This window comes from Duganella rhizosphaerae (assembly GCF_040364205.1).
Taxonomy (GTDB): domain Bacteria; phylum Pseudomonadota; class Gammaproteobacteria; order Burkholderiales; family Burkholderiaceae_D; genus Rugamonas; species Rugamonas rhizosphaerae.
Genome location: NZ_BPWK01000001.1, coordinates 57672 through 115342 on the forward strand (window position 1 = coordinate 57672; position 57671 = coordinate 115342).

Consider the following 57671-nt stretch of genomic DNA (forward strand, 5'->3'; position numbering starts at 1 on the left):
CCGACCGCAGCACCTTTGGCAAGGACGAGATCGATACGATGCCGTCGCCGGCCGTGATCGACAAGGCGTTCTACGTGGTGGCCGACGGCTTCTGGCCGGACAAGCTGGGCCTCACGCCTGGCACGCTGGGCAATTCGCCGACGGTGAAGCCAAGCATCACGTTCAGTCCGGCGGTGCCGGGCATGTCCGTCACGGTGACCTCGCTGGAGGCCGAGGACAGCAGCCTGCCGATCGCGCCGCAGCGCTTCACCTGGGTGTGCCGGATCAGCTTTGCCGACAGCAGCGGCTTCCCCGCCAACGCCGGCCAGACGTTGGCGGTCGACATGACGGCGACCCTGGGCGGCCTGAGCGCCAACGCCCAAATCCTGCTGATACGCGACCCCAATCCGTGGGAGGTGGACGGCCCGACGTCCTGGCTCAGCACCGACTTGCGCGTGTTCAAGATACGCGATGGCGACGCCCGCTTCGGCGCCACGGTCAGCGGCGACGCCAATGCCTACATCAAGCAGGTGCTGGCCAACCTGAACGCCGGCACGGCCGGCGAGAGCTTCGACAACCTGGCCACCGACGCCACGCTGGAGCTGTCGCAAAAGGTCAACGGCACGGCCATGTTCAACTTCGCCATCGCCCGCGTGCACTATCGTGGTTCGACCAACATCAGCAATGTGCGCAGCTTCTTCCGGCTGTTCCCGGCCAGCACCACCTCGACCGAGTTCGACGCCGGCACCACGTACCGCCGGGCCACCAGCGGCAGCGAAGCGATCCCCTTGCTGGGGCTGAGCGGCGGCGGCGATCTGCTGACGATACCGTGCTTCGCCGAGGGGCGCGTCGACTCGTCCGTCAGCGCGTTGACGGCGCAGCACGATCCCGCCAATGTGCGCAGCATGGACGGCACCGGCGGCGAGGTGTTCGCCTACTTCGGCTGCTGGCTCGACATCAACCAGACCCAGGCGCAGTTCCCGACCCATCCGTCGCCCGCCAACGGCCCGTGGGGTTCGGGGCGCAAGAGTATCCAGCAGCTGGTGCGCAACGCCCACCAGTGCCTGGTGGCGGAAATCGCCTTCGATCCCGATCCGGTGCCGGCCGGCATATCGCCGGCGGCGTCGGACAAGCTGGCGCAGCGCAATCTGTCGATCATCGAATCGCCCAATCCGGGCTATGCGGCGTCGCGGCGGATACTGGGCACGTTCGAGCTGCGCCCGGCCAAGGGCGCCGAGCAGTTGCCGGACCGCCAGCCCGACGAGCTGCTGATCGAATGGGGCAACCTGCCACGGGACAGCATCGCCAGCATCTACATACCGGAGGTGGCGGCCAGCCAGATCGTCGCGCTGGCCGGCGCGCGCTACGTCAACCACGGCATCACCTTGCTGGACGATCAGACGATACAGTTGAGGATAGGCGGTATTTCCTATGTGCCGTTGCCGCCGGGCGCCGCCTTCGGCCTGACCGGCTTGCTGTCGGTGCAGTTGCCGGACACCATACACAAGGGCGAGCTCTACACGGTGATCGTGCGCCAGGTCAGCGACACCTTTGCCTTGCCGCCGGTGGTGATCGGCATCCGCGGGGAAGGGCGCGCTGCGGCGACGCGGGAGCAGGCGGTGGACGTGATCCGCTGGCGCCGTGTGGTCGGCAGCTACCAGCTGACGATACCGGTGCGCACCAAGGAAGTGATCGTGGGCGCCGAATCGCGGCTGCTGTCGGTGCTGCGCTGGATACTTGAGGCGGTGCCGGCCGGCGACCGCTGGCAGCCGGTGTTCAGCCGCTACGTCGCGCTGATCGGCGAGCGCGTCGGCGGACTGGGCGGCGATCCGGACCACGTCAAGCCGTCGCCGGACGGCTCCGGCGGCGAGGCGGGCGGCCACCACCACGGGCATCCGCCCGGACACGGCCACGAGCACACGCACCGTTACCAGGGCAAGGTCAGTGGCCTGATCTACGACTGCTTCGGCGACTTCGCCGGCTTCCTGCTGGACACCTGCGGCAAGGAACGGGAATTCTGCAGCCACGAGCAGCAGATCGAGGCGTTGGCGCGCACCGCCTGGCGCGAGCGGATGGCGATCACGGTGGTGGCGCGCTCATCCCATCCGCAGCGCCCGGTGACCATCATCCTGCAGCGGGCGCCGCATTTGCGGACGGAGGCATAATCAATGCGGCGCCACTTGTAAAATAGTCATGTCTTCCGTGCTATATTTTGTGCCTTACCAATTTGATGGAATGGCGCAGATGATGAAGAGATTGCTTGCCGGGGTGGCGCTGGCATTGCCGATGACGGCCGGATGGTGTGCGAAGCCCTTGCCGGTGCAGGTACGCCTGACACACGTGGCGCCCGACACCTGGCGCGCCGACTACCGGTTTTCGCAGCCGGTGACGTCGATGCAGTTCGAGCCGGTGGCCGACTTCCGCAAAGCCGCCTGGAAGGTGTTGACGCCCGGCGTGACGCTGAGCACCGGCGGTGAGCATGACACGCTGGCCGCCGCCGACGGCAAGCCGCTGCGGCAGCTCAGCGTGGAAATCTCGACCTTCGATCAAATGATGGAGAAGCAATACCTCGCCATGGACCGCTTCTCCGACGGCGGTCGGCTCATCTACCTGGGCTTCCTGCAAGGCGAGGCCCGGCAGGGCAAGGTAGTGCGCGAGATCGCGGCCAATTTCACGCTGGAAGGCCTCGGCAAGGAAACCGTGCTGGTGCCGGCCACCCCGGCCGCGCCTTCCAACAGCGCCACGCCCTATGCCTACTTCGGCCCGCAGTCGCCGGTCACCGCCGGCGAGGCGCAGGTGCTGCTCGACCCCGGCCTGTCCGCGTGGGCCAGGGAAACCTTGCTCGACACCACGGCCAAGATGTCCACTTACTACCGCGCGGCGTATCGGCAAAAGCTGCGGCAACCCTTGCTGCTGCTGGTGGCCGTCAGCGACACCGCCTCGCCGGGCCTGTCGATCAAGGGCGGCGTGGTCGGTGCGCAGATCGTCTACCGCCTCGGCGGCACGGCCCTGATGACCGCCGAGTCTCCGAAGAAACGGGAGATGGTCGCCAAGGTCGTGGCGCATGAAATGGCGCATCTGTGGCAGAACAATGTACGCCGCGGCGGCATCAGCGCGCAGTCGCCGCCGTGGGTGCACGAGGGCGGCGCCGAAGCCATGGCGCTGGACGGCCTGCTGCGCAGCGGCATCTGGAGCGCCGAGCAGGGCCAGGAGTTCAGCGCCGCCACGCTGGACGAGTGCGCGAAGCTGGAACACAGCTTCGACAGCTATCGCGGCATCTACGCCTGCGGCTTCGAACGCTACAGCCAACTGAAGGTCGACATCGTGCCGCTGTGGCGCGACATGATCAGCGCCGCCGACAGCAAGGGCGAATTCTACAGCGAGGCGATGATCAACTCGCTGGTCGCGCGCGCGGGCAAAGCCGCGCCTTGATGTGCGTCAAACGAGGAATAGGGGCGCTTCGTATCATGGTAGTCCAGACATTTGAAGGAGGCTGCCATGGCTAACAGTTTGATGCGTCTTGATCCTTTCCGCGACCTTGCCCGTTTCGATCCCTTCCGCGACATGGATGACATGTTCCGCGACTTTGCGCCGGCGGCATGGCGCGGCGCCGACCTGGCGCCGCGCATGCGCATGGATGTGAGCGAGACCGACAAGGAGTACCTGGTCAAAGCCGAAATCCCGGGCGTGCAGAAGGAGGACATCAAGGTGGCCGTCAACGGCAACCAGGTGTCGCTGAGCGCCGAGGTCAAGGACGAACAGCAGGCCGGCGCCAACAAGGCCGGCGCGCTGCGCAGCGAGCGCTACTACGGACAAATTCAGCGCAGCTTCACGCTGCCGCAGGACGTGGACGACAATCAGGCGGAGGCCCGCTACGAAAACGGCGTGCTGCACCTGACCCTGCCGAAAAAAGTCGGCACCGGCGGCAAGCAGCTGTCCATCCAGTAATCAGTGCGAGGGGGCGTTGCACGCCGGGTCGGCATCCCAGCGGCCGGAGCAGATGCGTGAGCGGCACAGCATGCCCTCTATCAGTCCCAGCTGCTTGCAGCGCGCCAGCAGCTGCGCCGTGCTGTCGCCTTCCTGGCGTTCGACCACGTCGCGATTGCGCTCCGGCAGCACGGCCGTCGGCTTGTTCGAGTGCGCGACCAAAGCAGTGAGCAGGGCGACATCGGTATCGCCGGCAGCCGCTGCCGATGCGGTGACGGCGGGACGCGTCATCGGCAAGCGTGCAGCGGCGGTGCTTGCCGCGCCTGCCGGTCTGTGTGCTGTGCCGACCGCGCGTGGCGCTTCGGACCTTGCCAGCGTGCGCGTGACCGGCGCTGCTGCGGCGGATTGCGGGTGAGACGCCGGCGACGGTGACGGCCGGGCTATCGACTCATTCACGATTGCCGCCGCCTGGCCGGCCGGCGGGCTTGCCGCGGCTTGCGGCGCCTCTGCTTCCACTGGTCGCCGCTCGAAATGCGTGCGTACGCTGCTGCGGCTGCGCGAATATGAGCCTGGGGTGAGCGTGTCATCGTGCACCAGCCAGGCGACCGTGCCCATGGTCACCACCAGCAGGCCCAGGCCGATGGTCCAGCCGTCGACGGTCCAGCCGCCGGTGCGCGGCGGCTTGGCCGCCGTCTTCGGGCCGTGTTCCAGATGCGCCAGGATGCGCTTGCCGCCATCCGCCGCCGCGCGGTTGGAACTCATCAGGTCGGGTTTTTGTTTCGACGTATCCACGGTATTTCCTCCGAATTTGATCTGGTCTTTCACGCCGCTTGCTGGAGCGCCTACGATGAAGCGTTCTCGCACCTCAGTGTCCAATCTGCGGCGCGATCTTGCTTTGACGGAGCGCACCATGTTTCTCTTTTCAGTCTTGCTGTTTTTCATCTTCGCTTGCGTGGGCGCATGGCTGGCGCTATTTCCTGCGGGGCGAGACGTGGTGGCGCAGTCGATGTCGGCGATCGGCCGGAGCATTGAACAGGGACTGCGCGGCGGCTACCGGCAGGGCACGCGGCAGGCGGCGCAGGCGGGACGCAGCGCCGGTGGTGGTGTGCTGCGCGCGCTGAAGTTCTTGCAGCGCCGCTATCTATTAGTGCTGTCGGCCGCGGTGCTGCTGACCGTGCCGCCGATGCTGGCGCTGGTGCTCAGCGGCCGCAGCATGCTGGGCGGCTACGACAGCGACAGCCACGCCGTCAACGACCAGGTCGCGGATCTGCTGAAGGGCGAGCAGCTGGCGGCGCCGGCGCAGTTGCCGCCGCTGGTCTTCACGACGGCGGAGGTGACGCTGGTGCGGCCGCTGCTCGACGGCGCCAACCGCAACTGGCGGCAGCTCGATCCCGACTTCGCCCAGCGCCTGCTGCTGGTGTTCCGGATCATGAAAGAGAACCACGGCTACGACATGGCGATCCTGGAGGGATACCGCAGCCCGGAGCGGCAGAACGCGCTGGCCGCCGCCGGTCCCAGCGTGACCAACGCCAAAGCCTTCCAGAGCTATCACCAGTTCGGCCTGGCGGCGGACTGCGCCTTCCTGCGCGATGGCAAATTGCTGATCTCCGAAAAAGATCCGTGGGCGATGCGCGGCTACCGCCTGTACGGCGAGGCGGCCGAGGCGGTCGGCCTGCGCTGGGGCGGGCGCTGGACCATGATGGACTTCGGCCACACCGAGTTGCGGGTGGCCGGCACCGTGCGGAAATAGCGCGGCGCGGGGCAATAGTTGCGCAGTCTCAAGTAATCCCGGCTTTGTTGGTGGCAACATTGATCGGTCCGCTTGCTGCTCAGGCGCTGTCGTTCAAGCCGGCCTAGACCCATGATGCGAAGAATCTGGACCTTCCTCACCGATACCCGCCACCTGACCATCATCGGCCTGACTGCGATGGCGGCCCTGTTCTACCTCGGCGCGCAAGTGCTGGAGCTGGCCCTGATCTGGGCGCTGGCGGCCACCGCGCTGATGCTGTTGCTGGCCGGCGCGGTCTGGCTGTGGCGGCGCCGGCGCGCCAGCCGCGAGTCCGAACAGCTGGGCGCGGCTATCGGCGCCCAGGCCGCCGCCGAAGCGCCGGCGCAGGACCAGTCCGGCGCCGAGGTCAAACTTATCCGCGATGCCATGCTGAAGGCGATCGACACCATCCGCGGTTCGAAGATGGGCATCGTGTCCGGCACGCGCGCCTTGTACGAGCTGCCGTGGTACATGATCATCGGCAATCCGGCGGCCGGCAAGAGCACGGCCATCACCAACTCCGGCTTGCAGTTCCCCTTCGCCGACGGCAAGATCGTGCAGGGCGTGGGCGGCACGCGCAACTGCGACTGGTTCTTCACCACCGACGGCATCCTGCTCGACACGGCCGGCCGTTACTCGGTGCAGGACGAGCACCGCGCCGAATGGTTCGGCTTCCTGGACCTGCTCAAAAAATACCGCCGCCGCGCGCCCATCAACGGCATCCTGATCGCGGTCAGCATCGCCGAATTGCGCGGCGACGATCCCGAGCTCGGCATCAAGCTGGCGCGCAGCCTGCGCAAGCGGGTGCAGGATCTGATCGAGCGGCTGGAGGTGTTCGCGCCGGTGTACGTGGTGTTCACCAAGGCCGACCTGATCGCCGGCTTCGGCGAGTTCTTCGCGCGCGCCGAGCGCGGCGAGCGTGAACGTGTGTGGGGCGCGACCATGCCCTACAAGCGCAACACCGGCAGCCAGCAGATGATGGCCTTCTTCGACCATAGCTTCGATGAGTTGTGCGCCGGCCTGAAGGAACTGAGCCTGGCCAATATGGGCCAGCAACGGCGCGACCGCATGGAGCCCGGCGTGTTCACCTTCCCGCTGGAGTTCGCGACGATACGCGCACCGCTGCGCAGCTTTCTGGTCACGCTGTTCGAGGAAAATCCGTTCCAGTTCAAGCCCGTGTTCCGCGGCTATTACTTCACCAGCGCCTTGCAGGAGGGCGTGGCGGTCAGCGAACAGTCGCAGCGGCTGGCCAGGCGCTTCGACCTGTCGCTGCCGGATGCGCCGGCGGTCGCCGCCAGCGGGCAGTCGGGCTTCTTCCTGCTGAACTTATTCCGCAACGTGATCTTCGCCGACAAGGACCTGGTGTCGCAGTACGCCAGCAAGCATAAGGTCAAGCTGACTTACGCGGCGTTCTTCGCGGCGGCGGTTTTGCTGGGCGCGTCGCTGGGCGGCTGGAGCTGGTCGTACCTGGGCAACCGGCAGCTGGTCGGCAATGTACAGGCGGACCTGGACAAGGTGATCAAGCTGCAGGCCAATCGGTTGGACCTGCAATCGCGGCTGGAGGCGCTGGAGATCCTGCAGGATCGCATCGAGCAGCTGGATAAATACCGCGAAGACCGGCCATGGTCGCTGCGTATGGGCCTGTATCAGGGCGAGCTGCTGGAGCGTAAGCTGCGCGAGGAATACTTCGCCGGCGTGCGGGAGGTGATGCTCAAGCCGGTCGTCGCCAACCTGGAGACGCTGCTGTCGGAGATGAACGCCCATGCCGACCAGTTGCAGGCGCCTGGCGCGGCTGCGCCGGCCGCACCCGCCGCCGCGCCGGGACGCCAGTTCCAGGAAGCCTCCGCCGTCAACGTCGAAGACGCCTACAACGCCTTGAAGAGTTATCTGATGCTGGCCGATACCGCGCGTGCCGAACCCGGACATCTGAACGACCAGCTGACCCGCTACTGGCGCGGCTGGCTGGAAAACAACCGCGGCGCCATGCCGCGCGAGCAGATGATACACAGCGCCGAACGGCTGATGTCCTTCTACCTCGCGCAGATCGCCGATCCATCCTGGCCGCGCATCGAGCAGAAGCTGGCGCTGGTCGACCAGGCGCGCGAGAACCTGCGCCGCGTGGTGCGCGGCATGCCGGCCAGGGAGCGCGTCTACGCCGACGTCCGCGCCCGCGCCAACACGCGCTTCCCGGCGATGACGGTGGCGCGCATGGTGGGCGAGCAGGATCAGGCGCTGGTCACGGGAAGCTACGCCATCGCCGGCGCCTACACCCGCGAGGCATGGGAAAAGTATGTGCAGGACGCCTTCCGCGAAGCCGCCACGCACGAACTGCAAAGCGTGGACTGGGTTCTGAAAACCGCCGCCCGTGACGACCTGACGCTGGAAGGCAGTCCCGAACAAATCCAGAAGGGGTTGACCGACTTGTACAAGGCCGACTACGCGCGCGAATGGCAGAAGTTCGTCCAGGGCGTCACCATCGCCAACCTGAACGGCTTCGATGCGGCGGTCACCGCGATGAACCGCCTGGGCGATCCGCAGTCCTCGCCCATCGCCAAGCTGCTGACCACCATCCATCAGCAAACGTCCTGGGACAATCCGGCCATCATGAGCGCCGAGTTGAAGGAAGCGCAGACCGGTTTTGTCAACTGGGTCAAGAACAGCGTGCTGCGGCGCGGGCCTTCGCAAGTGAATGTCAATGTGCAGCTGGAGCAAACCCGCAGCGACAAGCCGATGGGGCCTATCGGCCGCGAGTTCGCCGGCGTTGGCAAGCTGGTGGCGGCCAAGGACAAGGATGCGTCGCTGATGCGCTCCTACATGGAGGCGCTGTCCAAACTGCGCAGCCGCCTGAACCAGCTGAAGAACCAGGGCGATCCCGGCCCCGGCGCGCGCCAGTTCATGCAGCAGACATTGGAGGGCAGCGGTTCCGAACTGGCGGACGCGCTGCGCTACGTCGATGAGCAGATGCTGACCGGGATGAGCGACTCGCAGAAGCAGTCCATCCGTCCCATCCTGGTGCGGCCGTTGATGCAGACCTTTGCCGTGCTGGTCGGACCGGCCGAGGCGGAGATCAACAGGACCTGGGTGGCGCAGGTCTACGAACCGTTCCAGCAATCGCTGGCCAACAAGTATCCGTTCTCGCCGAACGCCCGCATCGAAGCCGGCAGCGCCGAAATCGCCCAGTTCTTCGGGCCGGACGGCTTGATCGCCAAGTTCGCCACCGGCGCCATGGGGCCGCTGGTGCTGCGCCGCGGCGACGTGCTGGCGCCGCGCACCTGGGCCGACATGGGCATCACGCTGTCGCCGCAAACCGTGGCGCGTTTCCCTGGCTGGATCGCGCCGATAGGGGCGGGCGGCGTCGCCTCCTCGTCGGCCGCCGCGCAGACCATTTTCCAGATCCAGCCGATGCCGGCGCCCGGCACGCTGGAATACACGGTCGATATCGACGGCCAGCAGCTGCGTTACCGTAACACGCCGGCGCAGTGGGCCAACATGGTTCATCCCAGTCCGCAAGGGGCGCCCGGCGCGCGCATCACGGCGGTGGCCTTCGATGGCCGCAGCGTGGAGGTGTTCAACGAGCCTGGCCAGTTCGGCCTGAAGCGCCTGATCGACGCGGCGGCCAAGCAGAAGCGCGACGGCGGCGTGTTCGAACTGCGCTGGACCAGCGGCGCGATCACGGTGGCGATGGGACTGAAAATCATCAGCAGTCCTGACAGCAGCGGCGCGGCGCCGCAGGACCAGGGCTTCCGCGGCATGAAGCTGCCGGAAACGATAGTCGGAGCCGCGCCATGAAGCGGCCGCCGCAAGCCGCGCGCATCGGCTACTTCGGCAAGCTGCCTGCGCGTGCCGACTTTATCAAGGCCGCCGACAACCTGGCGCTGGCCAATCTGCTGGATGGCTGGCTGGCCGAGGTCATGAACCTGCTCAGCGTCGATCCTCGCTGGAAGCTCAACTACGACGCCATGCAGCCGCTGGATTTCGCCTTTGTCGGCACGCGCAGCAAGCGCGCGATCGCCGGTCACCTGCGGGCCAGCAGCGACCTGTCGCAGCGGCGTTATCCCTTCCTCAGCATGAGCGACATCGAGATCGACGATCCGCGCAGCTTCGTCGCGCGCAGCCCGCTGGTGCTGGCGCCGTTGTGGGAGCTGCTGGAGCCGTTGACCAACGACGTGTTCGACGCGGCGGAGCCGGAAGCCAGCTTGCAGGCGATGGCCGCCACCACCGTCCATATCGATCCGGCCGCCGCCGACCATCAGCAACTGTTCACCGACTTCCTCGACCGCCACAACGTCGCCGGTCTGGAGGCGATGCTGGGCCGGGCGTCGGTGCGGCGGATGATACTGGCGATCGGCCTGCTGCTGCAGCCGGTGCGCCGCTGCGGCGCTGCGCGCCTGGATAAGAGCCTGGTGCTGCCTTTGCCGCCGGCGCCGCGTCAGCGTTACCTGGTGGCGGCGTTCTGGCTCGATCTGATCGCGCCATTCTTGCAGCAGGCCGACTTTGAATTGAGCCTGTTCTTCGGTGAGCAGCGCGAGCAGTCGGTGCTGGTGGTCGGCTTCGGCGGCGCCGCGCCGGAGACGCTGCAGGCGGTGATCGACCCGCTGTATGCGGCCGAGCAGCAGATCACCTTCGAGTATGCGGGCTGGGTCGATGAACTGATCGCCGGCGATGCCAATGTGCAGAAGCTGTCGGCCTATCTGGACCAGGGCCAGTTGTCGCTGCGCTCGGCCCACGCGCTGTTCCACGAAACCTTTGCCTGATAAGGAGCCATGCGATGCGCCAGCGGATCCTCTGGCCGGCGGTGATGCCGGCTTTGCTGTCCACCTCACTCTATTGCGCCGCGCAGGCGCCGCAGCCTGCCACGCCCAGGCCGGGACAGATACTGGTCAGCGGCGCCGTGCCGGACGAGTCGAGCAAGGCCGCCATGCTCAAGCGCCTGCGCGACCTGTACGGCGCAGACCGCGTGGTCGACCAGATCGCGATCTCGCCGGTGTCGCTGCCGCCCAACTGGAACGGCTACGTGCAGAAGCTGATCCAGCCGAACCTGAAGCTGATCAGCAAGGGTGAGTTGAAGATCGACGGCACCAACGTCACCGTGCGCGGCGAGGTAGCCAACGAGGCGCAGCGCCAGCAGATCGCCAGCGACATCGCCACCAGCCTCAATCCCAGCTACACGGTCAACAACGGCTTGCGTGTCAGCGCGGCGGAGCAGAACCTGCTGGATGAAACGCTGGCCAAGCGCATCATCGAATTCGAGAGTGGCAAGGCGACGCTGACCGCGTCCGGCAAGGGCATCCTGGACGAGATGGCGGCCGCGCTGCAAAAGGTCAAGGGCAAGAAGGTGGAGGTGATCGGCCACACCGACAACGTCGGCCTTCGGGAGAGTAACCTCGCGCTCAGCCAGGCGCGCGCAGAAGCCGTGCGCACCTACCTCGCCGACAAGGGGATTCCGGCGGAGATGGTCATGGTGTCGGGGCAGGGGCCGGACCGCCCGGTGGCCGAGAACAGCAACGCGGGAGGCCGCGCCCGCAATCGGCGCATCGAGTTCCGCGTTGCCCAGTGAGGTTCAAGGCAGTGTGATCGTCACGTAGGCCGGACGCGGCGCCAGCTTCACCAGGTCGCTGTAGCCGGCCAGCGTGTTCTGCGTCGAATGCGACAGCGACGATGACAGCCCGATATAGGCGCTCAATCCGATCAGCGCGAACACCGCGGACATGGCCCACAGCGGCGTGTTGCTGCGCAGCTTGTGGACGATCTGGTCCGGCCGCTCGGCCTGCGGCGCGAAGCCCTTGCTCTTGCCCTGGATGTGGGCGATCTCGTCGCCGACCCGCGCCGTCATGTAGGCCAGCTTGTCGCCCGAATCCAACGCGTACTTGCCGCGAAAGCCGATCAGCAGGCACATATGGAACACCTGGAGCGCCGGCAGGCGCGCACCGCCGCCGCTGCGCAAGGCTTCGAGGCGGTCGAAGAAGTGTTCGCCGGCCAGCTGGTCGCCGAAGATCACCAGTTGCAGCGGGCGCCGCTCCCAGGCGACGCGGATCGGGAAGGTCGACGACAAAATAATCTCGTCCAGCGCCGCGCAGAAAGCGTATTTGGCGGCGTCGATGTCCTCGCCCTGGGCGCGCAGCTTGCGCGCCTCGCGGTCGAATTCCGCCAGGTAGGCGGTGACGGTGTCGAGGAAGGGCGCCTCGCCCGGCGGCACACTGCCGTTCTTCAGCATGAACAGCAGGTAGAAGCCTTCCTGCAGCAAGTCCACCAGCGTTTGTACATGGCCATAGCCAGGCTGCTGCTGACGGCGCTGGCCGCCCATCAACGTCGGAATGGCGCGGCGTTCGACCGGGGGCGTCATGCTGTCACCGCAATCAGGCCAAGGCGCAGGTCGCGTATGCCTGCCGGGACGTAGATCGAAATCGACTGCGCCTTCAACATCTGCTCATACAGCATGCCTTTGCCTTCCAATGCGAAGTAGTAGGTGTCCGGCTGCACCGGTATCGCTGCGGGGACCTGCGGTGCGTGGGTGATTTTCACGCCGGGCATGGCGGACAGTACGCATTTTTCCACGTCGTCCGGCGCGCCGACCTTGACGCGCAGCGGGACGATTTCCACCAGCTCCAGTGCCGACAGCGATGCGCTGACCGCCAGGTACAGCGTGGTGCGCTGGTCGATCTTGCCAGAATCGAGCTTGCCCAGGTGGTAGCTGGGTTTGTCCTCCGTCAGCGCGATCGAGAAGTATTTGGTCGAGATGACCGTGTCCAGCAAATCGCGGATGATGTGATCCAGTCCGGTGAAGCACTGTGCCAGGTCGTCGTGCCGGTAGCTGGGCAGGTGCGTTAGCGAGTACTGCTTGGAGTAGGTCATCATGGCGCCGGCCAGTGCAAGCAGCGCTTCGAACAGCCGTTCGGGATGCAGGTCGGGATTGCGAACGTAATGCATCAGCGCCGCGGCGGAGGTGCTGACCGTGTGCAGCAGCCAGAAGGACGAAACGTCGCCCGAGCGAAACTCGATCACGTTGCGGCTAGGTTCGCGCATATGGCCTTGCAGCGATTGCACCTTGGCCTGCAAGGCGTCCATCAGGCGGTCCAGCAGCGCCTTCAGGCCTGGCGCGCTGGCGATCGACACCGCCGGTGGAATGAAGTGCGGGTCCGGCTCGAAGCCGCCGGTGACCACGCGCCGCAGGCGGATCACTGGAATACAGTCGAAGGCGCCCAGCGGCTCCTGGTCCGACACCAGACGCGCGGATTTTTTCAGGTAGCTGACATCTGTGCCGACGGCCTCTGTGTACAGGTCCGCCGTTTCGCGCGTGATCTGGCGGTAGCGCGCGCCGTTTTGCTGCTCCTCGATCGCGGCGTTGCCACCGCCAGGCGATAGCGTGGGCAGGGCGATATAGAAGGTCAGCTCCTGTAAGGTCGCCGGCAGCATGGACAGGTCGATGGCCACGGGCAGAGGATCGCTGGCCGGCGCATCGACGATTTCGCCGTCGTGGAAAATCGCCGACAGCGACTGCAAGCGCAGGCGCTCGGTCTTCAACGCATCCAGGTCCCATTCGATTTTGCGCACGCCCCACAGATACGGATGGAGCGCATGCGCGGTCTGCTGCAATCGGGCTTCGTGATACCGGTCCTGCTGCTGGAAGTGTTGCGGCCGCAGGAACAAGCCTTCACCCCAAAGAACCTTGGACGGAATACTCATGCTGTCTCCAATTTTATTGACAACGGACAGAGGCCAACGGTTTGCCGGCCTCGCTGGAAGCTGCGGCGCCGGCGCCCACGCTCATCGCGCAGGCGTGCAGGCCGACAGTGATGCCGGATTGTTCCGCATCGTTGGCGGCGAAAGCCAGCCGCCAGCGTTGTTCGGCGGGTGAGCGGAACAGCGCAACCACGCCGATGAAGTAGGCCTCGCGCGTGACCTTCTCGACGATCTCGTAACGCTGGCCGGGGATCAACATCACCTCCTTGACCTCCAGCAGATCGTTGCCGAGCAATTCGCGTTCTCCTTGCGCGCTGAGGAAACCGTTGAATGGCATCTGCTGAAACGCCGCCGTCTGTCGCAATTTATAGATCCGCGCCGCCAGCGCTAGCGGCTGGGAACCCGCGCCGGCATTGAGGTTCTGACTCGCGTGCAAACGGATCGCGACGCTGCGCGGCGGCTTTTGCGCATCCGGCAGCTCGGGCGGTTTGCGGATGCCGGCCATCTCCATCGCCGCGCCGGCGATGGAACCTGCGGCGCAGCCCTGCAACGTCAGCATCCCTGCGATCACGATAGTCTTCTGCGTTTTCATATTTTCTCCAAGCGATTCAGCCATTAGAGCGAAAGGCGCGCCGCAGAAAGTTGAGGCTGCGCAAGCTAAGCCGAAAAGAAACAGTCATTGAGTAAGCGCAATGGCGGGCATAAGCGTTCGGGAATAATGGGACCCTTCATGACCGCATACGCAAGAGGAGAAATTGATGATCACTCCAAGAACGTGGTTGCCCTGCATGGCGAGCTTGCTGTTGCTGTCGGCTTGCGCGACCGACGGCGACTCGGTGCGCAGCGACAAGCTGCAAGCGTCGACGCTGGAGCATGCGCTGGCCGAAGCAGATACCGCCCTCGCATCCGGCCAGAGCGACAAGGCCCAAAGTATCCTGAAGAGCGCGGCGACCAGCTACCCGGCCGACAAGACGCCCTGGCTGCATATGGCGCAGATCAAATTCGACCGCGCCAGCTATGGCGAAGCGATCATGAATGCGCTGGAGGCTTTGCAGCGCGATCCCAACGATAAACTCGGTAACAGCATCGTCGCCGTCAGCGGCCTGCGCCTGTCGACCAAGGCGTTGGCGGACCTGAGCCAGCAAAATAATCTCAACGGATCGCTGCGCTCCGAAGCGCAGGACCTGGCCAAGCTGCTGCGCAGCAGCCTGGGTGAGGACGTGCTGGTGCCCACCTCGAACATCGCACGCAAGTCAGTTCCTGCTGCCGCTTTCGGCAAGAAGACTGCCGTCGCGCCCGCGCCGCAGCCCAAGGCGAGCAACCAGTCCAACAGCAGCGACCCTTTCGGCGGCTTGAAGTAAGTCCGTCGCCCGCGTTTTCCTTTTCGATGGAGTGTGTATGGCTAACGGAGACAGTGTACAAAAGCGCCTGACCAAGGTGCGTCCGCCACGGGTGCAGATGACGTATGACGTGGAAATCGGCGACGCGATGGAAAACAAGGAGCTGCCATTTGTCGTTGGCGTGGTTGGCGATTTTGGCGCCAACTCGGACGTGGAAAAAAAACGCCTGAAGGACCGTAAATTCGTCAGCATCGATAGCGGGAATTTCGACGAAGTGCTGAGCGGCGTCGAGCCTGTGGCGCGCTTCCAGGTGCCCAATCAGCTCAGCGGCGACGACACCAGCTTCAATGTGGAACTGCGCTTCAAGGCGATGTCGGATTTTCGTCCCGAGTCGGTGGTGCAGCAGGTCGAGCCGCTCAACAAGCTGCTGGAGGCGCGCAGCAAGCTGGCCGACCTTCGCAACAAGCTGGCCGGCAACGACAAGCTGGAAGACATCCTGAGCGACGTCCTGACCAACACCGACAAGCTGGCCAGCTTGAAATCCGCCAAGGGAGGCTGACATGTCCGCACAAATGAACCCGATGCAGGAAGCCGCGCCGGCGGTGGAAGGCGCCAGCCTGCTGGACCAGATCGTCGAACAGAGCAAGGTGGCCAAGTCCAACGTGGAGCATGCGCGCGCCAAGGACATCATCTCGGAACTGGTCAGCCAGGTATTGGATGGAACGGTGGTGGTGTCCAACAATCTGTCGTCCACGCTGGATGCGCGCGTGGCGGAACTGGACCGTCTGATTTCCAGCCAGCTGAGCGCCATCATGCACGCACCGGCTTTCCAGAAGCTGGAGCAAAGCTGGACCGGCCTGCATTACCTGGTCAAGAACTCGGCCACCGGCCAGGGCCTGAAGATCCGCATGCTCAACGCCACCAAGCGTGAGCTGGTGAAGGATTTCCAGTCGGCGCTGGAGTTCGACCAGAGCTCGATGTTCAAGAAGGTCTACGAAGAAGAATTCGGCACCTTCGGCGGTGCCCCCTATGCTGCACTGCTGGGAGACTTCGAGATCTCGCGCCAGCCCGAGGACATGTATTTTATCGAACAGATGTCGCACGTCGCCGCCGCCTCGCATGCGCCGTTCATCGCCTCGGCCGCGCCGGAGTTGTTTGGCCTGGAGAGCTACGGCGACCTGGCCAAGCCGCGCGACCTGTCCAAGGTGTTCGACACCGTGGAATACGCCAAGTGGAAGGCCTTCCGCGAATCGGAAGACTCGCGCTACGTCGGCCTTGCGCTGCCGCGCTTCCTGGGCCGCCTGCCATTCAACCCGGTCGACGGCACCACGGTGGAAGGCTTCAACTTCGTCGAGGAAGTAGACGGCACCGACCATCAGAAATACCTGTGGTGTAACGCCGCCTATGCCTTTGGCGCCAAGCTGACCAAGGCCTTCGACGATTTCGGCTGGTGCGCGGCGATCCGCGGCGTCGAAGGCGGCGGCCTGGTGGACGACCTGCCCACCCACACCTTCAAGACCGACGAGGGCGAGGTCGCGCTCAAGTGCCCGACCGAAGTCGCCATCACGGACCGCCGTGAAAAGGAACTGAGTGACCTCGGTTTCATTTCGCTGGTCCACTGCAAGAACACAGCCTACGCCGCCTTCTTCGGCGCGCAGTCGGCGCAGAAGGCCAAGAAGTACAACTCGGAAGCGGCCAACGCCAATGCCGTGCTGTCGTCCCAGCTGCAATACATCTTTGCCGTCTCGCGCATCGCACACTACATGAAGGCCATGATGCGCGACAAAATCGGCAGCTTCGCCGCGGCCTCCAACGTCGAGGACTTCCTCAACCGCTGGCTGATGAAATACGTCCTGTTGGACGATAACGCCAGCCAGGAGCAGAAGGCTCAGTTCCCGTTGCGCGAAGCGTCGGTGCAGGTGCACGAGGTGGCGGGGCGGCCGGGCGTGTACCGCGCCGTGTCCTTCCTGCGGCCGCATTTCCAGCTGGACGAACTGTCCGTTTCTCTCCGTCTGGTCGCGGAGCTGCCGCAGTCGACCAACAACTGATGTTCACTATAACCTGAGACAGGAGCATGCAATGGCAATCGACGTCTATCTGTACATTGATGGTATCAAGGGCGAGTCCAACGACGACCGGCACAAGGACTGGATCGAATGCAAATCGGTGAGCTTCGGCGTGGAGCAGCCGAAATCGGCCACCGCTTCCACCGGGGGCGGCCACACGGCGGAACGCTGCGAGCATCGCGACATCGTGCTCTCCAAACTGGCCGATTTGTCCTCTCCGATCTTGCTGCAAACCTGTTCGGCGGGCCGCACCATCCCCAAGGCCAGGTTCGAGTTCATGCGCGCCGACGCCCAGGGTGAGCGCGTGAAGTACTTCGAGATCGAAATCGAAAATGTGCTGATCGGCGCCGTCTCGCCGTCCGTTGAGGAAGGCGACATCCTGACCGAAGACGTGGCGCTGAAATTCTCGAAGGTCAAGTGGAAGTACACGCAACAGAAAATCAGCGGTGGCGCCGGCGGCAACACCTCCGGCGGCTGGGACCTGGCCAGCAACCGCATCGTCTGAATCTTGTTCCCCTGCGCGCCTGGCGGATCGTGCGGCGATCCGTCGTGGTGCGCGTTTTATGGCCAGGCCGGCCCGGCCTGGCCTTTTTTTGAAAGCATGCGATGAATGGCTTTACTCCCGGCCTGTTCGACCGTTTGCTGGACCCGCAGGGCAGCCAAGCCCGCAACGGCGCGGGCCTGTCGCTGGAGCAGTGGAAGGACACCGTGGCACGCGACCTGGAGGATCTGCTCAATACCCGCTGCGCGCTATCCGAAGAACTGCTGAACGCCTATCCCGAATGCGCCGGTTCCATCGTCAACTACGGACTGATCGACTTCGCCGGCATGTGCCTGAGCAGCAGCGAGGACCGGGCTCGCATCTGCGCCTGCCTCAAGGCCGCCATCGAACGCCATGAACCCCGGCTGCGCAACGTGCAGGCGCGCCTGGAGCGCGAGATCGGCTCGATCAACCGCGTCAGCTTCGCCATCAGCGCAACGCTGGCTGGATTGCCAATGCGCGAGGCGGTCAATTTCGACGCCGTCCTGCAACCCTCATCGCTGCACTATTCAATCAATCGCAGCACCCGCGGAGCGTGAGCATGAATCTCAACCTGAAAATCCTGATCGGCAAGCTCAATGACACCACCCGCCTGGCCGCCACGCGCGCCGCCAGCATCTGCGTGGCGCTGGGCCAGTATGAAGTGGAAGTCGAACATCTGTTCCTGGCCTTGCTGGAGCAGCAACGCTGCGATGTGGCGCTGATCGTCCGCCAATGCGGCGTCAGCACCGAAGCGCTGGAAGCGGACCTGCACCATGAAGTCAGCCAGTTCAAGACCGGCAGCACCCGCACGCCGGTGTTCTCGCGGCAGTTGCCGCTGCTGCTGGAGCACGCGTGGCTGATCGCATCGCTGGCCACGCCGCAGCCGGACCGCATCCGCAGCGCGCACCTGCTGGTCGCGCTGCTGACGGAGCCGGAGTTGTCACAGCTGGCGCAGCGCGCCTCGCCGCTGTTCGGAGAGATTCCCATCGATGAGGTCAAGCACAAGCTGGAGAAATATACCCATGGCTCGCAGGAAGAAACGGCCGCAGCCGACGCAACCACCGCCACCGCGCTTGCCGACCTGGCGCCGCAAGGCGGCCCGCGCACGCCGGCGCTCGATCAGTACACCACCAGCCTGACGCAGTTAGCGCGCAGCGGCAAGCTCGATCCCGTCATCGGCCGCGAGGTTGAGATACGGCAGACCATCGATATCCTGATGCGCCGTCGCCAGAACAATCCCATCCTGACCGGCGAGGCCGGCGTCGGCAAGACCGCCGTGGTGGAGGGACTGGCGCTGCGCATCGCTGGTGACGACGTGCCCGACGTGCTGAAAGGCGTGGAGATCCGCACGCTGGATATGGGCTTGTTGCAGGCAGGGGCCAGCGTCAAGGGCGAGTTCGAGAACCGCCTGAAAAACGTCATCGAAGAGGTCAAGCAAAGTCCGCACGCCATCATCCTGTTCATCGACGAAGCCCACACGATGATAGGCGCGGGCGGCCAGGCGGGCCAGAACGATGCGGCCAACCTGCTCAAGCCGGCACTGGCGCGGGGTGAGTTGCGCACCATCGCCGCGACCACCTGGAGCGAATACAAGAAGTACTTCGAGAAGGATGCCGCGCTGGCGCGGCGCTTCCAGGTGGTCAAAGTCGATGAGCCGAGCGAGGAAATCGCCAGCGCCATGCTGCGCGCCATGACGCCGCTGATGGAACGGCACTTCGGCATCCGCATCCGCGACGAGGCCGTGACCGAAGCGGTGCGGCTGTCGCACCGCTACATCAGTGGCCGCCAGCTGCCGGACAAGGCGGTCAGCGTGCTCGATACCGCCTGCGCCCGTGTCGCGCTGGCGCAGAGCGGAACGCCGTCCCTGCTGGAGAACGCCGCCAGGAGCATGGAGCGGCTATGTGTTGAAATCGCCGCCTTGAAGCGCGAGGACGACGGTCACGCGCACGCGCAGCGCTTGCGCCAGCTGGACGAAGCGCACGCCGCGCTCAAGGTGGAGCACGCGCAGCACAACGAGCGCTGGCAACGCGAGCAATCGATCGTCGCCGCCATCGCGCGTGAGCGGGTCGCCGCGAACGGCGCGGCGGAGACCCATGCATTACGTGCCGAGCTGGCGGCGCTGCAAGGCGAAACGCCGATGGTGCCGGTCGACGTGGACGCCGCCACCGTTGCCGCCATCGTCTCTGGCTGGACCGGCATCCCGCTGGGGAAAATGGTCAAGGACGAGATCCGTACCGTGCTCAAACTCCAGGATGCGCTACAGACCCGTATCCTCGGCCAGGACCACGCCATCGCCGCCGTGGCCCAGCGCGTGCGCACCGCGCGCGCCAACCTGGACGACCCCAACAAACCCAAGGGCGTATTCCTGTTCGTCGGCCCGTCCGGCGTCGGCAAGACCGAAACCGCGCTGGCGCTGGCGGACCTGCTGTACGGCGGCGAGCGCAAACTCCTCACCATCAATATGAGCGAATACCAGGAAGCACACAGCGTCTCCGGCCTGAAAGGTTCGCCGCCGGGTTACGTCGGCTACGGGCAGGGGGGCGTATTGACTGAAGCGGTGCGCCGCAATCCCTACAGCGTGGTGCTGCTGGACGAAATCGAAAAGGCCCACCCGGACGTGACCGAGCTATTTTTCCAGGTCTTCGACAAGGGCGTGATGGACGATGCGGAGGGGCGCGAGATCGACTTCCGCAACACCATCATCATCGCCACCTCCAACGCCGGTTCGGCCGCCATCATGCAGGCTTGCCTGAATCAGGAAACGCCGCCGTCCGATACCGTGCTTGAAGCGCTGCTGCGGCCCCACCTGGTCAAGCATTTCAAGCCGGCCTTCCTGGGCCGCCTGAAAGTGGTGCCGTACTACCCGATACCGGACGCGGTGCTGGTGCAGATCATCGCGCTCAAGCTGGATCGCATCGGCCAGCGCATCCGCGACCACCACCACGCGGAATTCAGCTACGACCAGGCGCTGGTTGAAGCGGTGCTGGCCCGCTGCACCGAGGTCGATTCCGGCGCGCGCAACGTCGACCATATCCTCAACGGCAGCCTGCTGCCGGAGATCGCCGAGGCGGTGTTGCAGCGGATGTCGGAAGGCGCTGCCATCGGCAAGATCAAGGTCGGCGCCAGCAAGCAGGGCCAGTTCAAATACACCATCAGATAGCCCGGAGGCGGACCATGTTCAGCATCGCTCAACTGCTACAGCCCATCAGCGCAGCGCAACCCTGCGGAGAAGACGTCGCCTTCAGCGTGGAGGTGGACCAGATCGCGCAGGCGCGCGTGCACGACGACCCCACGCTGGACCAGGGCGAATGGATCTCCGCCCTGAAGGAAGCCGATTGGCCGCTGGTCGCCAGCCGCAGCGCCGGCATGATCGCCAGCCGCAGCAAGGACATGCGACTGGCCGTCTGGCTGGCCGAGGCCCTCGCCAAAACGCGCGGCCTGCGCGGCCTGGGCGACGGCTATGCGGTGCTGAGCGGATTGTGCGAGCACTATTGGGACGGCATGTACCCGGCCGCCGACGACGGCGACTACGAGCAGCGCATCGGTAACCTGTTCTGGCTCCTGGCCCGCACACCGGTGCTGGTCAAGGAGATACCGCTGGCGGAAGGCGCGGCCCTGCTGCCGGACGCCGAATACTGCCTCGCCATGCTGGCCGCCCTGGAAGGCATCGTCGACCAGCGCCTGGGCGCGGACGGTCCGGGCTTCAGCGCCGCCAAGGACTGCTTGCAGGCCGTGATCCGCAGCGTGGCCCCGGTGGGCAGTGTGCCGGCGTTGGCCGCCGCTGGCGACGCCGCGGCAGGACAGCCGGCGGTGGTTGCCAGCGGGACGCCGCAAGACCGTCGCCAGGCGCTGGCGCAGCTGCGGCTGGTCGCCGATTTCTTCCGCCGCACCGAGCCGCACAGCCCCGTGGCCTACCTGGCCGACAAGGCCGCCAGTTGGGGCGACATGCCGCTGCACGTCTGGCTGCGCGCCGTGATCAAGGATCCCGCCGCCATCTCCAGCGTCGAGGAGCTGTTGGGCGCGCAAACCGCCTTCGAATGAGTAATATCCCTGAGGAAATATTTCCTTTGGAGCTATAGTTTTCCTTCAAATGGTGCTAGCATGGATTGAAAGGTCCATTCATCTTCATTTCGAGGACAGCTATGAACAACCTGAAAATCGGCACTCGCCTCGGTTTTGGCTTTTCGCTCATCCTGTTGATGCTGACGGCGATGACCATCATCGGCATCCTCCGGCTGAGCAGCGCCAGTTCGCTGACCGACCGCATGATCAACGAGAAGATCCGCGACGAGCGGCTGATCGCGGAGTGGGGCAAGATCATCGAGGTGAACGCCGCCCGCACCACCGGCGCCTGGATGGTCGCCGATCCCGCCGACCAGAAGAAACTGGAAGGCATGATGGCCGAGTCCTCCGGCCGCGCGACCAAGATCCAGGACCAGATCGGCGCCAGCATCGAGGACGAGGAGCTCAAGCCCCTGTTCAAGAAGGTGCTTGATACGCGCAAGACCTACACCGAGATCCGCAAGGCCGTCTTCGCCGCCAAGAATGCCGGCGATCTGGAAAAGGGCAAGAGCCTCTACGAGGGCGACATGGCGCAAAGCCGCGTCCTCTACCTCGACGCGCTGAAAAAATTCTCCGACAAGCAGGCGGAATTGCTGGACCAGGCGGCAGTCGAAATCCAGCAGCAGTACACCAGCGGCCGTACCTTGCTGGTGTTGCTGGGATTGGCCGCGATTGTCATGGGCGTATTCGCCGCATGGTGGATCACGCGTACCATCACCAATCCGATCAACGAAGCGGTGAAGGTGGCGGAGACCGTGTCATCGGGCGACCTGACCAGCGACATCCAGGTCAGCAGCAACGATGAAACCGGCCAGTTGATGAACGCCCTTAAAACCATGAACACCAACCTGGTCAACATCGTCGGCCAGGTGCGCAACGGCACCGACTTGATGGCCAACGCCTCCACCGAGATCGCCGCCGGCAACCACGACCTGTCTTCGCGCACCGAGCAGCAAGCCAGCTCCTTGCAGGAAACCGCATCCTCGATGGAGGAGCTGACATCGACCGTGCGCTTCAACGCCGAGAACGCGCGCGAGGCCAACAAGCTGGCCGTCACCGCATCGGAGATTGCCAGCCGTGGCGGCGCCGTGGTGGGGCAAGTGGTCAGCACCATGGGCTCGATCAATGACTCGTCGCGCAAGATCGTCGACATCATTTCGGTCATCGACAGCATCGCCTTCCAGACCAATATCCTGGCCTTGAACGCGGCGGTGGAAGCGGCGCGCGCCGGCGAGCAGGGACGCGGCTTCGCGGTGGTGGCATCCGAAGTACGCAACCTGGCGCAGCGCTCGGCCGCGGCCGCCAAGGACATCAAGGGCTTGATCGACGATTCGGTGCTGAAGGTGGCGCAGGGCTCGGACCTGGTCGACAAGGCCGGCCAGACGATGAGCGAAATCGTCGTCAGCATCGGCCGTGTCACGCAGATCATGACCCAGATCAGCCACGCCAGCGAAGAGCAGAGCATCGGCATCGCGCAGGTGAACGACGCGATCACGCAGATGGATCAGGTAACGCAGCAGAACGCGGCGCTGGTGGAGGAGGCCGCAGCGGCGGCCGAATCGATGCAGGAGCAATCGGCCAAACTGGCCGACGTGGTCAGCGTGTTCAAGCTCGATGCAGCGCAGATGGCGACGCAGGCGCGCGCCTTGCCGCCTGTGCGCCCGCGCGATGCGGTACGGCCGCTTCGTCCTGCGCCGGCGGTGGCTGCTCCGGCCAGTAAGGCGCTGGCGACGGCGCCCAAGCGCGCGGCAACGGCCTCCAGCGAATCCGACTGGGAAGAGTTCTAAGCACGGCTGCGCATTCGGTACAATGGCGGTCTATGACGACCAGTACCGACGGCGCCGCCGCATCATCCTCTCCACGTTCCACGCGCGCGCTGTGCGCCGCCTGTCTGCGCCCGCAGCAGACCTGTATCTGCCGCTGGGTCGCTGCGCTGCCGAATCAAGTGGAGGTGCTGATCCTTCAACACCCGATGGAAGTGAACAACGCCAAGGGCAGCGCGCGCCTGCTGCATTTGAGCCTGGCCAGCAGCCGCCTGGAAGTGGGCGAGGCATTCGCGCCCGAGCGCTTGCAGGCGCTATTGTCGCCCGAGCGCCGCAGCGTGCTGCTGTATCCCGATACCGTGGCCGACAAGTCGCTGGGCCTGGCCGCAGCGCAGCCATTCGATGCGGACTGGCTGCGCGAGCCGCAGCTTCTGCGCCTGGTGGTGCTGGACGGGACTTGGCGTAAAAGCCGCAAGATGCTGTACCTGAATCCTGCGCTGCAAGCTTTGCCGCGCTTGCCGCTGCGCGATACGCCGCCGTCGCACTACCTGATCCGCAAGGCCCACCTGCCGGACCAGCTGTCCACGCTGGAGGCCACGGTCTACGCACTGGCCCAGTTGGAAAACGATATAAACAAATTCAATCCGCTGATCGACGCCTTCGATGGTTTCGTGGCGCAGCAAGCTGCATATGTCGCTCGGCCGCCGTCAGGCGATCAGCTTTAGCCCCGGCGGCAGGGCTTCGCCCAGCATGCGTTTTTCGTCGGCATGATCGAGCTGCACCACTTCGCGCACCATCGCGCTCCAGTTGGCAGGCGCGCCAACGGCGGCAAGGCGCCGCAGGATTTCCGCCCGCAGCGTTTCGTTGATGTCGCGGGTGCGATCGCCCGTCATGCGTGCCAGATGGGCGGCGGCGAAACCGGCCGGCTCCACCTTCTTCCAGTCCAGCGACAGGATCGCGGCCAGCCATTGTTCGACGACGGCTGTTTCCACCACATCGTGCGCGCTGCCGTGAAAGGGCTGGCGCGCGCCGACCCGGCTCAAACCCCACAGGAAGCGCGCCTGTGCCGCTTCGGCCTTGCCGGCATCGGCTGCGCCGCTGCGGGTTTTGTTGGCGGCGGCTTTGACGGCGGCCTTGGTCGCCGCTTCCAGCTGGCCCAGCATCCACGCGCCGATTTCGGCCTTGTAGTTGCCGGGGATGCGCTCCAGCGATGCGCCCAGGCGCAGCATGTCTTCCTCGCTGCCGTTGACCAGCGTGTGCGCGCGGCGTCCACGTTCCTGCGCGTCGGCCTGCACGTTGAAGGCGAAATCGTCCAGCACGCGCAGCTGCGCTTCCACACTCAGGCCGCCGGCCACGCGGCGCCACAGCGTCCACCATTCGGCGCAGACCTGGCTGTCCTTGTGGTGCTGGATGCCGGTGTCGAACATAGCCCACAGCTGCTCGATGCGCCATTCGTCCAGCGTGTAGCCGAAACCGGGACGCAGGCAGTAGCCGCTCAGGTTCAACCACGCACGCTCATGCTCGGACGAGCGGCGGCGGCCTTTGGCGCGCTGCATCAACGCGTCAAACAGGCGGCGCAGCAGCGGCGTGGCCCAGCTTTCGCGGCTGCCCAGCAGGTGTTCGAGCTGCGCGCGCAGCTGCTTGACTTCCTTGATGTCGACCTGCTGCGCGCGGCTGCCGAAGATGCGATCTATCTTGTCGATGGCGGCGTCGAAGCCGGCCGGCATCGGCGCTTCCTGCGGCGCCAATGCATCGGCTTCGCCGTCATCGACGGCGGAGTCGCCGCGCAGCTGGAACTCCAGCAGCCAGCGCTGTGCGCCTTCGATGGCGACGCAATGCACGTCCAGCGTGCCGACTTCGCTCAGCGTGGCGGCCAGCTGCACCGGGATCTCCTTGCGGGCGTCGGCGCTGCTGCTGTCGCGCAGCACGGTGGCGATCGGTGGCAGCTGGATGTATTCGTCGGCTTGCAGCTCGACCAGCTCACCGGCTTGCGGCGGCGAGGCTTCGGAGATCGACGAGGCCAGATGGAAGCGCACCGGCCGGCCAAGGCGCAGCGCGAAGGTGCGGTCGGCCAGCAGGATCTCGCGGTTCTCCGCACTGCCGCGCGGCAGGATGCAGATCGCGCGGCGCGGCTTGTCCTGGCGGGCTTCGTCGTCGAGCAGCAGGAAGTAGCTGCGCGGCGAGCCGCCGCCGATCACCGGCGCTTGTCCGGCCTGGCCCAGCGCGTAGGCGACACCGCCGCGCGCCACCGCCACATCCGGATTGTCGTTGTGCAGAACTTGCAGCGGCTGCCCGCGCCAGTTGGCCAGCGTGGCTTCAAGACGGTTGGCCAGCGCGTCGGCGCGGAACACGCCACCATTGAGCAGTAGCGTATCCGGAATGGGAACGACGTCGCGGTCGTCGGCCGCGATGCCCAGCGCCTCGCGCGCGGCAGCCGCGTGCTGGCGCAGGAAGCTGGCAAGATGGCGCGTGATCGCCGCGTCGCTGGCGTAGGGCAGGCCGAATTCGACGATGGCGCCACGGCCGCGCCGCGCGGGTTCCTGCGTTTCATTGAGGGGGAAGAAGCCGTCCACCACCAAGGCTGCGACTTCCTCGCGCGTCAGGTCTGCCGAGCGCGAACCGCCGATCAGGCGCGAGCCTGAGCCGAGCAGGGTGACGGTGGTGCGTTCCGGCGCATCGGCCGCCAGCAGCAGCTCCTTCGCGGCCCGGCAGCGCTCCGCCAGTTGCGACAGGCTGCTGGCGGACAAACGCGCGGCCGCACCGCCTGCATTCGACGCCATGCGCGTCTCGACCAGATGCGCCAGCGCCAGATCCATATTGTCACCGCCGAGTATCAGGTGGTTGCCCACGCCGATGCGGCTGATCTGCGGCTGGCCATCGACCATCTCGACCTTGATCAGACTGAAGTCGGTGGTGCCGCCGCCGACGTCGCACACCAGTACCAGGCGGGTGTCCGCCAAGTCGGCGGCCAGCGTCGCGCGCTGGCGGAACAGCCAGTCGTAAAACGCCGCCTGCGGTTCCTCCAGCAGGCGCAGGTCAGGCAGGCCGGCCATGCGCGCAGCCTCCAGCGTCAACGCGCGCGCGCCTTCGTCAAACGATGCGGGTATCGTCAACACCAGCTGTTGATGTTCCAAAGGATGCGCAGGGAAGCGCGCATTCCATGCTGCCCGTACGTGCGCCAGATACGAGGCGCTGGCTGCCACCGGCGACACCTTGGCCACGTCGGCCTCCGCGCCCCACGGCAGTATCGGCGCCATGCGGTCCACCTGGGGATGGGACAGCCAGCTCTTGGCGCTGGAGACCAGCCGCCCCGGCACCTGCGCGCCCAGCTTACGCGCCAGGCGGCCGACCACCACTTGCGACAGGCCCGCGACATCGGCCGAAGGCCAAGGCAGTTGCAGATCGCCGTCCGCCAGCTCGCCCTGCGCCGGGTGATAGCGCAGCGAAGGCAGCAGCGCACCGGCGCCGACTTCGCCCGGCGCCACCAGCTGCTCGATCTCGAACAGCCGGATCTGCGCGCTGCCCGGCTCCGAATAAGCCAGCACCGTGTTGGTGGTGCCGAGATCGATGCTGACAACGTATGGACTCATGCTCAGGCTTGGGCACCCGCGCGGACATCGAACTCCACCTTCCAGCGCTGGCCGTCGTTGGCCACCGCTTGCAGTTCCAGCGTGCCCGACTCGGTCGCCATGGCATGCAGGCGCACCTGCACCACGTCGCTGGTCTGACGGCCTTCCGGCGACAGCGTCGCCTGGATCTCGTTCAACTCGATCAGCTCATCCGGACTCCAGAAGTCCAGCAGATCGCCGATCTGGTCCTGGCGGCGCACCGACGAGCCGAAGAAGCGGAACTGCACCGGCTCACCGACCACCAGGCCGAATTCCTGGTTCGGCAGCTCGATCTCGCTGCCTTCCTCCATGCCGAACGGCGCCACGCACAGCGCCTGGATCGGCGGCTCCATGCCGGGGATGGCCGGCATCGACGACTCGATCGCCACGTAGTAGGCGCGCGCCGTACCGCCGCGAATGCGCACGCCGCTGCCGCGACGCACGTAGCTGTAGTAGGCCGCGCCGCGCGCCACCGCCAGGTCCAGGTCCGCGCCGCCCAGCATGCGCGCAGGCTCGGAGCCTTCCAGGTACAGCCAGTCGTTGATGGTCCCCATGATGCGCTGCGACAGCAGGTCCGCCTTGAACACGCCGCCGTTGAACAGCACCGCCGTCGGATGCAGGAAGGTCGCGTCGGCGCCTTGCTTGCCGACATAGCCTTCCAGTTCGCTGGTGGCGCCCAACTGGCGCGCCAGGAAGGCGGCCAGATGGCGCGTGATGCCCGCGTCCTGCGCATACGGCAGGCCAAGCTGCGTCAGGCCTGCGCGCGTGCGCACCGCCGGACGGGCCGACGCATCCACCTGCGGGAAGAAGCCGTCGAGGATGAAGGTGGTCACTTCGTCGCGCGTCAGTTCGGTGCGGATCGAACCGCCGATCAGCTTCGAGCCGCGGCTCGGCACCACGATAGGCCAGGTGTCGACGCTGGCGTCGGCCAGCAGTTTTTCCTTGGCGCTGCGGCAGCCGTAGGTCAGCGCGCGCATTTGCCAGGCGTCGAGCTGGGTGCCGCTGGCGGCCAGCTTGCGCGCCACCAGGTGCGCCAGCGCCAGATCCATATTGTCGCCGCCGAGCAGAATGTGGTCGCCCACCGCGATGCGGTGCGGTTCCAGTACGCCGTCGCGTTCCAGCACGGCGATCAGCGAGAAGTCGCTGGTGCCGCCGCCCACGTCCACCACCAGGATGATGTCGCCCGGCTTGACTTCCTTGCGCCAGCGGCCTTCGCTGCCCTGGATCCAGCTGTACAGGGCCGCTTGCGGCTCTTCCAGCAAGGTCAGGTTGGTGTAGCCGGCGGCGCGTGCCGCGTCGGCCGTCAGTTCGCGCGCGCCCGGGTCGAACGATGCAGGGATCGTCACCGTCACTGCCTGCTCGCCGAATGGCGCGTCAGGGTAGGCCTGCTCCCATGCCTTGCGCAGGTGCGTCAGGTAGCGCGTCGAGGCTTCCAGCGGCGAGACGCGCGACACTTCTTCCGGCGCGTCGTTCGGCAGCAGGGCGGAGCGGCGGTCGACGCCCGGATGGCTCAACCAGCTCTTGGCGCTGGAGACCAGGCGGATCGGCGTGGTGGCGCCACGGCTGCGTGCCATTTCGCCGGCGACGGCGGTTTGTTCTTCCGGCGACTGCGGCCATGGCAGGCTCAATTCGCCCGGCGCCAGTTCGTCTGCGTGCGGCAGGTAGAGGAAGGACGGCAGCAGCGGCAGTTCTTCGACCGTGCCCGGCGCGGTCAGCTGTGGAATGGGCAGCACGCCGTGCTGGGTTTTCTCGCCATCGCTGGCGCCCAGGTCCACATAGGACAGCGCGCTGTGTGTGGTGCCAAGGTCGATGCCGATGGCGTAGCGTGGGTCGCTCATAATTCCACCTCCGCCGGCGCCAGGATAGCGGCATCGTGTGCCTCGGCCAGTTTCGGCAGGCGCACGTTGGAGGCGCGCCAGCCGCGATGGCTCAAGGCGCCGCGGAACGGCGCGCTGCCGACCACGTTGCCGGTCAGGCGCACGGCGCTGGCGTCGAAGCCTTCTTCCAGCACCACGCGGCTGCCTTCGGCTTCGCTGCGCACCGCTTCGATGGTGAAGTGCTCGCGCAGCACCTTGCTGCAGCCTTCATGCACCACGCGCGCGGCGGCGCCGATGTCGGCGTCGGAATAGGCGCTCAGGTTTTCCTGGGTGAAGTCGATCAGGCGCGCTTCGCGCTGGAACAGGCTCAGAAGCTGCAAGGCGGCATCGGGCGTGGCCACGCGCAATGGCGTTGGCGCAGGTGCGGGCGCCGGGGCAGGTGCTGCAACGGGAGCGGCGGCCGGTTGTGGAGCGTCGTCCATGCGGGCCAGGCGGGCGGCGTAGTCAGCGTCGGACAGCGCGCGGAAAAACGCGCCGATGGCGATGGAGATCCTGCTAAAAAACGACGGCAATGGTTGAGTCGAATTGTTCATTTTGTTTGCTCGTATCGGGTGAGCCGGGACGCCGCATCGGCGGCATCCTGGCGAGGTGTGGGTTGGGGGCGCGCGTGGCGCGGGGAAATTCCGTCCCCCGGAAGCCCTGCATGATACCAGCTCGGCCACTTGGTTCCCAAGAAGGCAAGCATGCACCTTTGATATTTCGCTTGATTTCATCATTTTAAGCGTTTGAAATACTGTGTTTGCGTACAGGATTTTGTTGCCGAACCCGGTCCTGGACGCGAGCCGGCCCCGGGTTCCACTGGAACGATACTTTTTGCTAGAACTCTTCCCAATCAGCCACAGCCGCTTGAGTGTTTGAACCAGCTGAACGCGCACGTGTCGTAACGCTGGTCAGTCGAGGCCGCGGCGTAGGGTTTGTTGCCACGACCTTCATGGCGGAGCTCGGTGTTTTACGCGGCTGTGCTGTCTGATGCGTATTTTCCTGATCCCCGCTTCCCTTCCGCGTTTTGAAGACGCTCACTGTCTGAACCAGGTTCGCGGCTTGATCCCGCAGCGATTCCGCCGCCGCCGCCGCCTCCTCGACAAGTGAGGCGTTTTGTTGGGTCACGTTGTCCATCTCGATAATGGCCTGGTTGACTTGCTCGATTCCCGCAGATTGCTCGAGGCTGGCGCTCATGATCTCCGCAATCATGTCGGTCACTTGTTTAACGCTGCTGACAACGTCCGCCATCGTCTGGCCTGCGTCATTGGCGAGCTGTGTTCCGATATCGACGCGGTGTACCGAGTTATCGATCAACGCCTTGATTTCTTTGGCGGCGCTCGCGCTTCGCTGGGCCAGGTTGCGTACCTCCGAGGCAACCACGGCGAAGCCGCGACCTTGTTCGCCGGCCCGTGCCGCTTCGACTGCCGCATTCAAGGCCAGAATATTGGTCTGAAAGGCGATCCCATCTATGACGCTGATGATATTCACAATTTCCCGCGATGCGGCGCTGATGGAGCTCATGGTGCCAACCACCTGGTCGACCACGGCGCCTCCTTTCGTCGCAAAATCGGATGCTGTGATCGCCAGCGCGTTCGCCTGGCGGGCATTTTCCGCGCTCTGCCTGACCGTGGACGTCAGTTCCTCCATCGACGACGCCGTTTCCTCCAGCGAGCTGGCTTGCTGCTCGGTTCGGCTCGACAGATCGTTATTGCCGGAAGAGATTTCCGCCGCCGCCACGGAGACCGTTTCGGAATCCCGACGGACCGAGGTCACCACAGTCGATAGAGAGATCTGCATCCGCTGCAACGCTGCCAAGACGCTACGGGTGTCCTCTGACCGTACAGGAAGTACACAGCTGAGATCGCCATCAGCGACTTTGGTTACCGCTTCACACAGAACCATTGGTTCGGCGCCCAAGGCTTTTAACAGACTCCTTGAAATGAGCATGCCGGCTGCGACCGCCATCACGACAGCGATTGCACTGGCGAGCAGCAGTAGGGTTCTCGACGCAGCAAAGTCTTCGCTCGCCTCTTCAATCAGTTGGGCGGAGCGCGCCGCCGTCAACTCGGCATACTCGTTCGAGACGGAAATTAATGTGGCCAGCAACGGCCGGCACTCCTCGTTCATTTTGATGATCGCCTCGGCCTTCTTGTCGTGCAGCGCAAGATCCACGATGGCCAGGGCGACGGGCGCATATAGCTTTTCAGTGCTGTCGATTTTGCCGATCAGACGGCGGGCATCTTCGGAAACGGAACTGTCCTTGGCCAGCTCATTGAGCGCCTGAAGATTTTTAATCACATCCGATTGCGCCTTGGCGACAATCTTTGCCTCCGCATCGCGCTCGACCGGATTGGTGAGCAGGACAAGATTTCTTGCTGCGATAGCGCGCAAGTCAACCGCCTCCCGTACCAGGTGAGCGTGTTCGGAGCGCGCGCGTACGCCGTTGACATAATGTTCGAAGTTCTTGAATTGATGCAGATAGTTGACAATGGAAAGGACAGCAATGCCGATCAGCAGTAGCGTCATGGCGCCGAATGCGATTGCAAGCTGAGCTCGTACGGATAGTTTTTTCATGGTATTCCCCAGTGTGGTAACGAATTCCCTTGCACGTGGTCGTAGCAGACCTTGCGCTCAGGAGGTGTTCGATCATTGACGATGACGCTGATGACGATGCTTGGGCGGCACGGGGATGGGGTGCCAGGACGATCAATCTTGATGCTTGTGGTGAAGCGACAGCTGTTTTTTCAGATAATCTCGTTGCGGTATGCGGATGCGGTCGGCGCGGTCTGGGCCTTTAAGTGGTGCGGCTCGATATCCGGATATGTTCCGGTTCATACATAGGGAGCGGCAAGTTCGGGTTCGCAGCCTTGCTCCGCATGGTCTGCTCCGGCCTTGCTATACCGGTGTTGAATAGCCAGCAATTCTGCCTCGTCGCGGAATAGTGCCGTGACGCAGACGGGGTCAAAATGTCGGCCGCTCTCCGCTTGCATGGTGGCGCGCGCCTTCTCGAAGGACCAGCTGCTTTTATAGGAGCGTGCAGAACAGAGGGCGTCGAACACATCGGCTGCGGCCACGATGCGGCCGTACAGCGGAATATTGTCGCCAGCGAGGCCTTCGGGGTAGCCGCCACCGTCATAGCGTTCATGGTGGGTCGCGGCGATCTGGGCGCCGACCTGCAATAATGACGAGGCGCTGGAGGCCAGGATGTCGGCGCCCATGCGCGTATGGTTGCGCATGATAACGAGCTCCTCCGGCGTGAGGCGGCCAGGCTTGAGCAGGATGGCGTCCGGCACGCCGAGCTTGCCGATGTCATGCATGGGCGCCGCGGTGCGGATCAGCTCGCACTCTACCTCGTCCAGACCGAGGTTGCGGGCGATCAGTTCAGCGAACGCGGCCATGCGCAGCAGATGTTCGCCGGTCTCCGAGTCGCGCACCGCCGCCGCGCGCGACAGCCGATAGATGGCCTCACGTTCGCGTTCTGCGATCTCGGCGGTGGCCAGCCGCACCTCTTCGGCCAACCTCAGCGCATGTTGCTCCAGTTGGCGCTGGGCCGCGCGCAGCGCCAGCAGATTGCCGACCCGGGCGTTGAGTTCGATAAAATTGACCGGCTTGGTCAGGAAATCGTTTGCGCTCAGACGCAGCGCTTCGTGCCGGATCTTGTTTTGGGTATCGGCGGTGACCATGACCAGCGGTGTATGCCGCTTTCCAGGCAGGTCGCGAAAACGGCGGAGGAACTCAAGACCGTTCATTTCCGGCATCATGTAGTCGACCAGCACCAGATCGGGATCATGGCCAGCGCACCAGTCCAGCGCGGCCAGCGGGTCTTGCATGGCGATGGGAGGCTGATCAGTCAGCATCTCCAGCATATGGCCAAACACCTCCAGGTTCGACTGGTTGTCGTCAACGATCAGGATGTTCATATGGCGTCCTTTTTCACGGGGTGTCAGGCGGCCAGTGCTGGCGCAGGTAATGTCAGCAGGTCGTGCAACATCGCCTCGATGTTCAGCATGATGAGCATGCGTTCGTCGATGCTGCCGACGGCCATGACATGGGCGCTGGCGGCCTGGTGCATTTGTGGCGCCGGCCTGATGTGGGCCGGCTCCAGTGCGACCACATCGGCCACGCGGTCGACCACAATGCCGGTGATCGCATCGGCGATGGATAGCATGATCACGACGGTGCTGTCGTTATAAGTCGGGGTGCCCACCCCCAGGCTGATGCGCAGGTCGATCAGCGGCACGATGATGCCGCGCAAATTGACGACACCCTTGATAAAGCCCGGCGTGTTGGCCAGTTGCGTGACGGGCCCATAACTGCAAAGTTCCTGGACCAGTGCGATATCGATCGCGTATTCTTCCCGGCCGAGCCCAAATACCAGATTGCTGCGAGTGGGCGTCTCGTTGGCGGTTACCGCGTCCATGCTGTACTCCCGATGTTGGCTGCATTCGCTGCAGCGGATTTAACGATTCGCCTCATACTGTCAGGTAAGCTGTCGACTCGGCGGCATAATGGCGACGGTCAATGATTTTTCGAGAATTCGTGTCGCCGGGATCGATTATAATGAATTTTGGTGAAAATGCTTAATTTGATTTATTTATTTATTTTGGTGCGAGGTGTTCGTGACTAGTAAGCGAAGCGATTCCCCCGAGGACGAGGTGTGCACCACGCAGCGCGCGGCGGAAATTCTGGGGGTTTCTGTCTCCTCGGTGCAACAGCTGGTCGAGGCCGGTATTATTGAGGCCTGGAAGACCAAAGGCGGCCACCGCCGAATACCGCTGCATGCCGTATTGCGCTACAAAGCCTCGCCCCAGTCGTCCAAATCAGTGCGGCCGGGCAATCTGAACGACGGCCCCGCAAGCGTGCTCGTGGTTGAGGATAGTCCGATGCAGCGAGCCATCTACGAGCGTCAGTTCGCCTCCTGGGGCTTGCCCGTCAGCCTGACGTTCTGCGAAAACGGCTACCAGGCCCTGATGGAGATCGCCCGCCGGCAGCCCCATGTGCTGCTGGCTGACATCGTGATGGAGGGCATCGACGGCTATGAAGTCATCAAGACTGTGCTTGCCGACCCGGAACTGGGGCACATGCATGTGGCGATGCTGTCGGGCTTGAACGAGGAAGAGCTTGACGAACGGGGCGGCGTGCCGCCGGGAGTCGTGTTCTTCCGGAAACCGATTAATTACGACGAACTGCGCGGATACATCAAAGCCTGCTGCGCCCAGCAGGCGCGGCGCAATCATCTGGATGGATAACCAATTTAATTAAATTTGACAAATAAAGCTGATGCGTGCAGCATGGGCACCTGCGTAATTATTTCTATCAGGTAACTACCAACAGCCGGAGGTGAGATGTGGCGTAAGCTATTGTTGCGGGTCGACATGCGCTGGCTGTTGCTCGGCTTTGCGCTGATTGTTACCGTGGGGACCTGGAGTCTGACCCTGCTTCAGCTGGACGAAGCGCGCAGGCTGGTGTTCAGCGACGCCCAACGCGACGCCACCACCCTGGTCCGCCTGTTTCGGGAGCATGCTACGCGCACGCTGGAGGCGGCCGACCAGGCCGTGGTCTTTCTGCGGTACCGCTACAACGCCGAGGGCTTAAAGCTCGATATCGCCCGCGAACTGCGCGACGGACTTGGCCCCAGCGACATCTACAACCAGTTCAGCATCGTGGACGAGCATTCGGACGTCGTGCTGTCCAACCTTCAGTTCAAGGTCACCAATGTAGCCGACCGCGAGCACATCCGCGTGCATCTGCAAGCCGACGACGACCAGCTCTACGTGAGCAAGCCGGTGTTGGGCAGGGTGTCGAACAAATGGTCGCTGCAACTGACGCGGCGCATCAGTTATCCCGACGGTCGTTTCAAGGGCGTCGTCGTGGCGTCGCTCGATCCGATGTACTTCACCCATCTGTATCATGATATCGACGTCGGCAGGCAGGGATCGATCGACCTCGTCGGCACGGACGGCATCATGCGCGTGCGGCGCGTCGGCAGCGACGACAGCCTCGGCAAGGATATCAGCCGTTCCGAGGTGTTTGCCGCGATGCGCGATCACGCCAGCGGCACGCTGATCCCCGAGCGATCGGCCGATGGCCGCTTGCACATCTACGCCTTCCAAAGACTGGATCGTTTTCCTTTGTATGCGGTGGTCAGCATTGACGTCGAGGAGCGTATGGCTGGCAATGAGGCGCAACGCAGACGTTCGCTGATGCTGGCGAGCTGTGCCACGCTGGTGACGCTGCTGTTCTCGGGGGCGCTGTACTGGCTGTCGTGCAGATTGGTTGCCAGTCGTGCTGTTGCCATCTCAGCCAACCTGGCCAAGTCGCGCTTCCTTGCCAATATGTCCCACGAATTGCGCACCCCCCTCAACGCCATCCTCGGCTACTCCGAGCTGCTGCAGCATGAACTGCAGGGCAGCCGCCTTGCCGGCTTTGCCGACGGGATTCATGTTGGGGGCATGCGGCTGTTGCGGCTGATCGACGCGGTGCTTGAACTCAGCGCGCTGGAATCAAGCTGCCAGCCGCTGCACCTGGAATCGGTGGCGCTGGCCGACCTGGGCAAACTGGCGCTGTCAGGGTATGAGGAAGCGGCGGCGAGCAAGGGCCTGCAGCTGACGTCGGCCACTGCGCCCGGACTGCCGGAACTTTGGCGATGTGATCGCGCCAAGCTCACGCGTGTGCTGGACATATTGCTCAGCAATGCGGTGGCGGCGACCAAGTCCGGCGCGGTCGCGCTTCGGCTGGCGCCAGGCCCCAACGGGGGACTGCGCTGCGAGGTCAGCGATACCGGTCCGGGTGTGCCGGAGGCGGTAAGGCAACGCATCTTCGAGAAATTCACGCAGGCCGACGACTCGGCTGCCCGTTGCAAAGAGGGCGCCGGACTGGGACTGGCGATCGCCAGCCAGCTGGTCGAGTTGATGCAAGGACGTATCTGGCTGGACGCCGGCGGCAACGGCGGCGCCCTGTTTATTGTCGAGCTGCCCAAGCAGCCGGAGGACAAGGCATGACAACCCACTACCTGGCGACTCGTCCGCAACTGCTGTGGGGCTTTTCTTGCGCCGACCGCGACTGTTTCCGGGCCTTGGGGCAAACCTTCATCGATACCGCCCCGGCGTGGATGGGGCGCTTGCGTCTGGCGCTCGGCAGCGGCGCCGCGGCCGACATCTGCGCCGCCAGCCACGGACTCAAGGGGATGACCCAACTTGTCGGGGCCGATGCGATGACGGCGCTGCTGCAAGAAGTGGAGCGCCGTGCGCGCGCCGACATGCCGATGCCGCCGTTGACGGCGCTGGAGCCGATGTTTACGCAAGTGATGCAAGAAGTAGCCCACAGCACGCTTCACTATGCCGGGGGAGATCGTCTGTGAAGGCCCTGGAGATGCGTGGCACGCTCATGGCGGTCGGCGTGGCCCTGTTGCTCTTGCTGGGGGTGACGACCCTGGGTGTTGCCTGGGTGTTGCGCGAACACGAGATTGAAGACTGGCAGCGAAACCTGAGCAGGCTTTCGCTGCAGCTGGCGGAAGGGACAGCGCTGATTATGGCGTCGGCTTCCGGCGTATTGAATGGCGTGACCGATGTGGTGCAGGCCGACCTGGCCTGGGGAGACGCGGCGACCCTGCGCGCTCCCCAGCTCTACCAATCCATGCGCGACAAGATTGTTGGGCTGCCGCAGGTTGACGTGGTCAGCGTGGCGGACGCCAAGGGAGATGTGCTGAACTTTACACGCAGCTATCCCGCCCCTGCGATCAACCTGGCCGACCGCGACTATTTCTCCTGGCACCGCAGCCATGCGGACATCAAGCCCTTCGTCAGCGCGCCGGTGCGCAACAAGGGCAATGGCAAATGGACTTTCTATCTGAGCCGCCGCCTCAATAATAACGACGGCAGTTTTGCCGGCGTCTTGCTGGTGGGGATCTCAACCAGCTACTTCACTGACTATTTCCGGCGCGTCAGTGACAGCCAGCATGCCTCCATCACCTTGTACGGTCCGGATCTGACGCTGCTGGCGCGCTGGCCGGAGGCGGATAATTTGACAGGGCAGAGCGTGCGCACCGGTATTACAGCGGCGGTGGTGAGCGCAGGCCTGGACAACGACGTCCGCATCACGCGGGGACCCCGCAAAGCCGCCGGTGACAAGCCGGTGTTTCGCATGGGCGCCGTGCGCAAGGTGCGGGACTATCCCTTGGTGATCAACACCACCATCACGGAAGAGCTGCTGCTGGCCGGCTGGTGGCGCAACTTGCGTCTGTTGTGTATGGTTTCATTGGCAGGACTGGTCGCGCTGTTCGCGGCGAGCTGGATGGTGCGCCGCTTGCTCCAGCGGCGCGACCAGGATGCGACGAAGGCGCGGCAACTGCGGCAGCAGGCCGAAGCCGCCAGTGAGGCCAAGTCGCGTTTCCTGGCGATGATGAGCCACGAGATCCGCACGCCGATGAGCGGCATCGTCGGAATGTCCGAGCTGATGCTGGAGGTGCCGCTCGATCCGGTGGCGCGTGGTTATGCGGAAAACGTGCACCGAGGCATGCGTGAGTTGATGGTTATCCTCAATGACGTGCTCGACTTCTCCAAGATCGAATCGGGCCGCATGACCTTGGAGATGCAAGTCTTCAATCCCGCGGCGCAGCTGGACGAAGTGCTGACGCTGCATCGGGCGGCGGCCGAGCGGAAGGGACTGCTGCTGGAAGTACGGGCCGGTGCCGGGCCGACTTGGGTGCTGGGCGATGCGGCGCGCATCCGCCAGGTATTGGGCAACCTGGTCAGCAATGCCATCAAGTTTACGCCATCCGGAAAGGTCGTTCTGGAATACGAGGCCGTGGTCGACAGCCGGAAAATGAGCTACTGGCACTTGCGTTACGCAGTCGTCGACCAAGGCATAGGCATTGACGCGTCGGCGCAGAAGCTGCTGTTCGAACCATTCAGCCAGGCCCATGGCGCCATCAGCGCCAGCTATGGCGGAACCGGCCTCGGGCTGGCGATCTGTCGGGAACTGGTTGTGCTCATGGGCGGCAATATCGGATGTGTCAGCAGTCCCGGAACCGGCGCCCGTTTCGAATTCGACTTGCCGGCCAAGCTGGCGCCGGCACCGGTCGGTGCGCCGTCGCCCGCGCTGTCCACGCCGCCGATGACGGCTACGCCGCAGGCGGCGCCGACCACGCGCCGCGTGTTGCTGGTGGAAGACAACGAAATGAATCGGCAGCTGGCGCACATTCTGCTGGCGCGGCTAGGCTGGCAGGTCGACGACGTTGCCGATGGCGAGCAAGCGCTGGACGCGTTCGCCCGGCAGCGCTACGATCTGGTGCTGATGGACTGTATGATGCCTGTGATGAACGGCTATGACGCCTGCCGCCGCCTGCGCGAGCGGGAAGCGGCAGCAGGCGCGCTGCATACAACGGTGATCGCGCTGACCGCCAGCGCGATCGAAGGCGATCGCCAGCGCTGTCTGGAGGCCGGAATGGACGATTACCTGAGCAAACCCTTCAGTGCCGCCGAGTTCAATGCGATGATGGCGCGCTGGCAGTCCTGAGCGGCCGATACACGGTTGACATTTCGCTTGATATCGCCATTCTAAGCGCCTAGAATACTGTATATGTATACAGTAGTTTGGTGCCGCGATGTCTTACAATGAAAACCACGATGAAAACAATCAAGAGCATGTGATGCTGCCGCCGCCTTCGCTGAAGGCGCAAAAAGGCCGTGGCGCGGTGTCGAACCTGCAAGGCCGGTTCGAGGTCCACGCCCGCGAGGCGTATGACGACGGCTGGGAACGCGAAGAGGAGGAAGCCGCGCCCTGGAAGACGCAGGTCACGGATGAGCTCTGCAAATCCATCCTCAGCCGCAACGCCTCGCCGGACTTGCCGTTCAGCGTCTCGCTCAATCCTTACCGGGGTTGCGAGCACGGCTGCATTTATTGCTTCGCGCGGCCGACGCACAGCTATCTCGGCCTGTCGCCCGGCATGGACTTCGAGAGCAAGATATTCGCCAAGGTCAACGCGCCGGAAGTACTGCGGCGCGAGCTGGCCAAGGCCAGCTACGAGCCGGCCTCGATCGCGCTCGGCGTCAACACGGACGCCTACCAGCCCTGCGAGCGCGAGCGCAAGCTCACCCGCCGCGTGCTGGAGGTGCTGCAGGAATGCCAGCACCCTGTTGGCCTGATCACCAAGTCCTCGCTGATCGAGCGCGACATCGACATCCTGTCGGCGATGGCGGCCCGGCAGCAGGCCGGCGTCGCCATCACGCTGACCACGCTGGATCCGGCCATCGCACGCACGCTGGAGCCGCGCGCCGCCGCGCCGGCACGCCGCCTGCGCACGATACGCACCTTGACCGACGCCGGTATTCCGGTCGCGGTCAGCGTCGCGCCCATCATCCCCTTCGTCACCGAGCCCGATCTGGAGCGCATCCTGGAGGCGGTGAAGGAGGCCGGCGCCGTCAGCGCCCACTACACGGTGCTGCGCCTGCCGTGGGAAGTGGCGCCGCTGTTCCACCAGTGGCTGCAAGCGCACTTCCCCGAGCGGGCCCAGCGCGTGATGAACCGCGTGCGTGAAATGCGCGGCGGCAAAGACTATGACAGCACGTTCGGCGCCCGAATGAAAGGCGAGGGCGTGTGGGCCGAGCTGATACGCCAGCGCTTCAAGATCGCCACCGAACGTCTCGGCCTGACCGGGCGCGGCAGCCGCTTTCACAACATGGACGCGTCGCAATTCACGCGTCCACTGGTGGTGCCGCCGCTGGGCGCGCGCGCCAAGGCGGCGGCCGATGCCGGTCAGTTGGATTTATTTTGAGGAGGCCATCACACCGGTGTAGACGGAAAGTTCGACATCTTCCGCGAACGGCAGCGACATGAACCCGGACTCAGGCGAGCGCACCAGCGCCACGTAGTCAGGATTCATGTCGGCGTTGTCCGCGATGACGAGCGCGCCTGGCCGCAGTCGGCTCCGCACCAGGCCGAGGATCTCCGGGTACAGCGCCTTGGCGCCGTCGAGCAGCAGCAGGTCGATCTGTTCCGGCAGACCGCTGGCGAGCGTTTCCAGCGCATCGCCAGCGCGGAGGTCCACCAGGTCGAGCAAGCCGCCTTGCTCCAGGTGGCCGCGCGCCCGCACCACCTTGGTCGGCTCGAACTCGCTGGTGATCAGATGGCCGCCGCCGTTGTCGCGCAGCGCTGCGGCCAGGTACAAGGTCGAGATACCGAAGGACGTGCCGAACTCGACGATATTGCGGGCACGGCAGCTGCGCGCCAGCATGTACAGCAATTCGCCGGTCTGGCGCGACACCGGCAGCGGCACATCCTTCAGCCGATGGTAGAGGTTGAGGTATTCGGTCTTGCTGCGCATCAGGCGATCGCGCTCGTCCTTGGACAATTCGGCGACGGCCGGAATCGCGGCGATCTGCACGGCGTCGGCTTCGTCAAACAGGCGGTCGAGCAGTGATGCCACGGGATGATTGGTCAGGGTTGTCATGGTGATTCCTTTCGAATGAAGTATGGATATAATATGAAGAATCCTTCATGTTTCATATTCGCATTCGGAAGCTCCCCTATGGCAGACCCCGCAAAAGCCCCAATCTCCTCGCGCAGGAAGCCCAAACAGGCGCGCTCGGCGGACCTCGTTTCAGCCATTCTTGAAGCGGCTATTCAGGTTTTGGCGAAGGAGGGCGTGCGCCGCTTCACGACCACGCGGGTGGCCGAGCGTGCCGGCGTGAGCGTGGGATCGGTGTACCAGTACTTTCCGAACAAGGCGTCCATCCTGTTTCGGCTGCAGGCGGACGAGTGGCGGCAGACGACCAAGATGCTGATCGCCATCCTGCAGGACATGGAGAAGCCGCCGCTGGAACGGCTGCGCCTGCTGGTCCATGCCTTCCTGCGCTCGGAATGTGACGAGGCCGAGATCCGCACCGCGCTCAACGATGCCGCCCCGTTCTACCGCGACACACCCGAAGCGCATGAGACGCGTTCGGCTGCCGACCGCATCATCGAGGCGTTCATGCGCGAAGCCCTGCCCATGGCGACGGACAAGGTACGAACCTTGGCCGGCGATCTGGTCATGACGACCTTCAGTTCAGTCGGCAAACAGTTCTCGGAAACGTCGCGCACGCAGGAGGAGATACACGCCTACTCGGAAGCCTTGGCCGATATGCTGTGCGCCTACCTCGCCAGTCTGAACTAGCAGGCCGCAGGACAACTCGCCTATATTCCCTGCCGTGTCATGCTGTTTCAAACGCCATCCAGCACAAAGGCGGCAGCCTGGAAATCCCCTTCGAGCACGACATCGATCCCACGCCCCATCCAGTAAGCGCCGCTGGCGCGCTGCGGCGTCTGCGGCGTGGCACTGCCGGAAATCGCCCGAAGCGCATAGTTCCGTTTCGGATCAAGCCCGCGCAGCTGGATGCGCGGCTGCGGATTGCGTCTGCCGCCGGAGTGCAGGAAGGCAAACAGCACGGCCTGTTTGCCGTCCTGTGCCACGGACAGCGTGGCCGAGCGTGCCGCTCCGCGCTGCGGCGACACCAGACGGTACAGCTCCCCTCGCTGCACCGTCGATCGGACACTCTTGTATTCCGCGACCAGGCGCTTGGCTTGCGCAAAATCCTCGTCCTTCCAGTGATGCAGATTGGCGCCGATGCCCAGCGCTCCCTGCATCGATGACAGGAAGCGGTATTCCAGCGACGTGACGCGCTTGTTGAGGTAGTTCGGCGCATCGGTCACCCAGGCCATCATGATCCCTGGTGCATAGGCGTGGCTGAAGCCGTCTTGGATCAGCAGCCGATCGAACGGATCGGTGTTATCGGATGTCCACACCTGATCGGTCAGCGCCATGATGCCGAGATCCACGCGGCCGCCACCGCTGGCGCAGGATTCGATCTCGAGCTTCGGGTGGCGCCGGCGCAGTTCGGCCAGCAGCTTGTACAGGTTTTCCACGTAGCTGACATACAGCCTCTGCTGTTCGCCAGGTGCCGCCTCCGGCCAGCCGGGTTCCGACCACGCGCGGTTGTGGTCCCACTTGAGGAAGGCGATGTCATGTTCAACGAGGAGCTTGTCGAGCACCGTCAGCAGGTACTCGTACACATCCTTGCGCGCCAGGTTCAGCACCAGCTGGTTGCGTGCCTCGTTGCGCGGCCGGCCCTGGAAGTTGATGACCCAGTCCGGATGGGCTCGATACAGATCGCTGTCCGGATTGACCATTTCCGGCTCCACCCACAGCCCGAACTCCATGCCGAGCGCATTGACCCGCCTGATCAGCGGCGCCAGCCCGTTCGGGAATTTTTGTCGGTTGACGATCCAGTCGCCCAGGCCGGCCTTGTCGCTATTGCGTGCCCCAAACCAGCCATCATCGACCACGAAACGCTCCACGCCGATGCTTGCCGCCTTCTCGGCAAGCGCCACCTGTCCCGCTTCATCGACGGCGAAAGTGGTGGCTTCCCACGAATTATAGAGAATGGGGCGCAGTCGCGGCTGCGGCGCACCAGGCAGGATGCGCTCGCGCTGGTAGCGGTGGAACATGCGGGACGCGCCGCCAAAGCCACTCTCCGAATATCCGGCGTGGAACGCAGGCGACGCCAGGCTCTCACCCGGCTTCAGCCGATAGGCGAAGTCGAAAGGGTTGTAGCCGGCGGTCGTGCGGACGCCGCCTAGCGCATCCATGTCGACGTGGATGCGCCAGGAGCCGCTCCATCCCAGCGCACCGAACCACACGGGACCGGATTCCTCTTCCGTGCCGGCATGGCTGATCGCGATCCAGGGATTGGCCTGGTGGGAAGTGACGCCCTTGCGGCTTTCAATGACGATGGAGCCCGGCTCGATCGGGCGCGTCTGCAATGCGAATTCACCCCCCCAACGTCCTGTCAGGTAGGAAAGGCGGTAATCGTCCCGGTATGGCAGGCTGATGCTCGCGGCCGCCAGCTGGTCGATCTGGATCCAGCTGGCCGTGCGGTTTTCCACCACGGCCGAGCGGACCAGGATGCCTGTCGCCATATCCATTGCATACGTGAGGGTCACATGGACGGCGCGGCTGGCATCCTTCATCCGCACCACGATCCGGTCCTTGTCGAGCTGGTGACTCACGTAGCGCAAGGCGAGGTCGCGCACGCCGTCCGGGAACGTCACCTTCAGGGCTGGTTCGACGGTCAGGCCACCGCCAAAGGACGGGAACTCGAACGGCGTGATCGTGACCGGCATTTCATTGGAGGAGTTTTCGGGCACCGGCACGGGGGCCGGCAAGCTGTCCTCGCTCGACAAGGCGCTACCCCAGTACATCGACTGCAACTGCCCTTCGCTATTGACGCCGAACGCGTAGGTGACGCCCGGTCCATCGAGCCGGAAGACCCTGGTGGTTTCGTCCACGGAAGGCCGGGCCATGACGGAGCCGTCGATGGCGATACCGGCGAGGCCGCCGAGAAGTTGCATGCAGAGGGTGCGGCGGCGCTGGTCGATATGAGCCATATGGTGTTGTCTCGCGATCGTTATCGTTATCGTTATCGTTATCGTTGCAGTGGATGTGGTTTCGACTGGATGGGGCTGATCCTGGCCGCCATCATATCAAGAACCTTGGTCTTTCAGCGCGGCCAGGTGGCGTTCGATCTCGAACACATGCTGGTCATGGCGGCCCAGTTCGCGCAGCGCGCTGGCCAGATGGTTGAGATAGTCGCTGTTCGGCCCGCTGGGGCCGGCGGAGCGGGCGATATGCTGCGCGATCTCCTGCTCGGAGGCGGCGCCGAGGAAGGCCGTGTTGTCCGGCGTGGCGATGTAGACCAGTCCTTCGACGCTGTCGCCGTCCTCGAACGCGATGGCGATCGCCAGCCGCAGGTAGCCGTTCTTCTCGCGATGGTCCAGGTGCGCGAACACTTCCGGCGTCACCAGATAGGCCATGCCGTGGCACACCGCACCGGGCTCTTCGATGATGGTCACCACCCGGCCCGGCGCGTCCGGCGTGCCGCGATGGTCGTGCGAACCTTGCCAGAAGCGCCGCGTCCAGCCGGCGATGCTGGCCGGACGGCGTTCAAGGTAAGGGAAGTCGGCCTTGTAAATCAACGAGCCGTAGCCGAACAGCCAAACGCTGTGGTGGCCGTCGAACTGGTCCATCTTCTGATTGATGGCGATGGTATCTGCTGTCATGCGTCAATTATAAAACGTTCAGCCCTGCGGCACATTCCACTGATGCGCCGCTGCAAACTCTTGCAGGAAGGCGACAAAGCTCTCGGCCGCCGGCGACAGCGCCCGCGCGTTGCGCGTGTAGACGAAGAAGCGCCGCGTCAGCGCCGGCGATTCCAGCGGCCGCATCTGCAAGCCGTACAGCTGCACCATCTTTTCCGCATACGGCAGGCACACCGTGATGCCCAGCCGCGCGTGCACCATGGCCAGCGCGGTGGTCATGAAGGTGACCTCGTTGTACGGGCTCAGCGACTGCTCGCGGAACGACGCGTGCATGTCGCGCAACAGCCGCTCGGTGAACTGTCCCTGCAGCGAAATCAAGGGAAACTCGTTGACATCGGCCCAGGTGATGCGCTTGCGCTGTTCCAGCGGATGGCCGGGCGGATACACCACCACGAACGGCATCTCAAACAGCGGCTGCGCTTCGATCTCGGCGGTGGTATCGCGGTCCGGGCCGATGCCGAAGTCGGCCTCGCCGCTGAACACCCGCGCCGACACCATCTCGACCGGGCTGTCCGCCAGCCACACCTGCACGTCCGGATAGCGCGCCTTGTAGGCGGCGATCACCTCCGGGATCAGCGTGCAGGACAGCATCTGCGGCGCCGCCACGCGCACCGAACCCTGCTTGAGCGCCTTGCGGCTGGCGATGTCGGCCATCGCGCGGTCCAGGTCCTGCAGCATCTTCTCGAACAGCGGCGTGAGCTCGCGGCCGATCTCCGACAGCTGCGCCTTGCGCGTGGTACGCTCGACGACGCGCACCCCCAGCATCTGCTCCAGCTCCTTGATCTGACCGCTGAGCGCGGATTGGGTCACATTGAGATGCTCTGCGGCCAGCGTAAAGCTGCCGGTTTTGGCGAGCGCCACCAGGGCGCGCATCTGGCGCAAACTAGGATTCATCGGGAAATCTGATAAGTGGGCTGGAAAATATCGTTTGTATGATATCTGAAATTCGCATTTAATGCGGAATGACTGATCTGGAGACAAGCATGAAAATCAAGCAAATCCACCACGTGGCCTACCGCTGCATCGACGCCAAGCAGACCGTCGAGTGGTACGTCAAACACCTGAACATGAACTTCGTGCTGGCCATCGCCGAAGACGAAGTGCCGTCCACCAAGGCCCCGGACCCGTACATGCACGTGTTCCTGGACGCCGGCCACGGCAACGTGCTGGCCTTCTTCGAGCTGCCGACCCAGGCGCCGATGGACCGCGACCACAACACCCCCGCCTGGGTGCAGCACCTGGCGATGGAAGTCGAGACCATGGACGAACTGCTGGCCGCCAAGGAGCGCCTGGTCGCCGCCGGCATCAGCGTGATCGGCCCGATCAACCACACCATCTTCAAGTCGATCTACTTCTTCGACCCGAACGGCCACCGCCTCGAACTGGCGGTCAACACCGGCACGCCGGAGATGATGCAGAAGCTCGACGCCGTCAAATGGGAGATGCTGGAAGAGTGGTCGCAGACCCGCAAAGCGCCCAAGCACGCAGCCTGGATGCACGCACCGGAGGTGAAGGCATGAAGCTCGCAACCCTGAAAGACGGCAGCCGCGATGGCCGCCTGGTGGTGGTCAGCCGCGACCTGTCGCGCTACCAGCACGTACCGAAGATCTCCGCCACGCTGCAGCACGCGCTGGACAACTGGGACCTGGTGTCGCCGGGCCTGGAGCAGGTCTACGCCTCGCTGAACGCCGGCGACGCCATCGACACCCACCCGTTCGATCAGCAGTACTGCCACTCGCCGCTGCCGCGCGCCTACCAGTGGGCCGACGGTTCGGCCTACATCAACCACGTTGAGCTGGTGCGCAAGGCGCGCAACGCCGAAGTGCCGGCCTCCTTCTACACCGACCCGCTGATGTACCAGGGTGGCTCGGACAGCTTCATCGGCCCGCGCGATCCGATCTTCGCGCTGTCCGAAGAGTGGGGCATCGACCTGGAAGCCGAAGTGGCCGTCATCACCGGCGACGTGCGCATGGGCGCCAGCACCGAGGACTGCGCGAAAGCGATCCGCCTGGTCATGCTGGTCAACGACGTCTCGCTGCGCAACCTGATCCCGAACGAACTGGCCAAGGGCTTCGGCTTCTTCCAGTCCAAGGCCGCCAGCGCCTTCTCGCCGGTGGCCGTCACGCCGGACGAACTGGGCGCGCACTGGGCCGACACCAAGCTGCACCTGCCGCTCCTGGTCGATCTGAACCAGCAGCCCTTCGGCAAGCCGAACGCCGGCGAAGACATGACCTTCAACTTCGCGCAACTGGTGGCGCACGCCGCCGCCACGCGTGAACTGGCGGCCGGCACCATCATCGGTTCCGGCACGGTGTCGAACAAGCAGGGCAACCTGCACGGATCGAGCATCGCCAACGGCGGCGTGGGCTACTGCTGCCTGGCCGAGGTGCGTATGTACGAAACCATCGAAAGCGGAAAGCCGCAAACCGGCTTCCTCAAATTCGGCGACAGCGTGCGCATCGAGATGAAGGACGAGCAGGGCGCCAGCATCTTCGGCGCCATCGAACAAACCGTCACGCACTACCAAGAGCGCAGCTAAAGCGCCGGCGAGGCAGGAGGAGACAACGATGGAACAAGCAGTAGATATCCCCGCACTCATCGACAAGAACAAGATCAGCGCTTTCCAGATCGGCGTTTATGTGCTGTGCGGCCTGTGCATCCTGATGGACGGCTTCGACGTGCAGGCGATGGGCTACGTGGCGCCGGCCATCATCCAGGAATGGCATGTCAGCAAAGCCAGCCTGGGGCCGGTGTTCGGCGCGGGCCTGTTCGGCATGCTGGCAGGTTCGCTGGTGTTCAGTGTGATGGCCGATAAAATCGGCCGCCGTCCGGTGCTGATTGTCGCGACCATGTTCTTCTCGGTCTGCATGCTGCTCACGCCTTCATGCACGACGCTGGAGCAGTTGCAGTGGCTGCGCTTCATTACCGGCATCGGTCTTGGCGCCATCATGCCCAACGTGATGGCGCTGGCCGGCGAGTACAGCCCTGCGCGTCGCCGCGTCACGCTGATGATGCTGGTCTCCTGCGGCTTCACCGTGGGCGCCGTGGTCGGCGGCCTGGCTTCGGCCGCGCTGATACCGTCGTTCGGCTGGCAGTCGGTGTTCTATGTCGGCGGCGTGATGCCGCTGGCGATCGGCGTGCTGATGATCTTCATGCTGCCGGAGTCGATGCAGTACGTGGTCCTGAGCGGCAAGCGCGTCGAGCGCGTGGCGCAGTGGCTACGCCGCATCGATCCATCGTCCACCGTGCATGCGGGCAGCCGCTATCTGGTGCACGAGAAAGCCGGCAAGCGCGGCTCGGTGACGGAACTGTTCCGCGACGGCCGCGCGCGCACCACCGTGCTGCTTTGGCTGGTCAACTTCCTCAACCTGCTCAACCTGTACTTTTTATCGAACTGGCTGCCGACCATCCTCAAGGGCGCCGGCCTGTCGACCAGCATGGCGGTATTGGCCGGCACCATCCTGCCGATCGGCGGCACCATCGGCACGCTGATGATGGGCCAACTGATCGACCGCTCCAGCTTCCGCCGCGTGCTGATCCCCGGCTTCCTGGTGGCGGCCGTGGCGATCGTGCTGATCGGCCGTCCGGAAGCGTCGCTGGCCTTCCTGTGCCTGGCGATCCTGGTGGCGGGCTTCTGCATCGTCGGTGGACAGCCCGCCGTCAATGCGCTGGCGGCCAACTACTATCCGACCACGCTGCGCTCCACCGGCATCGGCTGGAGCCTCGGCGTGGGCCGGGTCGGTTCCATCATCGGCCCGGTGCTGGGCGGTGAACTGATACGCATGAACTGGCCGAACAGCACCATCTTCATTATCGCCGCCGTGCCGGCGCTGCTGTCCGCCGCCATGCTGTGGATGATGGAGCGTCCGCAGGCGGCTCCAATTCTAGAACGAGATTTCGCATGAAGCTTTATACCTACTTCCGCAGCACCGCCGCCTACCGCGTGCGCATTGCGCTGAACCTGAAAGGCCTGGCCTACGATGCCGTGCCGGTCCACCTGCTGCGCGACGGCGGCGAGCAGCTCGCCGAATCCTATCGCGCTCTCAATCCATCGGCGCTGCTGCCGACGCTGGACGACGACGGCAGCGTGATCGGCCAGTCATTGGCCATCATCGAATACCTGGAGGAGACGCGCCCGCAAGTGCCGCTGCTGCCCACCGCCGCAGCCGACCGCGCCCGCGTGCGCGCGCTGGCGCTGACGGTGGCCGCCGACACTCACCCGTTGGGCAACCTGCGCGTGCTGAAGTACCTGAAGAACCAGTTGAAGGTGACCGAAGAGGTCAAGGTGGAATGGCAGCAGCACTGGCTGCGCACCGGCATGGCGACGCTGGAGCGCCTGCTGGCCGACGACGCGCGCACCGGCCGCTACTGCCACGGCGACACACCAACGCTGGCCGACTGCTGCCTGGTGCCGCAGGTATTCGGCGCCCAGCGCTTCGGGGTGGACATGGCGCCGTATCCGACCGTCATGCGCATCTTCGAGGCCTGTGCCGAACTGCCGGCCTTCCAGCAGGCGCACCCGTCGCAGCAGCCGGACGCGGAATAAGCAAGCACCCCGTACGCCTAAGCGATACGCATGCCGCGCCACTTAGGGGTCGGACCCCGTACGGGGTCCGACCCCGCTTGGTGGTGCGGGGTAATCAGGCGCTGACCACCCGGTCGCGCCCTTCGTGCTTGGCCTGGTAGAGCGCCTTGTCTGCGCGCGAGATCAGCGACGAGGCGCTGTCCGGCGGCCCCTCCGGCGCCGCCGCCGCCACGCCGATGCTGACGGTGAGCGTGATCTGTTCGCCGTTGTCGCCTTCGATGCGCAGGTCGGCGACATCGCTGCGCAGCCGCTCGGCGGCGCCGCTGGCGACGCCGATATCGGTCTCCGGCATCAGCAGCACAAACTCCTCGCCGCCGAAGCGCGACGCCATGTCGATATTGCGCATGCCGCCCGCCAGCGCCTTGGCCACCGCCACGATGGCGCGGTCTCCGGCCTCGTGGCCATAAACGTCGTTGACGTTCTTGAAGTGGTCGATGTCGACCATCAGCAGCGACAGCGGATGCTTGAAGCGGCGGCTGCGTTCCAGTTCCTTGTTGATCTGTTCCGTCATGCGGCGGCGGTTGCCGATGCCTGTCAGCGGATCGGTGGTGGCCAGCTGTTCCAGCTTGGTGTTGGCGATCATCAGCTCCAGCGTGCGTTGCATCACCCGTGCTTCCAGCTGGTTGCGTTCATCGTGCAGCGCGCGCAGCGTCTGGCGTCGCCCGCGCAATGCGACGATCAGCGCCGAAATCAGTATCCCTTCCAGCACCACCAGCGTCACGCCGGCCAGTATCTGCCACAGGTATTGTTCCAACACGCTTTGAGGCCGGTTGATCCATTGCGCCGTCGGCGGAATGTTCTGCAGGTGGAAGCGCTGCACGGCGTCATAATCGAACAGATATCCCGGAATGCCGGCGATGTCGGGCTCCTGCTGCATCAGGATGGCGGCGATGGCGCGGCCTATGCGCTCGGCGCTGACCACATAGCCGCCGACGACGCCGGGCACCACGATCGCTTCCCAATTGGTGAAAACCGGCGCCTGCGTGGTGCTCACCAGCTGCCGCGCGATGTCGATCGGGCGGCGCCGGATACCGCTGCTGTCGTGATAAGTGGGCAGCAGGAAGACGGCGCTGTCCGGCCGCAGCAGCGCCGCCCGGCGGAAGATCTCGTCGTAGGTCAGGTTGTCCCAGTACTCGAAGCGTATTTGCTTGCTGTAGCCCTCGGCCACCTTGCGCACGCCGCTCACCGATTCCTGCATGCGTTCCGTGCTGTCGCCGATCACCACCACGTGCCGCACCTGCGGCAGCACGCGGGGAATGATCTCGATGGCGCGGCCGAAATCGGCCTGCACCTGGTAGCCGACGCCGTCGAACGGCGTCCAGTCGGTGCGGCCGTGGTTCACATAGTAGCGCGGCACGCCGCGGAACAGCTCGGGGCGCTCGCTGAGGAAGCGCGCCGCCACGTAGTTCTCGGTGATGATGGCGTCGAACCGGATATGGGCATACTTGGTGCGCAGGTAGGCCTCCATGCCGGCCTGCGCCTGGTCGTCGCCGACGCGCACGGCGTCGAAGCGCTCTTCGAAGATGCCCAGCGAGGAAGTGAGGTTTTTATCGGCCAGCGCAGCCGACAAGCCTTTGTTGATCAGGCGCTGCCAGGCCGACGCCGAGTCCGACCCCAGCGAATACAGTACCAGCACCTTGCGCTCGCCGGCGGCCCACGCGGGCGTCGCCAGCATCGACATCAGCAGGGCGCAGCAAAGCAGTAACCGGCGCCAGAGTTGGCGCGGCGCGGTTCCGTGCGCGGCAGGTGGGTGGTCCTTGTGCGGCATGGTCGGCAGCGATTCCGAAGGCAAAAAAGGCGTATGCGGCGAAATTTGCATTCAGGCAAGTCTAGCATGCTTTCTTTCGCTATTGTTGCCGGGCCGGTGCGTTTCGGGGTGTCATTGGTCACGCAGCGCGCAAGGCGTCGACTATTTTCATCCGCGCCGCGCGCAAGGCCGGCAGGAAGCCGCCGACCATGCCCATCGCCAGCGAAAACATGAGCGTTTTGACCACGATCGCCGGCGTCAGGCGGAAGCCGAAGGCCAGCTCGGAGAAGGACTGGAAATTGGTGGTCGAGAAGGACAGGAACTGCATCAGCGAAGCGCAGGCCAGGCCCAGCGCGCCGCCCAGCACCGCCAGCAGCATCGACTCGGCCAGGAAGGCGGCCAGGATGCTGCGGCGCTGGAAGCCCAGCGCGCGCAGGGTGCCGATCTCGCCGACGCGGTTGGCCACCGAGGCATACATGGTGATGGTGGCGCCTATCATCGCCCCGATCGAGAAGATGATCGACAGGATCAGCCCCAGAACGCTGATGAAGGTGGACAGCGCCTTCGACTGGTCGGAGTAGAAGGTCTGTTCGCGCTTGGCGTCCAGCGTCAGGCGCTGGTCGCTCTCGATGTCCTTCTTGAAGCCGTCGAACAGCGAGGTGTCGGCCAGCCGCAGCACCATGGCCGAGTAGGCGTTGCGGCGGAAGGCCGGCATCAGCTGGTCGGCGTCGCCCCAGATCTCGGAATCGAAGCCGCTGTTGCCGGCGTCGAACAGGCCGACCACGGTCCATTCGCGCTGGCCGAAGCGCAGCGTCTCGCCGATGCCGGCGCCCTCGAAGCGGCGGGCGATGCTGGCGCCGGCGATGATCTCGGAAGCGCCGGGGCGGAACATGCGGCCCGCCGTCAGCTTCACCTGCGGCCGCAGCATCAGCCCACGCTGCGAGATGCCGCGGATGATGACGTTGGACGGCTTGGCCGAGCCGCGCTTGTTGAGCGAGATCAGCACCACCGTCTCCTTCGACAGCAAGGGCTGGCCGTCGGCGCCGAGCGCGATGGCCGGGTGGCTGGAGGCCACGCTGGCCTGGGTGCGGTCGACACCGCTCTGCACTTCGGTATCTGCCGAACGGCGGATCAGGATCACGTTGTCGTATTCGCCGGTGGTAACCATGGTGTTGCGCAGGCCTTCGTCCAGCATCAGCACCGTGGCGAACACGAACACCACCAGCGCCAGGCCGGCGCCGGTCAGCGCCGTGGTCAGGCGGCGCGCCCACAGGTTGCGGGCCACGTAGGAAAGAGGAATCTTCATCCGATGCTCCGCAAGCCGTCGACGATGTTGATGCGCACCGCCCGTATCGTCGGCGCGATGGCGGCCACTGCGCCGATGGCCAGCGCCGCCAGCAGCTGCAGCACCACCGTCGTCTGCGACACTTCGAACACCGGGAACATGGTGCCCATCACCTTGCCGAGGAAGGCGGCGAACGGGAACAGGATGACGATACCGATCGCCGCGCCGAACGCCGACAGCAGCAGCGATTCGCCCAGTATCATCAGCGTCAGGAAGCCGGGGCCGAAGCCGAGCGCCTTCAGCGTGGCGTACTCGCCCAGCCGCTCGCGCGCGCTCATGGCCATGGTGTTGGCCATCACCGCCGCGATAATGATGATGACCACGAACGACACCACGCGGATCGCCACCACGATCGCCTCGGACATCGACACGAAGCCCAGCTGGAAGGCCTTCTCGGTCTCGGTCAGCGTTTCGGCCAGCGAGTTGGCGAACTCCTTGTCGACGGCGGCGGAGATGGCGGCGGCGTTCTCCGGCTGGTCGATCTGCACCACGTACACGCCGATCTGGTTGGCGCGGCGCGGCGCCACCTTCTTCATCGTTTCGTTGACGTAGTCCCAGTGGAAGAACAGGGTGGCGGTGTTGGTGGTGCTCTGCTTGCCGTCGTAGATGCCGCGCACCACCAGCTCCCAGTTGCCGGGGTAGATGGTGCCCTTGAGCGGAATGATGTCGCCGACCTTGAAGCCGTATTGGTCGGCCAGTTTGCGGCCGACGATGCAGCCCTTGCGGTCCTTGAGGAAGGCGACGCGGTCGTCAGGCGGCAGCAGGTAGTCGGGGTAGATGTTCAGGTAGCTCTCGCCGGAGATGGCGAACTGCGCGAAGAAGTTTTTCGGATCCTTGTAGGTGCCCTGGAACCAGTTGGCGAAGCCGACGCCGGACACGCCGGGCACCGCGCGGATGCGCGCCTGGTAGGACAGCGGCAGCGGAAACACCAGCGAGGTCTTGTTGCGCGTGACCAGCGTGGTGTTGGACGCGCCCTCGGCGCCAGCGTACCAGGCGTCGACCACCGTTTGCAGCAGGCCGAAGGAAAAGATCGCCACCACCAGGCCGAGGATGGTCAACGAGGTGCGCAGCTTGTGGCGCATGGCGTTCTTGAAGATCAGCCGCAGCGTGTACATGGTGCTAGGCCGGAACGACCGGATCGCCGGCGATCAATTCGCCTTTTTCCAGATGGATCATGGTGCGCGCCTGCGCCGCCGCGTTGGCGTCGTGCGTGACCATGATGATGGTTTTGCCCAGTTGCTGGTTCAGCTGCTGGAGCAGGGCCAGGATCTCGGAGGCCGAATTGCGATCCAGGTCGCCGGTGGGCTCGTCGGCCACGATGATGGTCGGGTCGGTGACGATGGCGCGGGCAATGGCCACGCGCTGCTGCTGGCCGCCGGACAGTTCGTTCGGCGTGTGGTCCATGCGGTCGGCCAGGTTGACCATTTCCAGCGTCAGCTCGACGCGCTCGCGCCGTTCGCGGCGCGACAGGGGCGTGAGCAGCAGCGGCAGTTCGACGTTCTCGAACGCCGACAGCACCGGCATCAGGTTGTAGAACTGGAAGATGAAGCCGACGTTGGTGGCGCGCCAGCGCGCCAGGTCGGTCTCGCCCATGCCGGCGATGTCGAGGCCATCGATGCGCAGCACGCCGCGGTCCGGCTTGTCGATGCCCGCGATGAGGTTAAGCAGCGTGCTCTTGCCGGAGCCGGAAGGGCCCATCAGCGCCGTGAAGTCGCCGGCCGGTATCGCCAGGCTGATATCGCGCAGCACCTCCACCACCTGGTCGCCGCGGCGGTAGGACTTGACCAGGTGTTCTATCAGTACCAGTGGTTCGCTCACGCTTTTTCCCCGCTCATTTCTTCGCCAGGCTGACCGGGGCGCCGTCGTGCAGCTTGGCGTCCGGCGTCATCACCACCTTGTCGCCGGGCTTGACGCCTTTGACTTCGACCAGATCGCCGATCTTGCGGCCCTGCGTGACGGCGACCTGTTTGACCTTGTCGCCGTCGATCATGAACACCACCGCCTTGCCGTCGCGCGTGGCGATGGCGGCCGGTTGCACGGCGGTGACGGCCTGCTTGTCCTCCGGCGGTACGGCCTTCGACAGGAAGGCCACCTTGGCGCTCATGTCGGGCAACACGCGTGGATCGCGGTCGACAAAGCGCACCTTTACCAGCAAGGTCGCCTTGCTGCGGTCCATGGTCGGCACCATGCGCGAGACGGTGCCGGCCAGGTGCAGTTCGGGGAAGGCGTCGAGCAGGATTTCGGTCGGCTGGTCGACGCGGATCTTGCTGAGGTTCGATTCGGAGACGTCGGCCTCCACCTCCAGCGTATCCATGTCGGCGATGGTGACCACGGCGCCCTTGCTGTCGGCGGCGGAGGAGAAGGGCGTGATGTTGTCGCCGACGTTGGCGTTCTTGGTCAGGATCACGCCGTCGAACGGGGCGCGTATCACCGTCTGGTCCAGCGCCACCTGCGCGGCCTGCGCGTTGGCCCTGGCGGCGGCGATGGCGGCGTTGTAGCCCGAGATGTTGGCTTTGGCCTTGGTCAGCCGCGCCTGCGCGGTGTCGTAGGCGGAGGCGGTGATGAACTTCTGGCTCAGCAGCTCGGCGGTGCGCTTGAAGTTGGCCTGCGCGTCCAGCAGCTCGGCCTGGCCTTGCTCCAGATTGGCCTGTGCGACCTTGACGTTGGCCTGCGCCTGGCCCAGCGAGGCGCTGACGTCGCGGTTCTCCAGCCGCGCGATGACCTCGTCCTTCTTGACCTTGCTGCCTTCGAGCACGCCCAGCCACTCCAGCCGGCCGGTGGCCTTGGATGACAGCGCCGCCTTGCGCTGCGCCACCACATAGCCGGTGGCGTTGAGCAGGGTGTAGCTCTGCGCCGGGTAAGTCTGCGCCACGGTCACGATGTCCACGCTGGTCTTGCCGCCGAACTGGCCCATGGCGAGCTTGCCGGCTATGCCGATGACAATGATCGCCACCGCGATCTTGATCCAGCGGCGGCGCCTGGAACGCTGCCCCTGGACTTGCACTGTTGCGCCACGTTCAATTTTCAGCCGGGAGATGTCGGGAGTCGCCACAAGTGCCTCGCAAGAAAGCAGAAAAGTTAACAAGAAGTTCAGCAAATAGTGCGGGAAAATCCGGATCGCTGCAAGTTGATTTGCAGTAACATCCCGGTCGCGCCGAGCTGGACGCATGACTTCTCTGGTGTCATGCGTGCGGTGAGGTACATACGCAGGTGGTCGCCTGTGACAGCATGGAACTTTGGTATTGCCGAGTCCGCTATGACCACCATGCTGCACGATGCAGCGTCTCTGAAGTTGCTGACGGAGATGCAAAAGAATTCCTTCGAATACTTCATCCACGAAACCAATCCATCCAACGGCCTGATACGCGACAAGACCGAACCGGGCTGGCCGGCCAGCATCGCCGCCGTCGGCATGGCGCTGACCGCTTACACGATAGGCGTCGAGCGCGGTTGCATGCCGCGCTCTGAAGCCGTGTTGCGCACGCTGACCACCTTGCGTTTCTTCGCCAACAGCGAGCAGAGCGACGCGCCCGGCGCCACCGGCTACAAGGGTTTCTACTATCATTTCCTCGACATGGAGAGCGGGGCGCGCGCATGGAAGTGCGAGCTGTCCAGCATCGACACCGCGCTGCTGATCGCCGGCATGCTGACGGCGGCCGAGTATTTCAGCGACACGTCGCCGGGCGAGCGCGAGATCCGCGAACTGGCGCACATGCTGTACCGGCGCGTGGACTGGCAATGGATGCGCCGCCGCAACGCCTTGCTGTGCCACGGCTGGAAGCCGGAGCGGGGTTTCCTGCGCTGGCACTGGGAAGGCTACGACGAGGCGTTGATCCTGTACGTGCTGGCGCTGGGTTCGCCGACTTATCCGATCGGGCGCGACAGCTACGACGCCTGGGCCAGCAGCTACGAATGGAAAACGGTGCACGGCATCGACTACCTGTATGCGGGGCCGCTGTTCATCCATCAGATGTCGCACATCTGGCTGGACCTGCGCGGCATCCGCGACGACTTCATGCGCGAGCACGACCTGGACTACTTCGAAAACAGCCGCCGCGCGGCCTACGTGCAGCAGCGCTACGCGATCGAGAATCCGATGGACTTTCCCGAATACGGCGAACTGTGCTGGGGCATCACGGCCAGCGACGGACCCGGCCCGACCACTCGCAAGATCGACGGCGTGCAGCGCAAGTTCTACGACTACGTGGGGCGGGGCGCGCCGTACGGCCCGGACGACGGCACCTTGGCGCCGTGGGCGGTGGCCGCTTCGTTGCCGTTCGCCCCGGAGATCGTCCTGCCCAGCATCGCCCATTATCAGGGCATGCAGCTGTGCGAGAGCAATCCCTACGGCTTCAAGGCCTCGTTCTCGACGATTTTCCATCTGTGCGAGAAGGGTTGCCGGCGCTGGGTGTCGCCTTACCACTTCGGCATCAACGAAGGGCCGACCGTCATCATGGTGGAAAACCATCTAAACGATTTCCCATGGAGCCTGCTGCGCCGGAACACCTATCTGCGAGATGGCCTGCTGAGCGCAGGCTTCACCGGCGGCTGGCTGGATTCAGCTCTATAATGACTTCCCGACTGAGCGAGGTGTTTCATGACTGAGATCATCCATCCCTTTTATGAGTCGCATCGCGGTGCAATGGAGGCCGCCATGTGCCATCGACTCGACCTTGCTGAAACGATGTTGTCCGAGCGCGCACATCTATCCAGTTTGGACGGAATCAGGCATGAGGTGATGGCCGAATTCGACATCGTTCTCACCCAAATGCCCTATGTCGGCGGTGCTGGAAGTCGTATGAGTGATTTCTTCATGCGTCTCATGGGCTTTATGGCCATCAGCCGAGTGCTGCGGCGACACGGAGTGTCGGTGTCCGTGATCGGCGAAATCGAGCGGGAAACCTACAAGGCGCAATTGCTCACCGTGCCCGAAGCGGAACGTCTCGACTCCGGGCGTCAGTTCATGTCGTCGGAGAATCAGACCTTGCTGCGCGAGCAGGCTGCAAAAAGCGCGACAGAAAGCCATCAGAAAGAGTTTCCGGACGATTTCGTCTACGATTTCGTTGAGCCGGGCCCACATGACAACTTCGAGTTCGGCATCAACTACCGTGCTTGCGGCTTTTGCAAATTCGCGGCGCGTCATGAAGACAAGGAAATCCTGCCGAACATTTGCGGGCTTGATTTCGTTGCCTATGCGGCGCGAGGCATCCACCTGGAAAGGACGCAAACGTTGGCTGGCGGCGCAAGCCACTGCAATTTCCGGTTCTCCCGGCAGCGGGACTAAGTCATTTAGATGTTGGGCGGTGGCGTCGATCGGCGATACAATCTCGCCTTTCCCCTACAGCTTTTCTTTCATGACGATCCCGACTCCGATCCTCGATGCGCTGGCGCGCGCAGATGCTTCCTGGCGTCCATTGCTGGTGCAGGGGCTGGAGGCCATGATGGCCGCCACGCCCGACTATCTGCCGCAATTGGCCAACGACCAGTACCTGCCGACCGAACAGCGCCTGTTCGCCGCCTTCGCGCTGCCGCTGGATAAAGTGCGCTACGTTCTGGTCGGCGAAGGCCCGTATCCGCGCGAAGCGAGCGCAACCGGCGTCTGCTTCATGGACGGCGCGGTCGGCAGCCTGTGGTCGGAGGAGCAGGGCGGCGGCCTGTCCAAGCCGGTCAACAAGGCCACCTCGCTGCGCAACTTCATGAAGATGCTGCTGGTGGCCGACGGCCAACTGTCGCTCGACAACACCGCAGGCGATGCGATGGCGGCCGTTTCCGCCCGCGCCCGCAGCGGCGCCGGCAGCCACATCCTGACCTTGTCCGATATGCAACAGAAACTGACCGAGCAGGGCTTTTTGCTGCTGAACGCCTCGCTGGTGTTCCGCAGCCACGTCGCCCCGGCCAAGGATGCCAAGGCCTGGCTGCCGTTCTTCGAAACCGTGATGGCCGGCCTGGCCGCGCAGGCGAAGACGACGCCGACGATGATTTTGTGGGGGAAGATCGCCGAATTGCTGAGCAAGTTGCCAGTAATGAAAAAGTTCCCGCAGATCAGCGCGGAACATCCCTACAACCTGAGCTTCATCGGCAACCGGGACATGCACCAGCTGTTCCAGCCGATGCAGTTGTTGAAAGGGTAAGTAACCCCTGCGGCCAAAGGGCCTCCCGGCAAACTTTGTTAAAGTTTGGTATACTTGACTAAATCGATCAACTAATCAGCTCTTGTGCAACACCGTGATTAGCGACAAGGTCGATATTTTAACCCAGTTGAACCGAGGTAGTGATGCGTCTGA

General features: G+C 64.4%; 49 protein-coding genes (2 of these 49 cut by a window edge). 30 read left to right on the forward strand and 19 right to left on the reverse strand.

The annotated features are described in order from the left end of the window. The 3 genes from RUGAMON1_RS00260 to RUGAMON1_RS00270 form a co-directional block, all read left to right on the forward strand. A protein-coding gene (locus RUGAMON1_RS00260; RefSeq protein WP_445228620.1) for a M35 family metalloendopeptidase crosses the window boundary here: on the forward strand, window positions 1-2144 show its 3' portion. It extends 1078 nt beyond the left edge of the window; 2144 of the gene's 3222 nt are visible here — the last part of the coding sequence; the start codon falls outside the window, past its left edge; its stop codon occupies window positions 2142-2144. A gap of 79 nt (window positions 2145-2223) precedes the next feature. Beyond that, window positions 2224-3411, forward strand: coding sequence for a hypothetical protein (locus RUGAMON1_RS00265; protein WP_445228621.1), 1188 nt, complete (start codon window positions 2224-2226; stop codon window positions 3409-3411). A gap of 66 nt (window positions 3412-3477) precedes the next feature. After that, window positions 3478-3927, forward strand: coding sequence for an Hsp20/alpha crystallin family protein (locus tag RUGAMON1_RS00270; protein ID WP_445228622.1), 450 nt, complete (start codon window positions 3478-3480; stop codon window positions 3925-3927). Here the strand turns inward: RUGAMON1_RS00270 and RUGAMON1_RS00275 are convergent, their stop codons facing one another. After that, window positions 3928-4698 (reverse strand): hypothetical protein, encoded by a 771-nt coding sequence (locus tag RUGAMON1_RS00275; RefSeq protein ID WP_445228623.1) that lies wholly within the window; start codon window positions 4696-4698, stop codon window positions 3928-3930. 118 nt (window positions 4699-4816) lie between these two features. On the opposite strand from RUGAMON1_RS00275, the gene RUGAMON1_RS00280 reads away from it, so the two are divergent. The 4 genes from RUGAMON1_RS00280 to RUGAMON1_RS00295 all read left to right on the forward strand — a co-directional run bounded on the left by RUGAMON1_RS00280 (window position 4817) and on the right by RUGAMON1_RS00295 (window position 11231). Next, window positions 4817-5656: a M15 family metallopeptidase gene (locus RUGAMON1_RS00280; RefSeq protein WP_445228624.1), complete on the forward strand. Its 840-nt coding sequence runs from the start codon at window positions 4817-4819 to the stop codon at window positions 5654-5656. 114 nt (window positions 5657-5770) lie between these two features. Beyond that, entirely contained in the window at window positions 5771-9463 is a 3693-nt protein-coding gene (tssM, locus tag RUGAMON1_RS00285) for a type VI secretion system membrane subunit TssM (RefSeq protein WP_445229240.1), read from the forward strand. Next, window positions 9460-10428 (forward strand): type VI secretion system-associated protein TagF, encoded by a 969-nt coding sequence (gene tagF / locus RUGAMON1_RS00290; RefSeq protein ID WP_445228625.1) that lies wholly within the window; start codon window positions 9460-9462, stop codon window positions 10426-10428. Before tssM ends, tagF begins: the two co-directional genes overlap by 4 nt. A 14-nt stretch (window positions 10429-10442) precedes the next feature. Next, window positions 10443-11231: an OmpA family protein gene (locus RUGAMON1_RS00295; protein WP_445228626.1), complete on the forward strand. Its 789-nt coding sequence runs from the start codon at window positions 10443-10445 to the stop codon at window positions 11229-11231. A gap of 3 nt (window positions 11232-11234) precedes the next feature. On the opposite strand, the gene RUGAMON1_RS00300 is transcribed toward RUGAMON1_RS00295, so the two are convergent. Genes RUGAMON1_RS00300 through tssJ form a run of 3 tightly spaced genes read right to left on the reverse strand, consistent with a single transcriptional unit; the run spans window position 11235 to window position 13946 of the window. Next, on the reverse strand, window positions 11235-12017 hold the full coding sequence (locus RUGAMON1_RS00300; RefSeq protein ID WP_445228627.1) for a DotU family type IV/VI secretion system protein: 783 nt from the start codon (window positions 12015-12017) through the stop codon (window positions 11235-11237). Then, on the reverse strand, window positions 12014-13357 hold the full coding sequence (tssK, locus tag RUGAMON1_RS00305) for a type VI secretion system baseplate subunit TssK (RefSeq protein ID WP_445228628.1): 1344 nt from the start codon (window positions 13355-13357) through the stop codon (window positions 12014-12016). Before tssK ends, RUGAMON1_RS00300 begins: the two co-directional genes overlap by 4 nt. Window positions 13358-13370: 13 nt before the next feature. After that, window positions 13371-13946: a type VI secretion system lipoprotein TssJ gene (gene tssJ / locus RUGAMON1_RS00310; protein ID WP_445228629.1), complete on the reverse strand. Its 576-nt coding sequence runs from the start codon at window positions 13944-13946 to the stop codon at window positions 13371-13373. A gap of 166 nt (window positions 13947-14112) precedes the next feature. On the opposite strand from tssJ, the gene RUGAMON1_RS00315 reads away from it, so the two are divergent. From RUGAMON1_RS00315 to RUGAMON1_RS00355, 9 genes are all read left to right on the forward strand, one after another. Next, complete coding sequence (locus tag RUGAMON1_RS00315; protein WP_445228630.1) at window positions 14113-14715, forward strand: hypothetical protein; 603 nt, start codon at window positions 14113-14115, stop codon at window positions 14713-14715. 37 nt (window positions 14716-14752) lie between these two features. After that, window positions 14753-15253: a type VI secretion system contractile sheath small subunit gene (gene tssB / locus RUGAMON1_RS00320; RefSeq protein WP_445228631.1), complete on the forward strand. Its 501-nt coding sequence runs from the start codon at window positions 14753-14755 to the stop codon at window positions 15251-15253. A gap of 1 nt (window position 15254) precedes the next feature. Continuing rightward, on the forward strand, window positions 15255-16742 hold the full coding sequence (tssC, locus tag RUGAMON1_RS00325) for a type VI secretion system contractile sheath large subunit (RefSeq protein ID WP_445228632.1): 1488 nt from the start codon (window positions 15255-15257) through the stop codon (window positions 16740-16742). Between the two features lie 31 nt (window positions 16743-16773). Next, window positions 16774-17265: an Hcp family type VI secretion system effector gene (locus tag RUGAMON1_RS00330; RefSeq protein WP_445228633.1), complete on the forward strand. Its 492-nt coding sequence runs from the start codon at window positions 16774-16776 to the stop codon at window positions 17263-17265. A 101-nt stretch (window positions 17266-17366) separates the two neighbouring features. Beyond that, the gene (tssE, locus tag RUGAMON1_RS00335; protein ID WP_445228634.1) at window positions 17367-17840 is read left to right on the forward strand and encodes a type VI secretion system baseplate subunit TssE; all 474 of its coding nucleotides are present in this window, start codon (window positions 17367-17369) and stop codon (window positions 17838-17840) included. 2 nt (window positions 17841-17842) lie between these two features. Then, window positions 17843-20443 carry a type VI secretion system ATPase TssH gene (tssH, locus tag RUGAMON1_RS00340; protein WP_445228635.1) on the forward strand — a complete coding sequence of 867 codons (2601 nt, stop codon included), beginning with the start codon at window positions 17843-17845 and terminating at the stop codon, window positions 20441-20443. Window positions 20444-20457: 14 nt separating this feature from the next. Then, a complete protein-coding gene (gene tssA, locus RUGAMON1_RS00345) occupies window positions 20458-21324 on the forward strand; it encodes a type VI secretion system protein TssA (protein ID WP_445228636.1) in 867 nt (288 codons plus the stop codon). A gap of 101 nt (window positions 21325-21425) precedes the next feature. Further along, window positions 21426-23132: a methyl-accepting chemotaxis protein gene (locus RUGAMON1_RS00350; RefSeq protein WP_445228637.1), complete on the forward strand. Its 1707-nt coding sequence runs from the start codon at window positions 21426-21428 to the stop codon at window positions 23130-23132. 32 nt (window positions 23133-23164) lie between these two features. Then, window positions 23165-23833 (forward strand): tRNA-uridine aminocarboxypropyltransferase, encoded by a 669-nt coding sequence (locus tag RUGAMON1_RS00355; RefSeq protein WP_445228638.1) that lies wholly within the window; start codon window positions 23165-23167, stop codon window positions 23831-23833. Here RUGAMON1_RS00355 and RUGAMON1_RS00360 read toward each other — a convergent pair. The 6 genes from RUGAMON1_RS00360 to RUGAMON1_RS00385 all read right to left on the reverse strand — a co-directional run bounded on the left by RUGAMON1_RS00360 (window position 23816) and on the right by RUGAMON1_RS00385 (window position 32995). After that, complete coding sequence (locus RUGAMON1_RS00360; protein WP_445228639.1) at window positions 23816-26698, reverse strand: Hsp70 family protein; 2883 nt, start codon at window positions 26696-26698, stop codon at window positions 23816-23818. The genes RUGAMON1_RS00355 and RUGAMON1_RS00360 overlap by 18 nt on opposite strands. A gap of 2 nt (window positions 26699-26700) precedes the next feature. Next, window positions 26701-28554: an Hsp70 family protein gene (locus tag RUGAMON1_RS00365; RefSeq protein WP_445228640.1), complete on the reverse strand. Its 1854-nt coding sequence runs from the start codon at window positions 28552-28554 to the stop codon at window positions 26701-26703. After that, window positions 28551-29126, reverse strand: coding sequence for a DUF2760 domain-containing protein (locus tag RUGAMON1_RS00370; RefSeq protein ID WP_445228641.1), 576 nt, complete (start codon window positions 29124-29126; stop codon window positions 28551-28553). The genes RUGAMON1_RS00365 and RUGAMON1_RS00370 overlap by 4 nt, the downstream gene beginning before the upstream one ends. 283 nt (window positions 29127-29409) lie before the next feature. Next, complete coding sequence (locus RUGAMON1_RS00375) at window positions 29410-31149, reverse strand: methyl-accepting chemotaxis protein (RefSeq protein ID WP_445228642.1); 1740 nt, start codon at window positions 31147-31149, stop codon at window positions 29410-29412. A 257-nt stretch (window positions 31150-31406) separates the two neighbouring features. After that, complete coding sequence (locus tag RUGAMON1_RS00380) at window positions 31407-32495, reverse strand: HD-GYP domain-containing protein (RefSeq protein ID WP_445228643.1); 1089 nt, start codon at window positions 32493-32495, stop codon at window positions 31407-31409. A gap of 23 nt (window positions 32496-32518) precedes the next feature. Then, on the reverse strand, window positions 32519-32995 hold the full coding sequence (locus RUGAMON1_RS00385; RefSeq protein WP_445228644.1) for a chemotaxis protein CheW: 477 nt from the start codon (window positions 32993-32995) through the stop codon (window positions 32519-32521). Between the two features lie 199 nt (window positions 32996-33194). On the opposite strand from RUGAMON1_RS00385, the gene RUGAMON1_RS00390 reads away from it, so the two are divergent. The 5 genes from RUGAMON1_RS00390 to RUGAMON1_RS00410 all read left to right on the forward strand — a co-directional run bounded on the left by RUGAMON1_RS00390 (window position 33195) and on the right by RUGAMON1_RS00410 (window position 39349). After that, window positions 33195-33824, forward strand: a complete 630-nt coding sequence (locus RUGAMON1_RS00390; RefSeq protein ID WP_445228645.1) for a response regulator — start codon at window positions 33195-33197, stop codon at window positions 33822-33824. Window positions 33825-33920: 96 nt separating this feature from the next. Then, complete coding sequence (locus RUGAMON1_RS00395; RefSeq protein ID WP_445228646.1) at window positions 33921-35576, forward strand: sensor histidine kinase; 1656 nt, start codon at window positions 33921-33923, stop codon at window positions 35574-35576. Next, entirely contained in the window at window positions 35573-35935 is a 363-nt protein-coding gene (locus RUGAMON1_RS00400; RefSeq protein WP_445228647.1) for an Hpt domain-containing protein, read from the forward strand. Before RUGAMON1_RS00395 ends, RUGAMON1_RS00400 begins: the two co-directional genes overlap by 4 nt. Beyond that, window positions 35932-38091 carry a hybrid sensor histidine kinase/response regulator gene (locus tag RUGAMON1_RS00405; protein WP_445228648.1) on the forward strand — a complete coding sequence of 720 codons (2160 nt, stop codon included), beginning with the start codon at window positions 35932-35934 and terminating at the stop codon, window positions 38089-38091. Before RUGAMON1_RS00400 ends, RUGAMON1_RS00405 begins: the two co-directional genes overlap by 4 nt. A gap of 133 nt (window positions 38092-38224) precedes the next feature. After that, window positions 38225-39349, forward strand: a complete 1125-nt coding sequence (locus tag RUGAMON1_RS00410) for a PA0069 family radical SAM protein (RefSeq protein WP_445229241.1) — start codon at window positions 38225-38227, stop codon at window positions 39347-39349. On the opposite strand, the gene RUGAMON1_RS00415 is transcribed toward RUGAMON1_RS00410, so the two are convergent. Further along, on the reverse strand, window positions 39341-40024 hold the full coding sequence (locus RUGAMON1_RS00415; protein WP_445228649.1) for an O-methyltransferase: 684 nt from the start codon (window positions 40022-40024) through the stop codon (window positions 39341-39343). The genes RUGAMON1_RS00410 and RUGAMON1_RS00415 overlap by 9 nt on opposite strands. A 78-nt stretch (window positions 40025-40102) precedes the next feature. Here RUGAMON1_RS00415 and RUGAMON1_RS00420 point away from each other — a divergent pair, with 78 nt between their 5' ends. Beyond that, window positions 40103-40729, forward strand: a complete 627-nt coding sequence (locus tag RUGAMON1_RS00420; protein WP_445228650.1) for a TetR/AcrR family transcriptional regulator — start codon at window positions 40103-40105, stop codon at window positions 40727-40729. A 47-nt stretch (window positions 40730-40776) separates the two neighbouring features. Here the strand turns inward: RUGAMON1_RS00420 and RUGAMON1_RS00425 are convergent, their stop codons facing one another. The 3 genes from RUGAMON1_RS00425 to RUGAMON1_RS00435 form a co-directional block, all read right to left on the reverse strand. Beyond that, the gene (locus RUGAMON1_RS00425) at window positions 40777-42999 is read right to left on the reverse strand and encodes an alpha-galactosidase (RefSeq protein WP_445228651.1); all 2223 of its coding nucleotides are present in this window, start codon (window positions 42997-42999) and stop codon (window positions 40777-40779) included. A gap of 96 nt (window positions 43000-43095) precedes the next feature. Continuing rightward, window positions 43096-43671 (reverse strand): gamma-glutamylcyclotransferase, encoded by a 576-nt coding sequence (locus tag RUGAMON1_RS00430; RefSeq protein ID WP_445228652.1) that lies wholly within the window; start codon window positions 43669-43671, stop codon window positions 43096-43098. Window positions 43672-43689: 18 nt separating this feature from the next. Continuing rightward, on the reverse strand, window positions 43690-44604 hold the full coding sequence (locus RUGAMON1_RS00435; protein WP_070268713.1) for a LysR family transcriptional regulator: 915 nt from the start codon (window positions 44602-44604) through the stop codon (window positions 43690-43692). Between the two features lie 89 nt (window positions 44605-44693). Between RUGAMON1_RS00435 and RUGAMON1_RS00440 the strand changes: the two genes are divergently transcribed. From RUGAMON1_RS00440 to maiA, 4 genes are read left to right on the forward strand one after another with little or no spacing between them, the layout of a single operon-like run. Further along, window positions 44694-45230 (forward strand): VOC family protein, encoded by a 537-nt coding sequence (locus RUGAMON1_RS00440; protein ID WP_445228653.1) that lies wholly within the window; start codon window positions 44694-44696, stop codon window positions 45228-45230. Continuing rightward, window positions 45227-46249: a fumarylacetoacetate hydrolase family protein gene (locus RUGAMON1_RS00445; RefSeq protein ID WP_445228654.1), complete on the forward strand. Its 1023-nt coding sequence runs from the start codon at window positions 45227-45229 to the stop codon at window positions 46247-46249. Before RUGAMON1_RS00440 ends, RUGAMON1_RS00445 begins: the two co-directional genes overlap by 4 nt. 28 nt (window positions 46250-46277) lie before the next feature. Beyond that, a complete protein-coding gene (locus RUGAMON1_RS00450) occupies window positions 46278-47615 on the forward strand; it encodes an MFS transporter (protein ID WP_445228655.1) in 1338 nt (445 codons plus the stop codon). After that, on the forward strand, window positions 47612-48256 hold the full coding sequence (maiA, locus tag RUGAMON1_RS00455; protein WP_445228656.1) for a maleylacetoacetate isomerase: 645 nt from the start codon (window positions 47612-47614) through the stop codon (window positions 48254-48256). Before RUGAMON1_RS00450 ends, maiA begins: the two co-directional genes overlap by 4 nt. Before the next feature lie 94 nt (window positions 48257-48350). Here maiA and RUGAMON1_RS00460 read toward each other — a convergent pair whose 3' ends face one another. The 5 genes from RUGAMON1_RS00460 to RUGAMON1_RS00480 all read right to left on the reverse strand — a co-directional run bounded on the left by RUGAMON1_RS00460 (window position 48351) and on the right by RUGAMON1_RS00480 (window position 54439). Next, a complete protein-coding gene (locus tag RUGAMON1_RS00460) occupies window positions 48351-50087 on the reverse strand; it encodes a diguanylate cyclase (protein ID WP_445228657.1) in 1737 nt (578 codons plus the stop codon). Window positions 50088-50181: 94 nt separating this feature from the next. Then, a complete protein-coding gene (locus RUGAMON1_RS00465) occupies window positions 50182-51348 on the reverse strand; it encodes an ABC transporter permease (protein WP_445228658.1) in 1167 nt (388 codons plus the stop codon). Next, window positions 51345-52502, reverse strand: coding sequence for an ABC transporter permease (locus tag RUGAMON1_RS00470; protein WP_445228659.1), 1158 nt, complete (start codon window positions 52500-52502; stop codon window positions 51345-51347). The genes RUGAMON1_RS00465 and RUGAMON1_RS00470 overlap by 4 nt, the downstream gene beginning before the upstream one ends. Before the next feature lie 4 nt (window positions 52503-52506). Next, entirely contained in the window at window positions 52507-53205 is a 699-nt protein-coding gene (locus RUGAMON1_RS00475) for an ABC transporter ATP-binding protein (protein ID WP_445228660.1), read from the reverse strand. 13 nt (window positions 53206-53218) lie between these two features. Continuing rightward, window positions 53219-54439: an efflux RND transporter periplasmic adaptor subunit gene (locus RUGAMON1_RS00480; RefSeq protein ID WP_445228661.1), complete on the reverse strand. Its 1221-nt coding sequence runs from the start codon at window positions 54437-54439 to the stop codon at window positions 53219-53221. Between the two features lie 204 nt (window positions 54440-54643). On the opposite strand from RUGAMON1_RS00480, the gene RUGAMON1_RS00485 reads away from it, so the two are divergent. From RUGAMON1_RS00485 to iscR, 4 genes are all read left to right on the forward strand, one after another. After that, entirely contained in the window at window positions 54644-55957 is a 1314-nt protein-coding gene (locus RUGAMON1_RS00485; protein WP_445228662.1) for a glucoamylase family protein, read from the forward strand. A gap of 27 nt (window positions 55958-55984) precedes the next feature. Next, window positions 55985-56671, forward strand: coding sequence for an L-2-amino-thiazoline-4-carboxylic acid hydrolase (locus RUGAMON1_RS00490; RefSeq protein WP_445228663.1), 687 nt, complete (start codon window positions 55985-55987; stop codon window positions 56669-56671). 70 nt (window positions 56672-56741) lie between these two features. Next, window positions 56742-57518, forward strand: a complete 777-nt coding sequence (locus RUGAMON1_RS00495) for a uracil-DNA glycosylase family protein (protein WP_445228664.1) — start codon at window positions 56742-56744, stop codon at window positions 57516-57518. A 143-nt stretch (window positions 57519-57661) separates the two neighbouring features. Next, window positions 57662-57671, forward strand: the beginning of a protein-coding gene (iscR, locus tag RUGAMON1_RS00500) for a Fe-S cluster assembly transcriptional regulator IscR (protein WP_008450513.1). It continues 467 nt past the right edge of the window; the window shows 10 of its 477 coding nt (coding positions 1-10); its start codon is at window positions 57662-57664; the stop codon falls past the right edge of the window.

Coding starts and splice junctions, on each gene's coding strand:
- RUGAMON1_RS00295 (WP_445228626.1), top strand. CDS start 10,443: ATGCGCCAGCGGATCCTCTGGCCGGCGGTGATGCCGGCTTTGCTGTCC.
- RUGAMON1_RS00350 (WP_445228637.1), top strand. CDS start 21,426: ATGAACAACCTGAAAATCGGCACTCGCCTCGGTTTTGGCTTTTCGCTC.
- tssJ (WP_445228629.1), bottom strand. CDS start 13,946: ATGAAAACGCAGAAGACTATCGTGATCGCAGGGATGCTGACGTTGCAG.
- RUGAMON1_RS00330 (WP_445228633.1), top strand. CDS start 16,774: ATGGCAATCGACGTCTATCTGTACATTGATGGTATCAAGGGCGAGTCC.
- RUGAMON1_RS00450 (WP_445228655.1), top strand. CDS start 46,278: ATGGAACAAGCAGTAGATATCCCCGCACTCATCGACAAGAACAAGATC.
- RUGAMON1_RS00375 (WP_445228642.1), bottom strand. CDS start 31,149: ATGAAAAAACTATCCGTACGAGCTCAGCTTGCAATCGCATTCGGCGCC.
- RUGAMON1_RS00360 (WP_445228639.1), bottom strand. CDS start 26,698: ATGAGTCCATACGTTGTCAGCATCGATCTCGGCACCACCAACACGGTG.
- tssH (WP_445228635.1), top strand. CDS start 17,843: ATGAATCTCAACCTGAAAATCCTGATCGGCAAGCTCAATGACACCACC.
- RUGAMON1_RS00425 (WP_445228651.1), bottom strand. CDS start 42,999: ATGGCTCATATCGACCAGCGCCGCCGCACCCTCTGCATGCAACTTCTC.
- RUGAMON1_RS00440 (WP_445228653.1), top strand. CDS start 44,694: ATGAAAATCAAGCAAATCCACCACGTGGCCTACCGCTGCATCGACGCC.
- RUGAMON1_RS00430 (WP_445228652.1), bottom strand. CDS start 43,671: ATGACAGCAGATACCATCGCCATCAATCAGAAGATGGACCAGTTCGAC.
- RUGAMON1_RS00300 (WP_445228627.1), bottom strand. CDS start 12,017: ATGACGCCCCCGGTCGAACGCCGCGCCATTCCGACGTTGATGGGCGGC.
- RUGAMON1_RS00270 (WP_445228622.1), top strand. CDS start 3,478: ATGGCTAACAGTTTGATGCGTCTTGATCCTTTCCGCGACCTTGCCCGT.
- tssE (WP_445228634.1), top strand. CDS start 17,367: ATGAATGGCTTTACTCCCGGCCTGTTCGACCGTTTGCTGGACCCGCAG.
- RUGAMON1_RS00355 (WP_445228638.1), top strand. CDS start 23,165: ATGACGACCAGTACCGACGGCGCCGCCGCATCATCCTCTCCACGTTCC.
- RUGAMON1_RS00490 (WP_445228663.1), top strand. CDS start 55,985: ATGACTGAGATCATCCATCCCTTTTATGAGTCGCATCGCGGTGCAATG.
- RUGAMON1_RS00420 (WP_445228650.1), top strand. CDS start 40,103: ATGGCAGACCCCGCAAAAGCCCCAATCTCCTCGCGCAGGAAGCCCAAA.
- tssB (WP_445228631.1), top strand. CDS start 14,753: ATGGCTAACGGAGACAGTGTACAAAAGCGCCTGACCAAGGTGCGTCCG.
- maiA (WP_445228656.1), top strand. CDS start 47,612: ATGAAGCTTTATACCTACTTCCGCAGCACCGCCGCCTACCGCGTGCGC.
- RUGAMON1_RS00385 (WP_445228644.1), bottom strand. CDS start 32,995: ATGGACGCGGTAACCGCCAACGAGACGCCCACTCGCAGCAATCTGGTA.
- RUGAMON1_RS00435 (WP_070268713.1), bottom strand. CDS start 44,604: ATGAATCCTAGTTTGCGCCAGATGCGCGCCCTGGTGGCGCTCGCCAAA.
- tagF (WP_445228625.1), top strand. CDS start 9,460: ATGAAGCGGCCGCCGCAAGCCGCGCGCATCGGCTACTTCGGCAAGCTG.
- RUGAMON1_RS00380 (WP_445228643.1), bottom strand. CDS start 32,495: ATGAACATCCTGATCGTTGACGACAACCAGTCGAACCTGGAGGTGTTT.
- RUGAMON1_RS00280 (WP_445228624.1), top strand. CDS start 4,817: ATGTTTCTCTTTTCAGTCTTGCTGTTTTTCATCTTCGCTTGCGTGGGC.
- RUGAMON1_RS00470 (WP_445228659.1), bottom strand. CDS start 52,502: ATGTACACGCTGCGGCTGATCTTCAAGAACGCCATGCGCCACAAGCTG.
- RUGAMON1_RS00395 (WP_445228646.1), top strand. CDS start 33,921: ATGTGGCGTAAGCTATTGTTGCGGGTCGACATGCGCTGGCTGTTGCTC.
- tssA (WP_445228636.1), top strand. CDS start 20,458: ATGTTCAGCATCGCTCAACTGCTACAGCCCATCAGCGCAGCGCAACCC.
- RUGAMON1_RS00265 (WP_445228621.1), top strand. CDS start 2,224: ATGATGAAGAGATTGCTTGCCGGGGTGGCGCTGGCATTGCCGATGACG.
- RUGAMON1_RS00410 (WP_445229241.1), top strand. CDS start 38,225: ATGCTGCCGCCGCCTTCGCTGAAGGCGCAAAAAGGCCGTGGCGCGGTG.
- RUGAMON1_RS00485 (WP_445228662.1), top strand. CDS start 54,644: ATGACCACCATGCTGCACGATGCAGCGTCTCTGAAGTTGCTGACGGAG.
- RUGAMON1_RS00315 (WP_445228630.1), top strand. CDS start 14,113: ATGATCACTCCAAGAACGTGGTTGCCCTGCATGGCGAGCTTGCTGTTG.
- RUGAMON1_RS00415 (WP_445228649.1), bottom strand. CDS start 40,024: ATGACAACCCTGACCAATCATCCCGTGGCATCACTGCTCGACCGCCTG.
- RUGAMON1_RS00400 (WP_445228647.1), top strand. CDS start 35,573: ATGACAACCCACTACCTGGCGACTCGTCCGCAACTGCTGTGGGGCTTT.
- tssC (WP_445228632.1), top strand. CDS start 15,255: ATGTCCGCACAAATGAACCCGATGCAGGAAGCCGCGCCGGCGGTGGAA.
- RUGAMON1_RS00365 (WP_445228640.1), bottom strand. CDS start 28,554: ATGAGCGACCCACGCTACGCCATCGGCATCGACCTTGGCACCACACAC.
- RUGAMON1_RS00465 (WP_445228658.1), bottom strand. CDS start 51,348: ATGAAGATTCCTCTTTCCTACGTGGCCCGCAACCTGTGGGCGCGCCGC.
- tssK (WP_445228628.1), bottom strand. CDS start 13,357: ATGAGTATTCCGTCCAAGGTTCTTTGGGGTGAAGGCTTGTTCCTGCGG.
- tssM (WP_445229240.1), top strand. CDS start 5,771: ATGCGAAGAATCTGGACCTTCCTCACCGATACCCGCCACCTGACCATC.
- RUGAMON1_RS00370 (WP_445228641.1), bottom strand. CDS start 29,126: ATGAACAATTCGACTCAACCATTGCCGTCGTTTTTTAGCAGGATCTCC.
- RUGAMON1_RS00495 (WP_445228664.1), top strand. CDS start 56,742: ATGACGATCCCGACTCCGATCCTCGATGCGCTGGCGCGCGCAGATGCT.
- RUGAMON1_RS00445 (WP_445228654.1), top strand. CDS start 45,227: ATGAAGCTCGCAACCCTGAAAGACGGCAGCCGCGATGGCCGCCTGGTG.